At 48.7% G+C, this 57,671-nt stretch carries 50 protein-coding genes (1 of these 50 running past the window's edge); 12 read left to right on the top strand and 38 right to left on the bottom strand.

From position 1 onward, the window contains the following. The 10 genes from ACTOY7_RS12745 to cysK all read right to left on the bottom strand — a co-directional run. On the bottom strand, window positions 1–1,544 hold the 5' portion of the coding sequence (locus tag ACTOY7_RS12745; RefSeq protein ID WP_160284697.1) for an HlyD family secretion protein. It extends 139 nt beyond the left edge of the window; only the first 1,544 of its 1,683 coding nucleotides appear in the window; the start codon lies at window positions 1,542–1,544; its stop codon lies off the left edge, out of view. Between the two features lie 132 nt (window positions 1,545–1,676). Continuing rightward, window positions 1,677–2,555: a carbohydrate ABC transporter permease gene (locus tag ACTOY7_RS12740; protein WP_482670768.1), complete on the bottom strand. Its 879-nt coding sequence runs from the start codon at window positions 2,553–2,555 to the stop codon at window positions 1,677–1,679. Continuing rightward, window positions 2,552–3,430, bottom strand: a complete 879-nt coding sequence (locus ACTOY7_RS12735) for a carbohydrate ABC transporter permease (protein ID WP_160284703.1) — start codon at window positions 3,428–3,430, stop codon at window positions 2,552–2,554. Before ACTOY7_RS12735 ends, ACTOY7_RS12740 begins: the two co-directional genes overlap by 4 nt. Before the next feature lie 96 nt (window positions 3,431–3,526). Then, complete coding sequence (locus ACTOY7_RS12730; protein WP_300885301.1) at window positions 3,527–5,740, bottom strand: extracellular solute-binding protein; 2,214 nt, start codon at window positions 5,738–5,740, stop codon at window positions 3,527–3,529. A gap of 61 nt (window positions 5,741–5,801) precedes the next feature. Next, window positions 5,802–7,100, bottom strand: coding sequence for a DUF4179 domain-containing protein (locus ACTOY7_RS12725; protein WP_160284698.1), 1,299 nt, complete (start codon window positions 7,098–7,100; stop codon window positions 5,802–5,804). 18 nt (window positions 7,101–7,118) lie between these two features. Continuing rightward, window positions 7,119–7,616 carry an RNA polymerase sigma factor gene (locus tag ACTOY7_RS12720; protein WP_300885303.1) on the bottom strand — a complete coding sequence of 166 codons (498 nt, stop codon included), beginning with the start codon at window positions 7,614–7,616 and terminating at the stop codon, window positions 7,119–7,121. Between the two features lie 145 nt (window positions 7,617–7,761). Beyond that, window positions 7,762–9,948 carry an ABC transporter substrate-binding protein gene (locus ACTOY7_RS12715; RefSeq protein WP_300885304.1) on the bottom strand — a complete coding sequence of 729 codons (2,187 nt, stop codon included), beginning with the start codon at window positions 9,946–9,948 and terminating at the stop codon, window positions 7,762–7,764. A 200-nt stretch (window positions 9,949–10,148) separates the two neighbouring features. Next, complete coding sequence (locus ACTOY7_RS12710; RefSeq protein WP_300823760.1) at window positions 10,149–11,612, bottom strand: AlbA family DNA-binding domain-containing protein; 1,464 nt, start codon at window positions 11,610–11,612, stop codon at window positions 10,149–10,151. Window positions 11,613–12,034: 422 nt separating this feature from the next. Further along, entirely contained in the window at window positions 12,035–13,342 is a 1,308-nt protein-coding gene (locus tag ACTOY7_RS12705) for an O-acetylhomoserine aminocarboxypropyltransferase/cysteine synthase family protein (protein WP_482670767.1), read from the bottom strand. 186 nt (window positions 13,343–13,528) lie between these two features. Continuing rightward, the gene (gene cysK, locus ACTOY7_RS12700; RefSeq protein WP_482670766.1) at window positions 13,529–14,458 is read right to left on the bottom strand and encodes a cysteine synthase A; all 930 of its coding nucleotides are present in this window, start codon (window positions 14,456–14,458) and stop codon (window positions 13,529–13,531) included. A 165-nt stretch (window positions 14,459–14,623) separates the two neighbouring features. On the opposite strand from cysK, the gene ACTOY7_RS12695 reads away from it, so the two are divergent. Then, window positions 14,624–15,031, top strand: a complete 408-nt coding sequence (locus ACTOY7_RS12695) for an RrF2 family transcriptional regulator (protein WP_160284660.1) — start codon at window positions 14,624–14,626, stop codon at window positions 15,029–15,031. Window positions 15,032–15,164: 133 nt separating this feature from the next. On the opposite strand, the gene ACTOY7_RS12690 is transcribed toward ACTOY7_RS12695, so the two are convergent. The 15 genes from ACTOY7_RS12690 to ACTOY7_RS12620 all read right to left on the bottom strand — a co-directional run bounded on the left by ACTOY7_RS12690 (window position 15,165) and on the right by ACTOY7_RS12620 (window position 35,190). Beyond that, window positions 15,165–18,281 (bottom strand): transglutaminase domain-containing protein, encoded by a 3,117-nt coding sequence (locus ACTOY7_RS12690; protein ID WP_482670765.1) that lies wholly within the window; start codon window positions 18,279–18,281, stop codon window positions 15,165–15,167. A 321-nt stretch (window positions 18,282–18,602) separates the two neighbouring features. Beyond that, window positions 18,603–19,682: a Gfo/Idh/MocA family protein gene (locus tag ACTOY7_RS12685; RefSeq protein WP_482670764.1), complete on the bottom strand. Its 1,080-nt coding sequence runs from the start codon at window positions 19,680–19,682 to the stop codon at window positions 18,603–18,605. A gap of 12 nt (window positions 19,683–19,694) precedes the next feature. Next, a complete protein-coding gene (locus ACTOY7_RS12680; RefSeq protein ID WP_482670763.1) occupies window positions 19,695–20,138 on the bottom strand; it encodes a C-glycoside deglycosidase beta subunit domain-containing protein in 444 nt (147 codons plus the stop codon). 11 nt (window positions 20,139–20,149) lie between these two features. After that, on the bottom strand, window positions 20,150–21,022 hold the full coding sequence (locus ACTOY7_RS12675; RefSeq protein WP_482670762.1) for a sugar phosphate isomerase/epimerase family protein: 873 nt from the start codon (window positions 21,020–21,022) through the stop codon (window positions 20,150–20,152). Between the two features lie 89 nt (window positions 21,023–21,111). Next, window positions 21,112–22,224: a Gfo/Idh/MocA family protein gene (locus tag ACTOY7_RS12670; protein ID WP_482670761.1), complete on the bottom strand. Its 1,113-nt coding sequence runs from the start codon at window positions 22,222–22,224 to the stop codon at window positions 21,112–21,114. An 83-nt stretch (window positions 22,225–22,307) separates the two neighbouring features. Continuing rightward, entirely contained in the window at window positions 22,308–23,669 is a 1,362-nt protein-coding gene (locus ACTOY7_RS12665) for an MFS transporter (protein WP_482670760.1), read from the bottom strand. A gap of 173 nt (window positions 23,670–23,842) precedes the next feature. Continuing rightward, window positions 23,843–26,212, bottom strand: a complete 2,370-nt coding sequence (locus ACTOY7_RS12660) for a GH39 family glycosyl hydrolase (RefSeq protein WP_482670759.1) — start codon at window positions 26,210–26,212, stop codon at window positions 23,843–23,845. Between the two features lie 269 nt (window positions 26,213–26,481). Continuing rightward, window positions 26,482–27,126: a YesL family protein gene (locus tag ACTOY7_RS12655; RefSeq protein ID WP_300826565.1), complete on the bottom strand. Its 645-nt coding sequence runs from the start codon at window positions 27,124–27,126 to the stop codon at window positions 26,482–26,484. Between the two features lie 36 nt (window positions 27,127–27,162). Continuing rightward, a complete protein-coding gene (locus ACTOY7_RS12650) occupies window positions 27,163–27,999 on the bottom strand; it encodes a carbohydrate ABC transporter permease (protein WP_016297946.1) in 837 nt (278 codons plus the stop codon). A 20-nt stretch (window positions 28,000–28,019) separates the two neighbouring features. After that, the gene (locus tag ACTOY7_RS12645) at window positions 28,020–28,904 is read right to left on the bottom strand and encodes a carbohydrate ABC transporter permease (RefSeq protein ID WP_300885922.1); all 885 of its coding nucleotides are present in this window, start codon (window positions 28,902–28,904) and stop codon (window positions 28,020–28,022) included. Between the two features lie 21 nt (window positions 28,905–28,925). Next, a complete protein-coding gene (locus tag ACTOY7_RS12640) occupies window positions 28,926–30,218 on the bottom strand; it encodes an ABC transporter substrate-binding protein (protein WP_482670758.1) in 1,293 nt (430 codons plus the stop codon). A 65-nt stretch (window positions 30,219–30,283) separates the two neighbouring features. Continuing rightward, a complete protein-coding gene (locus ACTOY7_RS12635) occupies window positions 30,284–31,939 on the bottom strand; it encodes a GH32 C-terminal domain-containing protein (RefSeq protein ID WP_482670757.1) in 1,656 nt (551 codons plus the stop codon). Window positions 31,940–32,238: 299 nt separating this feature from the next. Beyond that, entirely contained in the window at window positions 32,239–33,216 is a 978-nt protein-coding gene (locus ACTOY7_RS12630) for a LacI family DNA-binding transcriptional regulator (RefSeq protein ID WP_004071568.1), read from the bottom strand. A 22-nt stretch (window positions 33,217–33,238) separates the two neighbouring features. Next, entirely contained in the window at window positions 33,239–34,831 is a 1,593-nt protein-coding gene (locus ACTOY7_RS12625) for an AAA family ATPase (RefSeq protein WP_300885928.1), read from the bottom strand. Between the two features lie 152 nt (window positions 34,832–34,983). After that, entirely contained in the window at window positions 34,984–35,190 is a 207-nt protein-coding gene (locus ACTOY7_RS12620) for a hypothetical protein (RefSeq protein ID WP_004071571.1), read from the bottom strand. A gap of 192 nt (window positions 35,191–35,382) precedes the next feature. Between ACTOY7_RS12620 and ACTOY7_RS12615 the strand changes: the two genes are divergently transcribed. Together ACTOY7_RS12615 and ACTOY7_RS12610 are read left to right on the top strand one after the other, a co-directional pair. Beyond that, window positions 35,383–36,066, top strand: a complete 684-nt coding sequence (locus tag ACTOY7_RS12615) for a response regulator transcription factor (protein ID WP_004071573.1) — start codon at window positions 35,383–35,385, stop codon at window positions 36,064–36,066. A gap of 55 nt (window positions 36,067–36,121) precedes the next feature. Further along, on the top strand, window positions 36,122–37,171 hold the full coding sequence (locus ACTOY7_RS12610) for a HAMP domain-containing sensor histidine kinase (RefSeq protein ID WP_482670756.1): 1,050 nt from the start codon (window positions 36,122–36,124) through the stop codon (window positions 37,169–37,171). Window positions 37,172–37,325: 154 nt separating this feature from the next. Here ACTOY7_RS12610 and ACTOY7_RS12605 read toward each other — a convergent pair whose 3' ends face one another. Beyond that, window positions 37,326–38,168, bottom strand: a complete 843-nt coding sequence (locus tag ACTOY7_RS12605) for a PD-(D/E)XK nuclease family transposase (protein WP_482672678.1) — start codon at window positions 38,166–38,168, stop codon at window positions 37,326–37,328. Window positions 38,169–38,415: 247 nt separating this feature from the next. Here ACTOY7_RS12605 and ACTOY7_RS12600 point away from each other — a divergent pair, with 247 nt between their 5' ends. The 3 genes from ACTOY7_RS12600 to ACTOY7_RS12590 all read left to right on the top strand — a co-directional run bounded on the left by ACTOY7_RS12600 (window position 38,416) and on the right by ACTOY7_RS12590 (window position 43,162). Continuing rightward, window positions 38,416–38,985: a TetR/AcrR family transcriptional regulator gene (locus tag ACTOY7_RS12600; protein WP_160284655.1), complete on the top strand. Its 570-nt coding sequence runs from the start codon at window positions 38,416–38,418 to the stop codon at window positions 38,983–38,985. Window positions 38,986–39,262: 277 nt separating this feature from the next. Further along, entirely contained in the window at window positions 39,263–41,227 is a 1,965-nt protein-coding gene (gene baiCD / locus ACTOY7_RS12595) for a bile acid Fe-S flavoenzyme BaiCD (RefSeq protein ID WP_482671898.1), read from the top strand. 12 nt (window positions 41,228–41,239) lie between these two features. Further along, complete coding sequence (locus ACTOY7_RS12590; protein ID WP_482671899.1) at window positions 41,240–43,162, top strand: oxidoreductase; 1,923 nt, start codon at window positions 41,240–41,242, stop codon at window positions 43,160–43,162. Between the two features lie 285 nt (window positions 43,163–43,447). Here the strand turns inward: ACTOY7_RS12590 and ACTOY7_RS12585 are convergent, their stop codons facing one another. The 7 genes from ACTOY7_RS12585 to ACTOY7_RS12555 form a co-directional block, all read right to left on the bottom strand. Continuing rightward, complete coding sequence (locus ACTOY7_RS12585; protein ID WP_482672677.1) at window positions 43,448–44,323, bottom strand: hypothetical protein; 876 nt, start codon at window positions 44,321–44,323, stop codon at window positions 43,448–43,450. 57 nt (window positions 44,324–44,380) lie between these two features. After that, the gene (locus tag ACTOY7_RS12580) at window positions 44,381–44,782 is read right to left on the bottom strand and encodes a hypothetical protein (protein WP_482672676.1); all 402 of its coding nucleotides are present in this window, start codon (window positions 44,780–44,782) and stop codon (window positions 44,381–44,383) included. A 6-nt stretch (window positions 44,783–44,788) separates the two neighbouring features. Further along, window positions 44,789–45,256 (bottom strand): hypothetical protein, encoded by a 468-nt coding sequence (locus ACTOY7_RS12575; RefSeq protein ID WP_482671651.1) that lies wholly within the window; start codon window positions 45,254–45,256, stop codon window positions 44,789–44,791. 342 nt (window positions 45,257–45,598) lie between these two features. Next, window positions 45,599–47,035: a sulfatase family protein gene (locus tag ACTOY7_RS12570; RefSeq protein WP_482671652.1), complete on the bottom strand. Its 1,437-nt coding sequence runs from the start codon at window positions 47,033–47,035 to the stop codon at window positions 45,599–45,601. Between the two features lie 18 nt (window positions 47,036–47,053). Next, window positions 47,054–47,227: a hypothetical protein gene (locus tag ACTOY7_RS12565; protein ID WP_482671653.1), complete on the bottom strand. Its 174-nt coding sequence runs from the start codon at window positions 47,225–47,227 to the stop codon at window positions 47,054–47,056. A gap of 67 nt (window positions 47,228–47,294) precedes the next feature. Next, window positions 47,295–47,429, bottom strand: coding sequence for a hypothetical protein (locus tag ACTOY7_RS12560; RefSeq protein WP_482671654.1), 135 nt, complete (start codon window positions 47,427–47,429; stop codon window positions 47,295–47,297). Window positions 47,430–47,433: 4 nt separating this feature from the next. After that, entirely contained in the window at window positions 47,434–47,685 is a 252-nt protein-coding gene (locus ACTOY7_RS12555) for a DUF2442 domain-containing protein (RefSeq protein WP_125129142.1), read from the bottom strand. Between the two features lie 272 nt (window positions 47,686–47,957). Between ACTOY7_RS12555 and ACTOY7_RS12550 the strand changes: the two genes are divergently transcribed. The 3 genes from ACTOY7_RS12550 to ACTOY7_RS12540 are packed head-to-tail and all read left to right on the top strand — an operon-like array spanning window position 47,958 to window position 49,149. Further along, the gene (locus tag ACTOY7_RS12550; protein ID WP_160284048.1) at window positions 47,958–48,155 is read left to right on the top strand and encodes a 4Fe-4S binding protein; all 198 of its coding nucleotides are present in this window, start codon (window positions 47,958–47,960) and stop codon (window positions 48,153–48,155) included. Next, window positions 48,152–48,742, top strand: a complete 591-nt coding sequence (locus ACTOY7_RS12545) for a 4Fe-4S binding protein (protein WP_302136745.1) — start codon at window positions 48,152–48,154, stop codon at window positions 48,740–48,742. The genes ACTOY7_RS12550 and ACTOY7_RS12545 overlap by 4 nt, the downstream gene beginning before the upstream one ends. Next, window positions 48,706–49,149, top strand: coding sequence for a hypothetical protein (locus tag ACTOY7_RS12540; RefSeq protein WP_482672194.1), 444 nt, complete (start codon window positions 48,706–48,708; stop codon window positions 49,147–49,149). Before ACTOY7_RS12545 ends, ACTOY7_RS12540 begins: the two co-directional genes overlap by 37 nt. Window positions 49,150–49,357: 208 nt before the next feature. Here the strand turns inward: ACTOY7_RS12540 and ACTOY7_RS12535 are convergent, their stop codons facing one another. The 5 genes from ACTOY7_RS12535 to ACTOY7_RS12515 form a co-directional block, all read right to left on the bottom strand. Next, on the bottom strand, window positions 49,358–50,368 hold the full coding sequence (locus ACTOY7_RS12535; RefSeq protein WP_482671655.1) for a sensor histidine kinase: 1,011 nt from the start codon (window positions 50,366–50,368) through the stop codon (window positions 49,358–49,360). Next, window positions 50,358–51,041, bottom strand: a complete 684-nt coding sequence (locus tag ACTOY7_RS12530; protein WP_125129149.1) for a response regulator transcription factor — start codon at window positions 51,039–51,041, stop codon at window positions 50,358–50,360. Before ACTOY7_RS12530 ends, ACTOY7_RS12535 begins: the two co-directional genes overlap by 11 nt. A gap of 48 nt (window positions 51,042–51,089) precedes the next feature. Further along, the gene (locus ACTOY7_RS12525; protein ID WP_482671656.1) at window positions 51,090–53,156 is read right to left on the bottom strand and encodes an ABC transporter permease; all 2,067 of its coding nucleotides are present in this window, start codon (window positions 53,154–53,156) and stop codon (window positions 51,090–51,092) included. Further along, window positions 53,146–53,919 (bottom strand): ABC transporter ATP-binding protein, encoded by a 774-nt coding sequence (locus ACTOY7_RS12520; RefSeq protein ID WP_300826632.1) that lies wholly within the window; start codon window positions 53,917–53,919, stop codon window positions 53,146–53,148. The genes ACTOY7_RS12525 and ACTOY7_RS12520 overlap by 11 nt, the downstream gene beginning before the upstream one ends. A gap of 517 nt (window positions 53,920–54,436) precedes the next feature. Continuing rightward, window positions 54,437–55,441, bottom strand: a complete 1,005-nt coding sequence (locus tag ACTOY7_RS12515) for a DUF5688 family protein (RefSeq protein ID WP_160284055.1) — start codon at window positions 55,439–55,441, stop codon at window positions 54,437–54,439. Between the two features lie 772 nt (window positions 55,442–56,213). Here ACTOY7_RS12515 and ACTOY7_RS12510 point away from each other — a divergent pair. The 3 genes from ACTOY7_RS12510 to ACTOY7_RS12500 all read left to right on the top strand — a co-directional run bounded on the left by ACTOY7_RS12510 (window position 56,214) and on the right by ACTOY7_RS12500 (window position 57,508). Further along, window positions 56,214–56,747, top strand: a complete 534-nt coding sequence (locus ACTOY7_RS12510; RefSeq protein ID WP_482672555.1) for a carbohydrate ABC transporter permease — start codon at window positions 56,214–56,216, stop codon at window positions 56,745–56,747. Window positions 56,748–56,778: 31 nt separating this feature from the next. After that, window positions 56,779–57,036, top strand: coding sequence for a nucleoside phosphorylase-I family protein (locus ACTOY7_RS12505; protein WP_482672192.1), 258 nt, complete (start codon window positions 56,779–56,781; stop codon window positions 57,034–57,036). A 163-nt stretch (window positions 57,037–57,199) separates the two neighbouring features. Beyond that, window positions 57,200–57,508, top strand: coding sequence for a YgjV family protein (locus ACTOY7_RS12500; RefSeq protein ID WP_482672197.1), 309 nt, complete (start codon window positions 57,200–57,202; stop codon window positions 57,506–57,508). Window positions 57,509–57,671 lie beyond the last annotated feature (163 nt).

Raw genomic sequence — 57,671 nt, 5'->3', positions numbered from 1 at the left:
CGGACTGCCCATTCCTCTCCCAGGATCACGGACCTCTTTTCCGCCACATTTACATAGTACTGGTCCTTTTCCCTCAAATGGAGCGCCGCTGCCGGAATACAGGTATCATAATCGCCTGACCGGACCTCCACCTTCAGGATTGCCGTTTCCCCTGCCGTAAAATGCTCCGGCGGCAGATCTACAGTCACTGTAAAACTGCCTCCTGCTGTATCCCCGGTGGAAGAACCCGCTGCTCCGGATCCGGACATTCCTGTATCTGATGCTCCATTGCCGGGCAGGGTGCTATCCGCAACGGTCCGGATCGTCACACGATCTGAGAACCTCTGCTGCCCATTCTGCCCCATTGTCTGCGAAGCTCCCGGCATGATCTCCTGACTTCCCGCTTCTGCTTCCCCGGATTGGGCCCCATTGCCTCCCGTTCCCGGCATTCCCTGCAGATCATTCCGACCGTTCTCTGCCGTCACCACTGCCTGAGCCCCTTCCCGGATATATTTCCGCAGCTCTTCCGGAAATGTTACAGTCAGGCTGGCCCCGCCCGAGAGATCCGACAGCAGAATATCGCCCCCGCCGGTGGTTGTTGTGCCCGCCCTGACAGAAACACCTGTCACCATTCCCTTTACCGGAGCCGCTACCCTGCCCTGGACATCGAGAAGCGCCTGCAGCTTCGCAGCCTCCTCCTCTTTTTGCCCGCGGGTGATCCGGCTCTGCTCCAGGGAATAACTTTTTGCGGTTCCCAGATTCGCCGAATCCAGAGATTTTTGCGCATTATATAAGGAATCCTCCCGATTCTGCAGCGCCTGATCATAAGCCGCCTGCTTCTCCTGCACTGCGGCAAGGAGCTGCTCCCCTGTCTGATCCGGGCTCGACTGACTTGGGCTTAGCTGACCCGGGCTTGGCTGACCTGGATCTGACTGACCCGGGCTCGACTGACCTGAGCTTGGTTGACCTGAACCCGACTGACCCGGGCTCGACTGATCTGAGCCTGGCTGGCCTGGGCTTGGCTGACCTTCTTCCGCCTGCCCTGCATTCCCCGCCGATTCTGCCGTAAAGTTCTGATATTCCTCCTGTGCCTTCTGCAGCTCCGCCAAAGCCGCATCCACCGCGGCATTTTCCCGGCCCGCAGTACGGTTATAGTCCTCCTGCGCCTGGAACCTGCTTAACTGCCGGGACGCTTCCTCCACTGCTTCCGACTCTGCGGTTCCCCGGATCTGCAAATCCAGAACCTCCAATTCCTGCCGTTTTTCCTTCATTTTCTCCGTCAGATCCTGCAAATCTACTTCAAACAGGATTTCCCCCGCGTCCACAGCCTGTCCCTCCATCACACGCACCGTCCCTACCCGCAGATTTTCCACCGTAGAAACGGCAATCTCCCGGCTTCCGGTCACCGTCCCCCGGGCCGATACATCCGGGGTAAATGTCTGACGCTCCGCCCGTTCCGTGGACACCTCAGCCGTACTCATATTGTAAGCAGTCCTGGAAATGATGGTAAATAAGATCATCAATCCAAGAAGCAGGATTCCCGCCTTTCTAATCCTCTGTTTCATATTTCACCTCGCACATTGATTGCACACTCTCACGTATCCGAGCGTGCCTTTATTCCGAAATATGCCTGCTCCGGTACCTGGCCGGTCCGGATGCCCCTCCGCACCGCAGGCAGTAAAAAGCTCCGTGCTTCATCATCCCGTATGCCGCCCCGCAGATGCACTTCCCCGTGAATAGTACCCCTGGATCCCCTGCTCCAGAAATTCATGTCCGGCCAGGAATACCCAGATTGCAGGAAGCAGCGCAAAAACCGATGCCGCAAAAGCAGTCCCCGCCGTCTCCGCTGTGATCTGGGGCTGAAACATGGACAGCGGCCACAGGGACGGCGTCTTGAAAAATGCCATTGGCTGCTCCAGCATATTCCAGCATTCCAGAAACTGCAGCACCATTGCCGAAATGATCCCGGCCTTTCCGAGGGGCAGTCCGACCCGGAAAAAAATATCCCCTTCCCCGGCACCGTCGATCCGCGCCGCCTCCAGCAGTTCCTCCGGAATCTCTTTAAAAAACTGGCAGATGATAAATACCGGAAGGGTCGAAAAAATCCCCGGAAGGAGGATCGCCCCCATCGTATCCATCAGGTTCATCTGTTTGATCACCAGATAGTCCGAAAGCATCATCACCTGGAACGGCATCATCATCATGGCGATATATAAAAAGAACAGCCCCCTGTGAAACCGAAATCGATATCTGGCAAAGCCCCAGGCCGCCGGAATGCCGAACAGCGCCTGTCCCGCCAGAATCCCGCCTGTGATCTTCATGGAATTCCAGAACATCACAAAAAAATCTGGTGTATCAAAGATCAGCTCCACACAGGAACGGAACGTCGGCTGAAATGGGATCAAAGACCAGGCTGCAAACCCTTCCCCTCCCGCAAATACCGGTCTCAGATTTTCCGCAGCTTCCCCCTGCCCCATGAAAGCCCCCGTAAGCAAAAAAATAATCGGGTAGCAGCAGACAAAAGCCAGTACCCCAAGGAAAACCCGCAGAATCACATGTCCCTTTTTGAATCTCACTTTCCTTCCCACCTCTTCCAGAACAGACTCACCAGCGCAAGCAGCACGGCCCCGCTGAGCACCGCGCCTGCCGCCATCTTATCCACATCCAGGTTCCTGTACCAGTTATTGAACAAATGCTGCAGCATATAGATGCTCTCATCCGGATAATCCCCCGCCACCAGATACGCCTCCCGGAATACCTTAAAGGAATTGATCAGCGACAGCACCGTAATTGTAAAAAATGCAGAAAACAGGTTGGGGACCGTAATCCGAAAGAATATCACCCATTCCCCGGCCCCGTCGATCCGGGCCGCCTCGTGGATCTCCGCCGGAATCCCCTCCAGCGCGGCGATCCACAATATCACGCTGTACCCCAGATTTTTCCAGACATAGCTGAATACCAGGATCGCAAACGCATAGCCCGTATTCATCCAGTCCGTCCCCGGAATCCCGAACAGATGCAGCAGACCGTTCAAAAATCCCTGCCTGGCAAAGATACACTGCCAGAGCAGCACCACGGACGCCGCCGGAATGGCCATAGGGATCAGCAGTCCGCTCTTATACCACGTTCCCCCCTGGATCCCTTTCTGCAGGGGCACCGCCAGCATCAGCGAGCATACCACCAAGATCGGCACGCTGACTCCCATCATCCTGGCCGTATTCGCCGCCGCAAGGCAAAATGCCGGATTGCCCAGCACCTGCCGGAAGTTAGACAGCCCCGCAAATTCTCCAGTCATGGTTCTGACAAACGCCCTGCGGATCACATCCAGATACGGGAGCACATAAAACGCCAGTACCCCCGCCAGGCTGGGCAGGACGAAAGCCAGTCCCCATCGGTCCCTGCTCCGCCCTCCCCTTGCCGCAGATAAACGAAAATAATACAGCGAAACCATTTTCTTGATCTCCATTTCATACTTCATGATCATTTTTCTCACACACTTCCGAACTGCGCAAAAAGACAAATCATACTCGTGAGTATATTTTTTCATTTACTCACTCAAATACAGATTCACCTCTCTACATGCGTCCGCCGCCGCGCTCTCCGGATCTTTTCCTTTGAACAGGCAGGCTTCCGCCTGCTCCATCACCTTCTGCATCACCACCGCGTCGTCCTTCACCGGAGTATCCAGCCCATCCAAAAACGCGGTAAAATCCTTCAGCTCCGCAGGAGTCAGCTTATACATGTCCATCGTTTGATCCGGGGTATGTTTTCTGGATGTGCCTCCCACAGATTCTCCCTCTTCCGAAACATACCTGGATCCTGCAGCCAGCTCCCGGATGACCGGAAAATATGGGTAAGCCCCATCCCCATACGTCTCTCCGGACAAATAAAAGCGTAAAAACTGCTTTGCCGCATCCGGATTCTTTCCGCCGCTGCTGATCCCCAGCACACTGACCGCAATAAAATAATTTCCGTTCTCTCTGTTCAAATACTGATACGACAGACCTTTTTCCCTGCACAGGGGAAGGATCTTCATATAGTCCCAGAGCGCTTCAATCCTGGTAATCCCAGCCTGCGCTTCCCCAAAATAGAGATCAAGCTCCGGGCAGAAACCCACGCCGGGATACTGTTCGGCCCAATATGCCATCTTATCTCCCACCGGAAACAGATCCCGTTCCCCGTCTGAAAAACACAGGTCCGCGATCGTATCCAGATCACGGTAATAATCCGCGAGCTTTACCTCATTGATCGTTTCCCCCGCAATATCCGAGGTAATGAACAGCTCCAGCGCGGCTTCGGAAATATTTTTTGAAACCATAAACGGGATCCCGGTGCCTGCCTTTTTTCTCAGGACCTCCATCAGCTCCCTTCTGTTTTTTACGGCCACGGTGTCCGCATCGCCTAGAATGACCGGCACGCAAAATTCCAGCGGCATCTGGTAAATCCTTTCTCCGCCGTTATAAGCTGAAATAATATTGTAAAAATAATTTTCTTTGTCCGGCTCCACAAGGTCTGTCAGATCCTCCAGCATGCCCTTTTTTGCATAGCTGTCCGCAGGCAGCCCGTCCAGTATCAGTATATCCGGGCCTTCCCCGGCCATCAGCTCCGTATTCAGGGTCCGGATCGCGTCCTGCAGGGTCACACCGTTCCCACCGGTACATCCGATTTCAAATGTAACCTCCAGCTCCGGGTACTTTTCCTGAAATAGAGTGGCCGCCTGACGGATCGCGCTCTCCTTCAGGCTATAAATCCGCAGCTTCTCCTTTTGGACCTGCTTCTCCTCTTTTGGAGCTCCCCTTTCGAGCAGATACAGCTTCGACTGCTCCGATACCGGGCTGCTCACCGAAAGTAAGACCTGATCCTCCCCGTCCTTTACCGCAAAATGGTCCCGAATCCCGAGATCATGGATCAGGCCGTTTTCCTGATTCGGATTTATCAGTTCATCGTACAATTCTTCCCCGATCAGATAGCCGAACCTGTCCTGCGTCAGATCATAACGTCCGATTCCGGTTCCCTCTATATAAAGGAAATTCCCCTGACTGTCCAGCGAAATCTGTCCGCCTGCATGATCGGCCGCCCGCGCCAAAAATTCCGAAAGCTCCGGATCCTCCAGATATCTGCACTCCATGGTCTGCAGGTCGTAAATCTTTAGATGGAACTGCATTTCTTCCAGAACCAGGACTGCCAATGTATCTGCCGAGACATCCGCGGAAAAAATGGTTTCGCCTTCCTCCATGCGGACTGTTTTCTCTTCTGTCCCGCTGTCTGCGGAGAGTATCAGCTCCATACTGCTGTAAGCGAACGGAACTCCCTTTGCGGAATAATATTTTCCGATCACCTCATCCTCTAATTCCGGACTCGTGGCCGCATCCGCGGCCTCCCAGCTTCTTCCTCCGTCCCTGCTGTCCATGACTGCCGCATGTTCAAAATGCGCATCCCCGGTACTGATCCGCACCGCGCCGTCCGACAGATATTTTAATGAGGTGACCCGCACCGCGCTCTCCGGTTTTGGAAGCTCTGTCAGATTCCAGACATGTTCCCCTGACGGCGCATGATCCGAATCCCCGGAATTCTTTCCTTCCTGTATTTCCTTACCCTGCGCTCCGTCTCCTCCCCTTGGAGTGCAGGAGCACATGGCCACGGCAATACCCAGAAGAACCATAAATCCTGCATATCTGTTCCTTCCTTTCGGAAAAATCTTAGAAATCTTATGGAACATATCTGCGGCAGCGCGGTATATTCCTGATGTTTTTCTCGTCAAATTAATCTCTTCCTTTCTGAACCTCTGCCGGAACTTTTTCCGCCTGTACAGCCGGAAATATTTATGAATCAAACCGGATCACTTTATGGTATTCCGCATACGCCTTCAGCAGTGTTCCCAGCTTTTCCTCCGCCGGCTTATTCTCGTTGCCCTCCCAGTCGGTACTTCTCCAGATTCCTGTTGCGTAGATATTTTCATAAAAGTCCTTTCCCAGGACAAATACCTCCACCGAGGAAGCGTCATGCCCTTCGATCCGCCATTTTTGATACCTGACATCCGTATCTTCATCGTAGAAAGTTTCATTCTGCAGTACGTTGGGCAGCTTATTCCCCTTTGCGTCCAGCACCACCACCTTATAGCCTGCCAGCCCCGGGGTGATGGCCCGCGTGGTGATCTCGAAGGGCGTTTTTTCCACGGAGAACAGCCCTGCGCCGGTTCCGCCGGTCTCGTTCACCTCCACGACCTCCCTGTGGCTTTCGTCCACCTGGATGGGGATGCTGAGCTTCCATGGTCCTCTGTACCATTTTTCCATAGAAATTAGGGAATCGATCTGGGTGATCTCGATATCCAGTGTAAATTCATCCGGCAGGACTGCTTCCTGATCCACCTGTCTCCGATACCATGCCAGTTCACTTGCCACATCCATCCTCCACAAAAATTCATACGTATTTTCATTGACCATCAGGCCTTCTACGATGATCTGGCTGCTGTATTCATTTGCGTTTTCCCACGCTTCCTGGTCCATGAAGCTGTAATTCCTGCGCGCATATAAAAACATCGCCACAATTCCGTCGATCTTTTCCGTATCATTTTCATCCAGATAATAGAAGCTCTTTGGAAACGGCTCCTCACTCTTCAGCTTCATGGACAGATAAATAATCTCCGAATCCGCGTAAACCTCGGAAACGGACACGGCCAGCCCGCCGTTTGTGTCCGTATAATCCTGCATGTCCTCATCCGGATCAGCGCTGCCGTCTTCCTTTTCTGTCAGCGGTTTGGCATACTCCGACAGATTTTCATATCCCACCGCATCCTGGATCTGTTCAAATATGCTGCCTACGATGGGCAGTGCCCTCACCTGCGCCGGAAATACCGCATTGGCCAGCACGCACACCAGCAGGACAGCCGCCGCGCTGCAGGCCATCTTAAACAGGATGGGGCCTGCGCCGCGCTTCGGCTTCTTCTCAAAATCCTCTTGTACGGCTTCCTGACGCACCGTGCCGTCCAGGATCATCTTATATGCCTTCCCGGCGCTTCTGTACACCTGATCCGGGATCTCCGCGTCCTTCCGGAGCTGCGGCCGAAGCTGCCTCTCGATCCTTCTTCTCTTCCCAAATTCATTCCTCTGAAAATCAGACATTCTTTGATTTCTCCCTTTTTATGTATCGCATTCCCTGATCAGCTTGTCCCGTCCCCGTTTCAGCCGGATCCGCACCGTGCTTTCATTCATGTCCAGAATCTGGCTGATCTCCCGCGTATTAAAATTCTCCAGATAATAGAGCAGCAGGACCGTCCTGTACTTTTCGTCCAGCAGCCCCAGCATCTCGTTCCACTCACTGTTGCTGTACTCCCGCTCCACAAATGTCTCCTCCGGCAATGTTTCCATATGTATGATCCTCTTCTCTTTCCTCAGAAAATTCTTGCAGTGGTTAATCACAATCTTCATCATCCATGTTTTAAAATACTTCTCCTTCCGCAAAGTTGGCAGCTTTTCAAAGCATGTCAGAATCGTATCCTGAACAATGTCCGCCACATCATCCTCATTTTTCAGATATGTCCACGCAAGCTTGTACATGGTCTGCATCTGGGTATTCATCAGCTTTAAAAACGCATCCTTATCCCCATGCTTCGCACGCTTGATCAGGTTTTTTTCCATCCTTGGTACCTTCCCCTGTCCTCTTTTTCATTATTATATATGATAGACAACCCGGCGGCCAAAAGTGTTTCAAATTAATTCTATTTTTTTATGCGGCGGCGCAAAAAAAGAGCGCTGCCGCAAATGGCAGCACTCTTTCTTGCACTCATTCACTCAAATACAGATTCACTTCACTGCACACATCCTTTGCCGCGCTCTCCGGATCTTTCCCCCCGAACAGGCAGGCATCCGCCTGCTCCATCACCTTCCGCAGCACCAACGCGTCGTCCCTCACCGGACGGCTGCAGCCCTCGAAAAATGTGATCAGCTCCTGCAGCTCGTCAGGCGTGATCTTATAGAGGTTCATGACCTTCTCCGGGGTATACTTCCTTGAGATCTGCCCTATGAATTCCCCGTTTTCTGAAATGTACTTCTCACGATCCGTACTTTCCATCACACTCCGGATTATAGAAAAGTGTCCGAAATGCATGGTCTCCTGTGCTTCCCCTGACAGATAATATTCGAGAAATTGTCTGGCCGCTTCCGGATGTTTCCCAGTGCTGTTGATCCCGAGCACGGATTCTGCTACAAAGTAATTCCCATTTTCCCTGTTCAGGTACTGGTATGACAATCCTTTTTCTCTGCGTACGGCAAGGATCTGAATAAAATTTTCATATATGGATATTCTGCCGACCCCTGCCTGTGCCTCTCCGAAATATAATTCCAGGTCCGGAGAAAATCCTCCTGACGGATACAGTGTTTCCGCCCAATAGGTCATCTTGTGATACGCTTCCATTTCCTGCCGTTCGTCATCCGACATACTCTGGGAGGCAATCTTCTCCAGATCCTTATAAAAATCCGCCAGCTTCCCTTCGTCCACAGTCTCCCCAAGAATATCGGAGGTAATAAACAGGCTGCCTGCCGTTCCGGCCAGATTTTCCGGAGTGATGAACGGGATTCCGGCATCCTCCTTTTTTTCAAATACCTTCATCAGCTCATCCCGGTTTTCCGCGGCCAGGGTCTCCTCATCGCCCAGAAGCACCGGCACGCTGAATGCCGTCGGCAGCTTGAATATCTTTCCCCCGTCGTTGTAAGCGGAGATCATATTGTAAAAATATTTTTCCTTCGACGGTTCCACTATGTCCGTCACATCCTCCAGAAGCCCTTTCCCGGCATAGCTGTCTGCGGGAAGTCCGTCCAGTACCAGAAGATCCGGGCCTTCCCCGGCCATCAGCTCCGTATTCAGTGTCCGGATCGCGTCCGACAGGGTCACGCCGTCCTCCCCGGTGTATCCCGTCTCAAAGCTGACCTCCAGCTCCGGGTGCATCCCCTGGAACAGGGAAGCCGCCTGCCGGATCTCATATCCTCCGTATAAGCTGTAGATCCGCAGCGTTCCCTCCGAAGCAGTTTTTTCCTCCTCCCAAATGCCCTTTTCACACAGATAGAGTGTTGTCTGGCTGTTTGCCGGACTCAGCATGCGCAGAACCATTTTATCCTCCGCGCCGTTTACCGCGATGGACAGAAGAATCTTCTCATTCGGATTGACCAGGCCGTTTTTTTCCTCCGGGTTGAGCAGCCGGGCCATCTCTTCCGATTCCGCCAGATAACTGAACCGATCCTGATTCAGGTCATACCGCGCAATCTTAAGCTCTCCGGTTCCTCCCATCGTCAGATACAGGATCCCTCCCGAACTGTCCAGGGCAATGCCTCCCATAGACTGAGAGTTCAGATATTCGGAAAGTTCCCCGTTCTCCAGGGTTCTGCAGGACATAGAGCTGAGATCATAGACGTCCAGCCGGAGCTGTGAATTCTGGTCATAAACCAGAACTGCCAGGGTATTTCCCGCCATGGCCGCTTCGCTGATTGTTTCCTCTTCGTTCACACTGACGGATCTGGATTCCGTCCCGTCTCCCGCCGATATGGTCAGCTTCGTGCTGTCATAGATAAACAGGCTTCCATCGGCGGAATAATGATATCCGTAGTCGGATGCCAGGCTCGTGTCCGCATCCGCGTTCTCCCAGGTTCCTCCATTGTCCCGGCTGTCCCATACCGCCGGATTCTGTCCGTCCGCGTCTGAGGAATTGATCCGAAGGGTGCCGTCCGCCAGATAGTTCATGGAATTGATATAGACGGCTCCCTCCGGCTTTTGGATCTCTGTCTTCCGCCAGGAAGCGGTTCCTTCCCCTGCCGGGGATTGTCCGTCAGATGCGGCTTCGGTCTGTGTTCCGGTCTGCGTTCCGGCTTGTGCCGGGCTGTCCGCTTTTTCCGCGTCCCCGCCTCCCTTCGGAGAGCAGGAGCACAGCAGGATTGCCGTGGTCAGGAAACAGATGAATTTTGTCAGCTTTTGATTCATGTTGTGTCTACCTCCCTTGTTTTTCTATAAGATAGACAACCATGTATGGAAAAGTGTTTCAGAAATTTATTTTTGTGAATTATAAAATTCCATTGCTCTGTCTCCCAATTCATCCAACAATAAAATGCCGTTTCTTGCTCTGACAATACCGCTTAAAAGCGAAACTGCCTTTCAAAAAATACGCATAACTATTCAGAATGTCAGATACAAATTTCCCAATATCCGGCTCTGGCAGAGCCATGGCGGACTAAAATACCTTTTTCCTTGAGTTTTTTGATATTTGTCTCAATATTTCTTTTTGAAATTCCAATTCGCTCCGCTAATTCAGTTCCGCTCATCTGTACATTCTCCGACAGCAGATCAATAATACTCTTCTGCGTAGCATTCAATTCAACACCGATGCTTTTCCGGGCTTTCACCGATGTTTCACCGATGCTTTTCAAATTTTTCGCCGATGTTTTACCGATCTTCTGCCGATCTTCCATCGGTGATAAACTGCGAAACAGATTCACACGGAAGGTTCCTGTCATCTCAATAAACTGCGGTTCCGGCAGACTGTATTCCTTCGCCGCTTTTCGAATATTTCGAAGTCCGGTTCCCCAGGCTTCAATAAGTCCCATTTGGTTAAATACCTCTGCTACAATACGGTTTCGCTGCTTGGAACGACCGCTGATCGCTTCCTCCAGCGTCAGTCCATAGCACAATCCTCCGGGTGAAGTCACTTCCAGACGGTCATCATACAAGGCTACCTGCACACAGGAATTGTCCAAAAAGTTGCGATGACAATGGGCATTGATGATCATCTCACGAATCGCGTCTGGAGGTAATTCATGACCTTCCCTTCGAATCAGTCCTTCCACTTTTGCGCTCCTCCGAATATTGCGCAAAACAAAGGCATATGCTTCTTCAATCTGCCCATAAAGCGGGCCGTCGTATTCCTTCTTATCAATAAATTCTCCACGATCTGTACCTGCAAACACGGCACATTGGGTTCTGGAATAATAGAAATGTTTTCCGGTTAACAATGCAAATGCATTCGATGCCAGATAACCGTCTTCCGTTTTCTTAATCACATTCCAGTTCAATAGCTGTGCCCTCGTAACCTGCTGCAGTTTCTCAGCATTTCCCTTTCTCTGCTGCATTTCATTGCGATACCGATTCATATCACGACAAAGCTTTTTAATCGCATTTTCCTTGACTTCATAGCCAACACAAATCAGTTCATCCCAGGAAATCCGCGCTCCTTCCAATTCCAGTTCCTTAATCTTATCCGCATCCGCCTGTCTGGATGTACCGGCAACACGAATATAAGTACCGCCTTCCTTGCCTCTGGACTTCATATAATATGGTCTGTTTGCTCCAGGTGCTACGTAAACCACAACAATGGTTTTTCCCTCAATTGTCTGAAATGTAATATCCGGCACAATCTGGGGTGTACAGGAATCGGAAACTGCATTAGTGATACGATCCATAATTTTAAACACAGAGTCCATATCTACACCTGTCACTTCCCGCGTCACATCATTCACACCTACTATCAACTGACCTCCCTGCGTGTTTGCAAAAGCTATGATCGTCTTCATGTATTTCTCTGATTTATCAGGCAATGTCTCTTTAAATTCGACATTTTTGGATTCCCCATGAACAATCTCTTCCATCGTCATATCATCAGTCTCCTTTAGGTACTACTTCAATACTTTTTTTATGATACCATTCCCATCTATAATTGTCCACGCCCCAAAACGAATCTGTCCTATTTAAAATTGACTTACGGCAAGAAAGTGCCTGACGAATCTGACTGTCAATTTTTTCACTAAAAATAATAACATTTCGGTTCAAATTCGAATCTGCCAAAAAATTGACGTTCCTGCCAGGAATCTTGTTTTTCATTCTTTGAAATTTTAATATTATAATTGGGTTTTTTTCAATATTTTATTAGAACCCATATGTTTACCCATGAGATGAACGGCTATAAGCCGGGACAGACGGAGACGCTGGAAACCAAAAAGCACAAAAAAACGGAGGGCTTCCCACGCTCTCCGTTTTTTTAGATCCATCATGCTTTCATCTTATTTTCTACAGCTCCTCATTCCTTCACCGCCTCAAACGCCGCTTCCAGCGCCGCGATCAGATCCTCTGCCTTTTCAATCCCGATGGAAAGCCGGATCGTATTCGGCCGGATCCCCTGTTCCGCAAGCTCCTCCTCCGTGCTCTGGCTGTGAGTCGTCGTTGCCGGGTGGATCACCAGGGATTTCACGTCTGCTACATTTGCCAGAAGTGAGAAAATGGCAAGGTTGTCGATAAATTTCTGTGCCGTCTTTGCGTCCCCTTTGATCTCAAATGTAAAGATCGAGCCGCCCCCATTGGGAAGATATTTCTGATATAATCCGTGGCTGGGCTCACTTGCCAGCGACGGATGATGCACCGCCTCCACCTGGGGATGCTTCGCAAGGTACTCCACGATCTTTAATGCGTTGCTCACATGGCGCTCTACACGGAGCGACAGGGTTTCCAGTCCCTGAAGGAAAAGAAACGCGTGGAACGGGGAAAGTGTCGCGCCGGTATCCCGCAGGAGCACCGCGCGGATGTAGGTCACGAAGGCTGCCGCCCCCGCCGCGTCGGAGAAGGATACTCCATGATAGCTTGGATTCGGTTCCGAGATCCAGGGGTATCTGCCGGATGCCTTCCAGTCAAAATTGCCGCTGTCCACGATCACGCCGCCGATGGCTGTGCCATGGCCCCCGATAAATTTTGTCGCAGAATGGATCACAAGGTCTGCCCCATACTCGATCGGGCGGATCAGGTAGGGCGTCGCAAATGTGGAATCGACAACCAGCGGGATCTGATGCTTATGCGCCGTTTCAGCCAGCTTTTCCAGGTCAACCAGGTTAGAATTCGGATTTCCCAGTGTTTCCACAAAGATTGCTTTCGTATTCTCCTGGATCGCCGCCTCGAAGGCGCCTTCCTCCTCCGGGTCCACAAAGGTTGTGGTCACGCCGTTGGTCAGCGGAAGGGTGTGGGCCAGCAGATTGTAGGTTCCGCCATAGATCGTCTTAGATGCCACAATATGCTCCCCTGATTTCGCCAGCGCCTGAAATGTATAGCTGATCGCCGCCGCGCCGGATGCCGCCGCAAGAGCCGCCGCGCCGCCCTCCAGGGACGCGATGCGCTGTTCAAAAATATCCTGGGTGGGATTGGTCAGTCTTCCGTAAATATTTCCCGCATCACGGAGTCCGAAGCGGTCCGCCGCGTGCTGGGAATCATGGAATACGTAAGAAGTGGTCGCGTAGATGGGTACTGCCCTCGCGTCTGTGACCGGGTCCGCCTGCTCCTGCCCGATATGCAGCTGCCTTGTCTCAAATCCCCAGTTTTTCGAATCTTTTATATCTGCCATTTTTATTGTCCTCCTTGATCTATTTTCGTGTTACTATTAAAAATTTACAATCAGGTCTTTACGATCGTGCCTGGTGAATCTGACTGTCTATTTTTATGTGATTGTAAATAGTAACATTTCCGTAATCATTTTAGCATATCCGTTTTTATTTGTCTCGTACTTTATTACATTAATGTAACAAATTTCTCACGAAAACAGCGGTGTTGAATAATATCTGTCCCCGGAATCCGGCAGCAGCGTCACGATCACCTTGCCCTCATTCTCCGGCCGCTTTGCCAGTTCGATGGCTCCATGCAGCGCGGCGCCGGAAGAAATCCCGACCAGGATGCCCTCTTTTTTCGCAAGCAGCTTTGCCGCGGCAAAGGCATCTTCATTTTTAGCCCTGAACACCTCATCGTATACGGAAGTATTCAATACTTCCGGTATAAATCCCGCGCCGATCCCCTGGATCTTATGCGCCCCGGCTTTCCCTTCCGACAATACAGGGGAATCTGCCGGCTCCAGGGCCACAACTCTGATATCCGGATTTTTCTCCTTCAGGTACTCACCGACCCCTGTAACCGTACCGCCGGTTCCTACCCCTGCAATGAAAATATCCACCTTTCCGTCCGTATCCCTCCAGATCTCCGGCCCTGTCGCCGCTTTGTGGGCTGCAGGATTCGCCGGATTTATGAACTGCCCGGGAAGAAAGCTGCCCGAAATCTCTCCCGCAAGCTCCTCTGCCTTTTCAATGGCTCCTTTCATCCCTTTCGCGCCGTCCGTCAATACAAGCTCCGCGCCATACGCCTTTAAAATATTTCTCCGTTCTATGCTCATGGTCTCGGGCATGGTAAGGATCACCCGATAGCCCTTCGCAGCCCCGATTGCTACCAGGCCAATGCCTGTATTTCCTGATGTTGGCTCGATGATGACAGAACCTTTTTTCAACAGCCCTTTGTCCTCCGCGTCCTCCAGCATCGCCTTCGCGATCCTGTCCTTTACACTTCCCGCCGGATTCAGATATTCCAGCTTCACCAGGACTGTTGCCCTCAATCCAAGCTCCTTTTCCATATTCACGACCTCAACCAGCGGAGTATTGCCGATCAGTCCGAGTGTACCTTTGTAATAAGCTGCCATTTTACTCTCCTTTCCTGGTCCCGAAGGATTTTCTTATTTTTCCTCTATGGATCATTGAATGCATATTACTACTATTTACCTACTATGTCAATAGGTTTATATGTTTTTATTGAATTATTTTCCAATTGGCTCTATAATTTAGGAAAAGATTGGAGGTATATTTCTATGATCTCAACGAAAGCACGCTATGCGCTCCGGGTCATGGTCGATCTTGCACAGCACCGGGAAGAGGATTATATTCCGCTAAAGGAAATTGCGAAACGGCAGGAAATCTCCGAAAAATATCTGGAGATCATTTTAAAAATACTCGTAAAGGGAAATATTTTGAAGGGACTCCGCGGAAAGGGCGGCGGCTACAGGCTGACCCGCTCCCCCGGAGAATATACCGTGGGTGAGATCATAGAACTGACGGAAGGCCCTCTCGCCCCGGTTGCCTGCCTGATGCCGAACGCGGAAGCCTGTCCCCGGAGCGAAGGCTGTATTACTCTGCCACTATGGAAAAAGTACGATACGCTGGTTCATGATTTTTTTTATGGGATCACATTGGAGGATCTGATGGAAGGGCGTTTGTAGGGAAGCAGGTTACGAATGTCCGCCGTCCCATGCAAAAAGGCTGTACTAGCGCATATGTTGGTATTGAAAAAAGCGGAGAATCCTATACATTCTCCGCCTTCTTTTCTATTATCGTCTCAAAACTCTATCGATATCAATTCTTCTTTTTTCTTACATAAATTACGGTCATTACACCGAATGCCGCTGCCGCCAGAAGTACATACAGCATGATCGGCAAATTGTCGCCGGTCACAGGGCTGTTCGCCTGAGTACCGGAAATGTTCGGCGCGCTGCCGTTGCCGCCGTTGCCGCTTCCATTGCTGACTCCGCCGCTGCTTCCGTTTCCGCCATTGCTTCCACTTCCGCTTCCGCCGCTGCTTCCGTTTCCACTTCCGCCGCTGCTTCCACTTCCGCTTCCGCCGCTGCTTCCGTTTCCGCTTCCGCCATTGCTTCCACTTCCGCCATTACTTCCACTTCCGTTTCCGCCGTCATTTCCGCCGCCCCCTGCAGAATCGTCCTTCACATCCTTCCATCCTACAGCAATCGGTGAAAGTCCATTTACCTTGAAGCTGATCCCGCTATTCGTATTAGCCACTTCCGGATATTCCACATCTCCTGCCTTAAACCCATTCATATCCTCGGTAAACATATGAGCCGCCGTAAAGTGATGTGTCTCTCTGCCCGTACCGGACGGATAAGGCAGGGTGACTGACAGGCCGTCAGCCGGGAAATTATCCTTCGTCACCTTTTCCCAGCCTGCTCCATTGAGATTGACCAGAAGCTCCACATCATAGATTACCAGATCCGACTCTGCAATTGAACTGTCCTTCTCCTGGATCTTCAGTTTCATCTCCGTTTCGATCTTGCCCGGCGTATTCAAATGCTCCTGATTCAGGAAGGCATCCGGCACCTTGGAAATACCGCTCTCCACTTCGATCTTAAATTCATTTCCGTCCGCAGGCTCCTGGGGGATGTCCTGAACCGCGCTGATCCGCCCCATGATCTCCGGCAAAGCCCCGGGCATGGTATAATTTTCTTTTCCATTTCCCTCAAGGATCGCTTCATCCTGAGCGTTTTTCCAGGACAGGGCCACCTTCTGGCTGCCTTCTGCCGCTGTCTCATAGACACCGGACAATTTTTCTGCCGGACAGTCAAACAGGACAAGCTTCGCATCCTTTTCCAAAATGCCTTCCAGCTTCAATTCACCGAAAAGGGTCGCCTCCCGGTCCTTGATCTGATCCAGCCGGTCCGCCGCTTCCAGAGCACTCACATCCCATGCCAGCGCCTTTGGCGAAACCGTAAGCTGATAGGAACTGCTTACTTCCTCATAGTTCCCTACTGCCGAAGCCGTAGCCGTAATCACTGCGCTGCCTGCTTTCTGAATCTGGACCAGACCCGTCCTCGTATCAACCGATGCCACCGAAGGATCCGAACTGCTGTAGCTGACTGACGAACCTTCCGCTGCCCCTTTGGCTGTCATGGTAAAATCCGCATCTCCGTAAGTCACCGTCTTTGTTTTTACTGGAAATGCAAAATCCTTCTGCTCTTCCATGCCTGTCATAGACACAACGATCTTATCCTCAATCTTACCGGTATTGGGATTATATATCTCCAGAGTCATCCTCTCGCTGTTTGCCAGAAGACCTGTCACGATTCGGTTACTCTGATCCTCATACTGGTAAATTTTCACCGGTACCGTGTCTGCTGCCGGGTTAAAGGAATAGACCGAATTTCCTACATTAAAGTAAAGCACTCCTTTGGAACAGGAAAGTCTGGAAAAGCTCATAGAATACATGGGCCATCCATTTCCCACATTTTCGATATCAAGTTTTGCAACCTGTGTCTCATTTCCATTCGCGTCTCTTTTCATCAGTGACGCGCCGCTATATATCGTATTTGGCGCGCCAGCCACTATCTCACCCTTGAGATAATATGAATTTCCATTCACCGCATAAATCGCAGATTCCGTTATGGGCGCAGTCTTATGCCAGGAATTATCATAACTTGTGTCCGCACATGTAATGCTATTTGAATCCCAGTTATGCGCTTTACTCCTCATGGCACTATCGCTGAGCAGGAAATACTCATGCTTTACATAACCTGTCTCCCCTGTCTGGCTGGCGGCAGTTGCGTCATCATATGTAAGATCCGCATGATACCAGCTGCCGTTCAGTTTTACATAATTCCAAATATGATTCATAGACTGGCTCTTGCAATAATCCACCTCGATCCCTGCTTCTTTCAGCAGGGCGGCGTATGCAAGAGTATACCCCTGGCAGACTCCGATGCCATTTACCAGAGCTTCGTATGCATTTCTCTTTTCAATTCCCAGATTGTTGTTTGCATTCTGGTCATATACCATATGCTGCACCAGATAGTCATGCAGCGCGGTCGCCTTCTGCTCATCAGTCATATTATTTCCAATAACTTCGGAAAATACATTGTTGATCGCGGCTCTATATTCTGCGACGCTATTTTGATTATACTGCGAGTTATATGTGAATGTACACTTCTGAACGATCCCGTCAGGCGATGTATAATAAGTCCCATCCAGTACATAAAACAGATCCGGATTATCCTGCGCCACATCCGGCCAGATCTTCCCCCAGTCATTGCTATTAAGGTTATACGCAGATAAATCTACTTCTTGGTCCCAGTTGACCATTGCCGTTGTCATCGCATTCCACGCAGCTTCTATCTGTTGGTCCGTAGCCAGCGGCATGATCAATGTTGTAAAATATTCCAACAGTTCCTTCAACTGCTCCTCCGCTCCCGGGAACATCGCCTTCTGGCCGTCATCCAGACTCTCATAAGCATCGAAAGCCTTCTGGATCTGCTCATATGCCTCGTCCAGCTCCTTCTTCTCCAAAGCCTTCAGCTCCTCCAGCGACGGGAGTCCATTGAGAAGCTCCTTCACCGCGGCCGCTTCCGGGTCTGCGGGAAGCTTTGCCGGGTTCTCTGCATCTGTGTTTCCGCTTTCATCCGGGTTGTTTCCCGGCTGTACTTCTGAAGCCTGTCCTTTACAGGCAGACAGATCTTCTCTGCAAGCGGCGCAATCCGGTTCTTTCGTTTCAGCCGTACATAAATCTGTGCAGATACAATCTGTCTGTGCAGAAATGTCCTCTTCCGTGCCGGCCTCTGTCCCCGAAGAGCCTTCCTCTTCTGTTCCCGCCGCCGCGGTCACCCGCAAATGGTCCATCGTTCCGCCGATAAGACCAAAAATAAGAAAAAATACCAGTATTTTCTTAGCATTTTTCTTCCGATTGATCATTCATTTTTCTCCTTTATGCTTCTATATTTTATCGGATGAAATACGTCTGTTCCGCAGGGATATGTGGTATGGAATAGACCTTGGAGATACGTTACCGGGTAAAGCACACCCGTCCCGTAGGTCCATGTGTTATAGGATGCCCTATGTGAAAATGCTGTTCTGTTCCATCAAATCATCACAAACGGTTCCGACATTTCCTCCGCCGAAGCCCATTATACAGACAGATAACTGAAAGCACAAGATTTATCTGTCATTTTTTGTATGTAATGTTTTCCTGAAAAGGAAAAACATCGAAGGGTTGTTGCCACATAAGGAGATAATTTAAAAACATGATTCAAACCTGACCGACTCCCCCGTCTGTCCGGATTCCCTGACTGCGTCCATCAGCGCGAGCACTCTCCTCGTCTCTGGAATCTGCACAAGAAATTCTTCTTCCCCGAAGTATGCCCTTCTGTAATTCTCAAAAAATCCCTTATGCGTTGTATCTGCCAGCGGAATCGGCTCGGTGAGGATCTTTCCCTCCGGCGGAGGGCCGAAGGAGCGCGTGGGGCCTGCTGCCGTCATGGTTCTCTTGCCGCCCACATTTTTCAGGAGTCCGGCGGTGCGCACGATCTTTCCCTCCGGAGCAAATCCGTCCAGATAGGCGCTCCCCTGATTGCCTCCTATGAACCAGTGGCGTTCGAACCATTTGTCATGCATCTTGTCTGTAAGGAAATACGTTCCAAGCTCCACTTCCGCCGTAACATGATTGTCAAACCGCATCAAAATTTTGAAATAATCATCCACTTCAAAATTGATGACATTTCTGATATCTGCATAGACGCTGGTGAGCTTTGCCCCCGGCATCATCCACAAAATCTGATCCAGCAGATGCACGCCCCAGTCATACAGCATCCCGCCGCCTTCACTGATATGTACATGCCAGTCATGCATATTTCCGTTAAATCCATACAGGCTGCTCTTGATGGTGTACACCTCTCCCAGCGAGCCCTGGTCAAAAATCTCCTTTGCCGTGCGGAAATCCCGGTCCAGCCTGCGCTGATGGTGTACCGTAAATTTTACGCCGCACTCTTTTGTCACGCAGACCATATCATCCAGCTCTTCCAGGCTCATTGCGACGGGCTTCTCACAGATGATGTCCTTTCCTGCCCGTGCGGCCTGGAGCACCAGATCATGATGCTGGTTATTATTTGCCGCGATCAGTACCACCTGCACCTCCGGGTCCCGGAACAGTTCTTCATTTGAAGTATACCTTTTCAGTCCTTCTTTCACATCCTCTAGCTGTTTCGGATCCATATCGGCAATTCCGACTATGCGGAAGCCCTCCATCTCTGTCAGCATCTTCTCATGCTCATGCCCCATAAATCCATGACCAATCATCCCAATTCTGATCTCTTCCATATTTTAAGTCTCCTATACGATCAGCAGTCTTCTCTCATTTACATGATGCCCAAATTCCGGCATATATATCTTGCTCTCTTCATCCGGGTCCAGCGCGTCCTGCATGATCGGCGGCATATAGGATGAGGTAAAGCAGAATCCGAACTTCAGGTCATGGTAGCCCTGTCCGAGTCCTCCCGCCTTTTTCACTTTGATCACCGCCGGCTCCGTCACCGCCCAGTGCGTCTCCATGTCGGACTTCATTTCCTCAAAGGAAAAATCCTTTCCATGGATATGCCAAACGATCTCTTCTCTTTCAAACCGCTCTCCGTCTACAAAGAGCGTTCCGGGCCGTAACTGGCTTAGGAAAATCCCTCTGTAATAGGGAAGCCTGACCTTAAACTGGAATCCCGTAACCGCTCCGTCCTCTTTTACATTTCTAAAACCAACCGACTGAATTACTTCTTTTTCAAGCATAGCTTCACCTCCTAATCTCCCAGACAATCCTTCAGCAGAATATGATGTTTTCTCAGTGTCTGGCCTACCTCATATCCCGGATCATATTTGTCGCGTCCTTCATACTCACTCAGCAAATAGCCGTCCCATCCCTGCTGCTTCATGATCTCGATTACTTCTCTGTAGGGAATGGTGGTCTCTTCAAAGTCATCGCTCATATTGTTGAATTTTGCGTGACAGCAGTAAATGTAAGGAAGCAGCGGAATGATCTCTTCCGGTTTGCTGGCCACAAAGCCCGGCTGTCTGCGCTCCCCTTCCTGGTAAACATTTCGGAATACGCCGAAGTCGATATTGAGCCCAAAATACTTTGTTCCGGTTTTCTCTATAAATTCCACATAATCATGGACCAGCTTATTGCTCAGATTGGTCGGAGCGTGGATCTCCGGGCACATTTTTATGTTGCATTCCTCCGCTGTCGGGAGCGCCATCTGAATGATCTCACGCCAGTTTTTCACCGGTGAGAGGTCGCCTGAGATGACCGGCATCTTTGCCCTCATGACCGTAAAGCCAAGCCTGTGGGCCAAACGCAGATCCCGCTCCAGCATTTTACAGGATTCCTCTGTCGTCAGATCCCGGTCGCCCAGCACGTGGGAGTCGATCCAGTTTCCATACTCTACCGGCACGATCTCATATTTGTCCAGCAGCCGGAACCATTCCTCTACCCATTCATCCGACGGATACGGGTATCCCTCAATGTGTGTATTTGCCAGGATTTCCAGACCGTGGGCGCCCATGTCGTACATGTCCTCCAGACAGTCCTCCAGATTTTTGCTGATTCCAAATTCGGCCGAATAACTGTATAATGCAATCCCTCTTTTTGGTCCTTTTTTATCATACTGATACATTTAACCATCTCCTATCTTCATGAACTATTCCAGCGGCAGACCGCAGCCCCTTCTGATCTGCGGACAATCCGCTGTTATGCTGCTTCTGCTTACAATGCAATCTCATGTCCCTCTGCCGCTGCCTTGTAGATCGTATCCAGAATCTGGGTCACTACAAATGCCTGCTCCGGTTTTACGAGGGGTTCTTTGTCTTCGATGATCGCTTCCAGCCACTGCTTACACTCTTTGTCCGCCGGTGAGCCGCCGCCCTTTCCTTCGAAAAACGCAATTGCGCCGGTATCCGAGATATGCTCCTCGGTCAGGATTCCGCCTGTGGTTTCGTTGATCACCAGGTCATACGCCTTGCCGCTCATGCCTCCGACCATCTCCGCGCCGGCCTTTGTTCCGCACAGCGTTGTGGCTGCTTCTCGGGAATCCTTCACGTTCAATGCCCAGGCAGACTCCAGGAAGATGGTTGCGCCGTTTTCCATTTTCACATATCCGAACGCAGAATCCTCCACCTCATAGGTTTTTGTATCCCATGGCCCGAACATATTTCCCTCGGTGGCTTCCGGAAGGTGTCCCAATTTTTCAAATACAGACCCGGTCACTGTTTTGGGGCTGTAGTTGTCCATACACCACAATGTGATATCCAGCGCATGTGTTCCGATATCAATCAGCGGCCCGCCGCCCTGCTTGGACTTATCCGGAAATACTCCCCAGGTGGGAACTGCCCTTCTTCTCACTGCGTGGGCCTTTGCGAAATAAATATCTCCCAGCTTTCCTTCCTCGCAGATCCGTTTTAACGCCTGCGCGTCCGTACGGAACCGGTTCTGGTATCCGATGGTGAACTTCTTTCCGGACTTCTTCCATGCGTCCATCATCTTCTGCGCGTCCTCGGTGGTCGCCGCCATCGGCTTTTCACACATCACATGCTTTCCCGCTTCAAAAGCCGCCACCGTGATCGGGCAGTGCGCCACGTTGGGCGTACATACATGTACAACGTCGATTGACTCATCCTTCAGTAATTCCTGATAATCGGTGTAAACCTTTGCTCCCTCCGCTCCGTATTTTTCCGCAGCTTTCCGGGCGCGCTCCTCGATGATATCGCAGAATGCCGTGATCTCGCACTTGTCCGCCTGATTCGTCAGCGCCGGAAAATGTTTCTGATTTGCGATTCCTCCGCATCCCACTACTGCTACCTGCAATTTTCCGTTTTTCATTTTTTCCTCTCCTTTTTTATTTCTATTTTTTCCTATGATTTGCATACGATGAATCAATTTTCTCAGCGTATGAACTGCCATTCCTATTCTGCCATATTGCGGGCCGTAATTTTTTCTCTGATCTCATCTGCTTCTTTGTCCGTCATCTTCCAGAAGATCAGCGGAAGCAGACCTGCGATGATGAAGAAGATTCCGGGAACCAGATTGGCCGCCATGTTGATTCCGTGCTGTGCCGAAGCCGTAATATCCGCTCCCGCAGCATAGCCAAACGCCGCCATGAGCATGACTCCGATGGATCCGCCGAAGGCATTTCCCACCTTGGTCGCAAGTCCGTAAAATGCATACGCTACGCCGTCTGAGCGGACGCCTGTCTTTAAGTCCTGATAGTCAATGGAATCCGCAACCATGGACAATGTGGACGGGAAGCCGAATCCGGGAATCGTAAATAATACGTGTCCGAAGATCACCATGCCGATATTTTCAAAAGGCGTCATAAAGATGATCAGCAGGCCGATTCCTTTTCCAACCAGGCTGGCAACCAGTACGTTCCTCTTTCCGTGGGCGCCGAAGTGACGGATCAAAAACGGCGCAATTGCATTTCCGATGATGCTTCCGATGGAGGGCAGCGTCATGAGCAGCGCCATCAGCGTGAAGTTTCCGAGACAGTCTCTTACATAAAATGCCATGATTCCGATACGGCCCATATTTCCTGTCATCTGGAAGAGCATGGTCAGCACGATAATCATCAGATATTTATTTGAAAAGATAAGGCCCAGGTTCTTGACGATGGAAACCTTTTCCGCGCTTGTTTTCGGCATGATCACTTCTTTTGAGTTCTTAAATACGATAAAGAACATCGGCAGAGAGATCAGCGCAAAAAGAATTGCCGCAATCGTATAGCTCTTTCCGGAAATCGTTTCCGAACTTCCCGAGATCTTCACCAGGATGATGGAGGACGCAAAGTTGATCGTCATCATACCAACCTGCATTCCGATTCCCCTGATGGAATTTAACTTGTTGCGGTCGCGGTCCTGTGTAGTCATAACTCCCGCCATGGCTCCGTAAGGAATGTTGACCAGTGTATACAGCATTCCGGCTCCGATGTAGGTAAATGCCGCCCACACAATGCCGGCTGTCCCGTTTCCGAAAGGCGCTGTAAATGTTAAAACACTGAACAGTCCGAGGAACGGAGCGCCGAAAAGAATATACGGCCTGAAACGCCCCCATTTTGTATGGGTTCTTTCCGCGATTCCTCCCATCATCGGATCATTGACCGCATCCCAGATCTTTGCGGCCATCAAAATTGTTGAAACGGCCAGAGGCGCAAGTCCCACCACATCCATGTAGTACACTGTAAGGTAAGTCCCGACAAAGCTCCAGACCAACTGGCTGGCCAGATCCCCCAGCCCATAGCTGAAAATACTTTTCTTCGAAAGTCTTTCCATTGTTCCACTTCCTTTCCTTTTGTTTTTTGATATGGTAAGTATAAATCAGAAAACACGGATCTGCTTTCCGCGTGAAAGCCAGATTTCTCTCTATTTTTTGACATTTTTTTCCCGACAAAAAAATCAGGTTAAAAAAACGGCTCTCATTTTTTTAACCTGATTTTTATAGATTGTTAATATTCACTGATGTAGATCATTCTCATTTCATGGGGTTCCATCTCAACCTGGAAGCAGATCTTCCGGTCCTCGCTCCTTACGTGCCGGATATAGATTTTGGGGATGCAGATATTTTTCAGATATTGGATCTCTTCCTTCCCCAGCTCCTCCTGGTTGCTGAGGAGCTGCCACTCGTTCTGTATGCTCCCGCTACTGCTGTTGATCACCTCTTCCTTAATCATGTACTCTTTGTTATCATCCAATTCCTCAACGGTAAACTCGACCCGCTCTTTTTCTTCGCTCTGGAAGATCTTCGACAGGTTAAAATGTTCATTCTCTTTCTTCATATAATAATAGTAGCTGTATTCCCGATGGTTGAAGCACAGGCAGACGATCCTCTGTGTGGAATCCCTCGTCACGATATAATTATTGCCGATCTTCAAAACATGTCCCCCCAGCTTGTTTAAAAACTCGAACGCATAAAATGAAGGCTTTTTGATCCCGTCCTTCGTCAAAAGTCCCCCTCCGCCGTATATCAGCTTTCGGGAATCGTAAAAAATATCCACCGCGTCGGAACCATGCCAGAATCCGATCATATCCGCCGTTTTCCAGATGCTCAGAATAAATTTGATGATGTATGTCCCTCTTGCGCAGCTATCCTGCACAATATTCCGGTTGGACAGGCTGTTCGACCACTCTGATATGCACATTTGATAAGTCTGCCCTTCCTCTTCCAGTATCCCCCGGATTTTTTCTATAAACTGCCTTGCGTACAGATAGTCGCTGCCCGACTGAAATGTCCGTTCTCCCATCATCTGGTGGGTGGAATCCACAAAAATTTTTATGGTAAATATTTCCGGAAATATGCCCCTTGCCGAGAGCTCATGAACCGTCTCCCGAAACTGTTCTTCATCAATCCCTCCATGGGGATCAATCCCGGCAATCTTGCTGCTGCCCAGATTCGACTTTACAATCCTCCACCCCGCCTCATAGGCGTCCAGATATCTGTAGTCCTGGCTGTAATAAGGCTCCTTGTTCCAGGGAAATTCAAAAATCCACTGGCTGAGCACATGCTTATCATATCTGCGGACCAGATGCTTCATCAAATGCTCCAGAAGATTTTTCCATTCCTCAATCGTCTTTAGATTATACTGCATGTTCACCGAATAGAGCTCGTTGTCATGCCCGGCCATAATCACTCGGTTGCGTTTTCCAAGATCCAGGAAAAGCGGAATTTTATTCTGTACAAAAAAGTCAAAAATCCGGTCCAGCGATTCAAAGTTAAAATTCCTCCCTGAAAAGTCCGTGGAAATCATAAATTTTTCCGAAAACAGATTCCAGATCCGGATATACCGGATGCTTAAGACCTCTTTGAGAAACAAGATATGCTCCTGTATCGCCGCCTCGCATACCACAGAGGCTTCTCCGATATCGATGATCTTATTGGGATTCATCCACGGTATATATCCCCGCCGGACATTGATCGTAACCTCTTTGACCTCGGAATCCTGTATTCTTTTTTCAATCCGGTCATATAAGCTTTTTCGTACTTCTTCTACCTTTTCGATTTTCATTGCGACATTTTTCACAGATTCCTCTATCTGTTTTCTGTATTCGGAAGGGGTGATTCCATATTTTTTCTTAAAATATCGGTTCAATACGGAAGGGGTCGAGAATCCGCTGTCCATGGCGATGTTGGTAATGGATGCGTCCGTTCCCCGAAGCTCCAGCGCCGCGTTCTCAATTCTGACTTCATTCAGGTAATTGATAAAATTCTGTCCCGTTTTCTTCTTAAAATAACGGGAAAGATAGGTCTCCGACACCTGAAAATGCGCTGCCACATCCGTCAGGCTCAATGGTTCGCAGTAGTAATGATTGATATAATTCAGAATCCGGTCAATCTTTTCACTCATGCGCTCCTTCAAATAGATTTTCAGGCTGTCCTTGTCCATCCTGTAGTCTGCGGTCAGCTTGTGTATGATCTGAAAAAGAAGGCTTGCGATCTCGCTCAGATCCGCATATTCCATATTCAAATATCGAAGCAGCAGCGTTTCGATCAAGATCCGCAGATCCCTGTCGTCGCGGGATGTATATAATACGGAATTGCAGCAGAAAATAAAATACTCCTCCCGGATCAATTTTCGGAATGTCCGATACGGTATCAATATCCGAAATGCAATCGTATTGCGGGCGCTGCTGTACGCATGCGGCTGGTTCGAATTTATCACCGCGATGTCATCCTTTCCCAGCCGATAAGTCTCCCCTTCCTTTACAGCCGTTTCCCCCTCAACAATATACAGAATCTCTATGTCCTGGTGGAAATGTATATCCTCATCTGACAGATACAGCAATTCCATGCTGCAGTCCTGTATGTTCTCCTGTCTCATCTTTTACGTCCTTTCTCTGGTTTTTCGTATGAATCGCGCGGTAAACCTGCAGATCTAACCGAACAGTACGGTTTTTCTCTCTTTCCTCCGGCAACGTTGTGCATGGGTATCTAATTATTTTAACATAATTTTATGATAAGTCCTCTTTCAACTTTTTGCTTTTCATCAGACAATAATTTCTTAGCAATAATTTTCATATTTGAATGCATGAAAAAAAAGAAGTGCAATATTCGGCATGTGATTATTGCACTTCTTTTTTATCTTCATATTTAGTTGACACAGGTCTGGCCGGATACAGGCTCTATCAACCTTTCTTTCTCAAAGATCCACATCAGCAACTTCCCGTGGACCGCGGCCAGCAATGAACCTCCGGACAGCACACCCACACAGAATACCGGCGTCCACAGAAGCCCTGCTGCCAGGAAGAGTCCGGTTATGAACAAAAGGTAGATGGACTGAGGCAGATACTTGAACAGCAGCAGGATTCCATTGCGGTATGCCAATCTTGCCGTTGTCTCCATCCTCGCGGCAAGTGGAAACAGATAGACCACCAATACAATCCATAATCCTGACAGGACACAGACCAGCACTCTCATGCCGTCGGCAAAGTTTCCTTCCACATTTCTCCAGAACATATCGTCCAGCCAAAGTACCGATGCCGCAGCCAGAAGCGGGATCCAGAGCTTTAAGGACAGGCGCAGCTTACTCCTGAATACCGCAAGGAAGTCCCGGAATACATATCCTTCCTCCTCCTTCATGATCCTCACCGCCGTAACGTGAAGCGCGCAAAGCGCCGCGCCCCCTGTCACCAGCGGAAGGGAAAATAAAATCCACAGGATGTTCAATTTTATCAGGTTCACTGCCTTCTCTGCGATCCGAAATAATCTGTTCTCAAAATAGAATCCCCCTGCCATGTCTTTCCCTCCGATTTTTTTATCTGAGCACTCTACCTATCCCTTAATTCCCGTGGATGCGATGCCTTCTACATAATATTTCTGCAGGAAGATGAACATCAGCAGCATCGGAATCGCGGAGATTGTCAAGGATGCCATGATGGGCCCGTAATTGATCGGCTTCGATCCAAAGAAGGTCTGGATCGCCAGCTGTATGGTCCGCTTCTCTTCTCCCGTAACCACAAGCAAAGGCCACATGAAATCATTCCAGTGAGCAACAAAATCCAGAATAAAAATGGTGGCGTATACGGTTCCTGAGATCGGCATGACCACCTGGAAAAATGTCCTGACCGGGCCGCATCCGTCGATAGATGCCGCTTCTAAGAGCTCATCCGGAATATCCAGGAAAAACTGGCGGAACATATAGATACTGAAACATTTTGCCACAAACGGCACGATCAGAGACGCCCAGGAGTTGATCCAGCCCAGGTCAGCCATCTCCCTGTACATGGGGAGCATGATCGCTTCCGCCGGAAAGACCATCAGACTGATCACAAGTGTCAGTAAGAGGTTCTTCCCTTTGAACTCAAATTTTGCCAGCGCGTATCCGCAGATCGAATTTACGAGCAGATCCAGCAGGATGATCACCAGCACATAGAACAGGCTGTTTCCGATGAATTTCCACATATTGATCCTCTGGAAAACTTCCACGTAATTATTCAGGGATGCTTCTGTCGGAATAAATGTAGACAGAGAATTCAGCCCTTTAAAAATCTGCGCCTCCGGCTTCAGGGAGGAGGAGATCATCCAGATCAGCGGTGATACAAATATCAATGCGATTAAAGTATTTCCGATATAAAATGCGGCATTTCCAAATGTTTTTTTCTTCGTCATAGTATTCACTCCTCTCCGGCCTATTCGGCTTTAATGATCTTCTTCATTCCAAGTGACAGGCTGATCACGATGACAAAGAACACAGCCGCCACCGCGCAGGCATATCCGAAGTTCCGCTTCTGGAAGCCCTGCTCATAGATATAATATACCAGTGTCCTGGTAGAATTCTGCGGTCCGCCCTTGGTCATAACGTAAGGCTGCGTGAACAGCTTCATTGCCTGGATGACCGTGATCATAACGACGTACTGGATCACATTTTTCAGTCCCGGAAGCGTGACATAGAAAAAGCTCGCGATCTTTCCGGCTCCGTCTATGGAAGCCGCCTCGTACTGCTCTGCGGAGATTCCCTGGAGCCCGGCAAGGAAGATCATCATCTGATATCCGGCTCCCTGCCATGCGGACATGAATATGATCGAGTTCATCGCTGTCTTCGGATCGTTCAGGAATCCGCACGGCTCCAGTCCCAGATTGACCAGCAGCGCATTCAGAAGGCCGCTGTCCGGGCTGGAATTGTACATCACGGTCCAGAGGATCGCAACGACTACCATGGAGGTCACCTGCGGACTGAAATACGCCGCGCGGAAGATGGACACGCCCCTCCTCCGGGAAGAGATCAGGAGTGCCAGCGCTAACGCCAGAACCGTCTGAAAAGGAACAACCAAAATCGTAAAATAGAGTGTATTCTTCACCGCAATCCAGAAATCCTTGTCCTGAAACAGCTCTGCAAAGTTGTTGAATCCGCAGAAAACGATCCGGTCCGGACGCATAATGTTATAATCTGTGAACGCGTATCGAACCGTCTGTAAAGACGGATAGATCAAAAACGCCGCCAGCAGGACAACTGCCGGAAGGATAAATATGTAAGCCGCTTTTCTCTCACTGGCCTTATTGACTGTCTTTTGCATAGCCAATCCTCCTTTTCTTCGTCAATTATTTGCATAATATTTGTTGTAATCCTTGTCCATGGCCTCTGCCGCCGTGTCCAGCGCCTCCTGCGGATCTACTCCGGTAAAGATATTCAGCATTGCTTCCGCAAATTCCGCCGTAAGCACACTGTAGGAAGGGGTCCTCGGTCTTGGATGCCCGGTTTCCATAAGCTGTTCCTTGAAGATGGAACGGGGATATTCATTATATTCCTCAAGCACATCGTAACTTGAGACCCTTGTCGGCGGCTTGGAGATTGCCTGTGCGTAGGTGGTTACATTTTCCTCTGAAAATAAGAATCTCATCACTTCCTTTACCGCGTCCATATCCTGTACGTTCTTCGTGACCGATGCCGCCCAGTCGCCGGTAGGGGATGTGGGAATCCCGTCTCCGTCCGCCACCGGAAAATACGTTACTCCCCAGTTCAGATCCGGATAGTCCTTCTCCAGTGTCGCCACCTCCCAGGAACCTCCCAGCATGGTCGCTGCCTTACCGTTGTGAAATTCCTTCTGGATCGGGTCTATATTGGCATATCCGTCCTGTATCAGGCTGTTCAAAAACTTCGCCGCCTCTACGCCCTCAGCGCTGTTCAGATACCCCTGCGCCGAGCTTCCGTCCTCGTTGACAAAATCCGTTCCGTTAGAGATCCAGAACTGTTCCAGTACATAGGAAAGGCCTTCTCCCTTATCCATGATGATGTTCGTTCCCACGACACCGTCTTTTGTCAGTTTTTTCGCCGCGTCATAATATTCGGACCAGGTCCATGCGTCCTCCCTGCTCTCAGGCACGCTGATACCGGCTGCATCCAGCAGATCCTTGTTGTAGTACAGCGCCACAGAGCTCTCGGTGGCCCCCACTGCGTAGATCTTCCCGTCATAGGTATTCTGCTGCTTGGAGGAATCAAAAAAATCGGCCCACTCCTCCTCCGGGAAGAAATCATCCAGCGGAAGAGTCACCTCATTTGCCGCGTAGATCGATACATTCGGCCCGTCCACATACAGGATATCCGGCAGGTCGTTGGATGTGATCGCCGCGTTGACCTTATCCTCATAGGCGTATGAATCCGCCCGCACGATCGCCTCCCGGCGCAGCTCGATCTCGCCTTCATGGGCCTGGTTAAATTCCTCGATCTTGCTGATCCACCATTCCTCGATTGCCGGTTCGTCGCTGGGGCTCCATACGGTGATCACCGATTCCCCCTGTTCGTTTACGCGCTCCTTTGTCTTCCCGCATCCCGTGAAAGCACCTGATGCCATCACGGCCGCGAGCAAGGCTGCAATAACTCTTTTTCTCATCTGTCTCGCTCCTTTCTTCTCTTTCCCAGATGGGCTTCCGGTCACTGATCGGCCGCAGTCAGGCCTTAAGCCCAGATTGACCTCATGCAGAAAACCTCTGCCCTCTTGATACATTCAGGTGTATCTGTATGTAATATGAAACATCCGGCATCTGATGTGTCATAAAACAACTTGGTTCCTGCCGCCTCACCGTCGTTTACATAGATCTCGGCAGTACGGCGGTCTACGAATATTTCCAGCTTCTCTACCCTGTCTACATCTGCCGGAAACGTGACATGTTCGCTCTTCACTCCATAGGTCCTGAGCCGGAGCCCTTTCTCATCATAGATGAGAAGCATCTTGCCCCCGCCGTTTTCAGACAGGCAGATGGAAAATGAACAATCTCCGTCAAATTCCAGCTCTGCCTTGTAGGTATTGGGGGTAATGTCTTTCAGGCTGATCTCCTCCCCATGTCCCTGGTACAGCGTTCCCATCTTCAGAGCCTCTATCTCTTTTACCGGAGTCAGATACAGACGGTGATCCCGGATGTGCATTTCTCTGGGGATCGTCATGCTTCCGCAGACGCCGTTTTCCTCCTCCTGATGCTCTCCGTAGAAATCGGAGATCCAGCCGATACTGATCCTTCTGCCATCATGTTCGAAGCTCTGCATCGCATAGCAGTTTCCGCAGAAGTCAAACCATCCTCTGCTCTCCTCTGTAAAGATCCCTTCTTTAAAATCTCCCACATGATATCTGCTCATCTGGTATCTGCCGAAGGGGTCCTGATGGTGCATCAGTGCTCCGATCACCAGATATTTCCCGTCAAGCTCCATAAAATCCGGGCATTCTACACAGCGGATTCCGTCTTCCTCCTCGGTCAGCAGCGGGCCTGTATACTCCCAGCTTTCCATATCCTCTGATTCATATTTCAGGACTGCGGCTTTTCCCTCCAGGGCGCTGCCGAGCACCATCTGCCATCTGCCGTCCGCCCACGTCACCTTGGGGTCCCGGAAATCAGGGGATGCCCCTGCTGGTCTCTCCCCGATGACCAGCTCCTCTTTCGTAAAATGCAGCATATCACTGCTCTTCATCCTCCACTGCTGCTGCAGGATCTGCCCGCCTTCCGCGCGCGGCTCCCTGCTCCGGGTCAGATAGAAGACCACTTCATCTTCCATCACTACCGCAGAACCGGAAAAGGCGCCTCCATCCAGTTCTTCCGGATATTTCAGTATCTCTTCCTGGGGTTCTAAGGCAACCGGAAGGTGCGTCCAGTGGATCAGATCCCGGCTTGCCGCATGTCCCCAGTACATATGGGACCATTTCTGGCTATGGGGATTAAACTGATAGAACATGTGGTAATATCCCTGAAACCAGCACAGCCCATTGGGATCATTGATCCAGTTCTTCCAGGGTGTAAAATGATATGCCTCCCGGATCGGGGAATCGTACCAGTCCGACTCCTGCATCCTTATAAATCTGCCGTTCTCATCCTGTTCCAGATAGCAGACGCCTTCATCCAGGATATTCTCACATCCGCTCAGATAGCAGATCGAGACCTGGCATTCTTCACAAAGGATCTCATACTCCGTATTCTTCTCCACCGTGACCTGAATCCATTTATATGAGGCCTGTCCCGCAGGGATTTCCTGACATTCCCCATCATTGGAAATCACACGGACGCTTCCTCCTGCCTGTAAAGCCTTGGCAAATATCTCCAGCCTTGTATACTTTCCTGTATTCATCTGTCTCCTCCTTATTGATGTGAAACCGATTCCATTCCATTATATCCTTTTATATTTGCTCTATTTTTTGCATACTTGCTTTACTTTTTCTATATTTTATGGAACCCGTTCCATACACGTAATTGTAGTATTGATTGTATATTTTGTCAATCCTGTATTTCTGTTTTTCTCTTATGGCAGCAAAAAAGAGGATTTTGTCTTGTGCATTTTGTACAAAATCCTCTTATCTTATTTTTTACTTATCTATTTTCAACAAATCTGCATCGTATTTTTTTCGCAATTTTACCAAAGAATTTCCTCTATACCGTTCCCCCCCGCTGTATCTCTACATCCAAAATCAACCGGCTCGGTACATTTTTCCTCTGTTCCACCATATCCAGAAGGGCATTCACAGAAATCTCCGCCAATAATTCTACATTTTGCCTAATAGCTGTCAGCTCCGGATACACCATGCCGGAAGGCGCCATGGCGTCAAAACCTATGATGGAGAGGTCTTCCGGCACCCGGATCCCTTTTCTCTGCGCCACATTCAGACAGGCAAGCGCGGCCAGGTCTGAGCCGAAGATCCCGTCAACATCCGGATGAAGCCGAAAAATCTCCTCCGCCATCTTATAATGTGCTTCCCAGCTGAATATATTCCACCCCATCTCTTCCTGAAGCACGGCAACAACCCCGTTCTCTTCTAATATCTGTCTGAATGTCCTGTACCTGTCATTTGCCATAACGTTGGGGGATATTCCTGAGACAAGAAACACCTTCCTCCGGCGGGCCTCAAGCATGAGTTCCGCCGCCAGCTTCCCGCCTTTCGTGTGGTCACAGCCGATCAACGGGATTCGGGATCCCAGGTCACGGTCAATGGATACGATCGGTTTCGTCTGCTTCTGGTATTCTTCTACCTCAAGGCCGTGGGATGCCGTGATGATCCCGTCCACGATATTTCGCTCAAGCATATCCAGATATTCCTGCTCCCGTCTGCTGATTCCCACAGTATTACAGATCATCGTCTTATATCCCTGTTCATATAATTCCATCTCTATATGCTTGACAAGCGAAGAGAAGAACGGATGCTCCAAATCAGGCACGATCACGCCGACAATCCCCGTTTTATTGTGATACAGGTTCCTTGCCAGTTCATTAGGCGTATAATTCAGCTTCTTTGCCGCCTTCTCAATCTTCTTCCTTGTCTCCGGTGAAACGTACCCCGAACCATTCAGTGCCCTTGATACCGTCCCCACCCCTACGCCTGCTTCCTGCGCTACTTCTCTGATACTTGCCATTTTTGTTTCCTCAGTTTACTTTTCATTCATGATCTGTTTTCATCTGATATTTTTCGATGATGCAGGTATGTTTCCGTTCCCCCGGCGGTGCTTCTTTGCTGTAATTGATGCCGACCAATAATATATCCCCGCCATACTCCTGAATTGCCGAAGGATAATGCCGCTTCTTAATCTGCCGGATCGCACCTTCCGCAGTTTTATTCCATTTCAGCTCCACTACCAGAGCCGGCATCATGGAATCTTTTTTCGGAAGATATACAACATCTGCATATCCGCCGCCTGCCGGTAATTCTTCAAACAGGACATATTCATCCCCAAAGCTGAAATATGCCCGTTTGATCACGCTGCGCAATGCCTGTTCATTATTATAGTGAAGCGGTGATTCTTCCGAATGAATTTTCTCAATCTGCTTTGCCACGGCTTCCGCATTTTCATGAACCGTATCGTAAATAAGCTGTTCGCTTTCCCGAACTCTCCTGATCGTATCATCCCTTTTTACTTCACGGACAATTCTTGTAAATTCCATATGAATCTCTTCATTTGGAATACGAACTTTCCCTGTCCTTTCATCGTAGGCGAGATACCCAAGGTGGGTCAGGATTGTCAGCACGTCATCCCGGTTTCGAATTGTCACCAGATCATTTAAAAATCCCCTTGGTTCTGCCTTGACTTCTCCGCCGCCGATCAGTTCCGCTACGGTTTTAGAGAGACCATCAAAATCCATACTGATATATCCCATCAAACTCCCGGCCGCTGAGGTCTGTGTCCAGTAGGAATCGAAATCATCATTGCGGATGGCCTCCATCACAGAATTTGGATTATATATCGAACCGGTATCCCGGAACCAATATCCGTCATACCACCTCTTCATCTTCTCAAAATCACAATGGTATTCCTCACAGAGCCTTTTCACCTCTGTCTCTGTGAATCCCACATAACCGCCGAATTTTCTGGGTTTGATCACTGTAAATTCTTTAAAATCTGAAATTGCTGACTGCGAGCCGTCTTTTTTTATCGGGAGGATTCCTGTCATGTAAGCCGCCGCGAAGATCTGGTCCGTTGTGCCGCTGCTCTTAAATAATGTACGCAGGAAATCCAGATACGGCTTCTGGCTCTTCGGCGTCTCCCTGATCGGCGCATCCCATTCATCAATAATCATAATGAGTTTATTGCCTGTCAGTTCCGCCGTATGGAGCAGTGTTTCATCGAAGACATTTCCTACTTTTAAATCAGGATACGCTTCCAGAAGTTCCTCCGTCACACTGTTCTGGATGAACGGCACAATGCTGTCCGAGTCCGCCTTTCCCAGGACATTTGTCATATCCAGATAAATGACGTCGTATTGATTCAGATGCTGCCTGTATGTTTTGTTGAACTTCTCGTCCTGCGCAATGGCAAGGTCGTCAAACAGCGCCGAGGAATCGCAGGTCTTATCATAATACGCACATAACATCTTAGCCGCAAAGGATTTTCCAAACCGGCGCGGTCTGCTGACACAGGTCAGCAATCTCGGCGTCTCTATCGTTTCATTGATCAGGCTGATCAATCCGCTCTTATCCACATAGATGTCATTTCTGATTCTGGTAAATCCGCTGTTCCCCGGATTCAAATACATGCCCACGGCAAATCACCTCCCTCTCCCAGCCTGTCAGGTCAAAAACCTGGAGGCAATATCGGTTCTATTAAAAAGAATAGCACTGGGGTTCTTTCCCTGTCAATCCTTTTCCGACAGACCGTGATATTGTTACTATTTAAAGTCATTAGATATTACCAGACCATATGGCTGATCTGCTCCGTAACTTCTTTTAATTCTTTTTCCAGATCTGCCTGCGCCCGCAGATCATGAAGCTGCATGGCCAGGCGGATCTGCATATTCAGAGAGCATTGCTGATCCTTTAATAATGTAAACTTTGTCTTCCTGATATCCAGCGAAAGGGGTTCTATCTGATTATTTTCTATTTGATTATTTTCCATATGAAATTCTCCTTTTTCCTGTTTGTATTTATTCTAAGAGGGCTTGTTAAACTCAATTTAAACTCTCTGCTTCTAAATATGAAAAATATGTGAAATCCTCATATTCTTTAGATTCCGTTTAACTTTCTGTGTTACAATTTTTGCAAATAGATCCGTAATGATCAATGTTCAAAATGATATGGAGGACTTCCCATGCTGCAGATTTTAATTGTAGATGATGATAAGAATATACGCCGTTATCTGGCCGCTGTTTTAACCGAGGCCGGATACTCTGTTTCCTGTGCGTACTGCGCCCAGAAAGCGCTGGAGATTATGGAAAATGAAAAGATCGACCTGATCGTGCTGGACATCATGATGCCGGGCATGGATGGCTATGCCTTTGCAAAGCTTCTGCGGGACTGCGGCAGCGATATCCCGATCCTGATGCTCTCCGCAAAACAGCTTCCGGAGGATATCAAGGAGGGATTTCTGTCGGGGACGGACGATTATATGACCAAGCCTGTAAACGAAGCGGTCATGCTTCTTAGGATCAAGGCTTTGCTCAGAAGGGCGAAGATTATTTCCGACCGCAGGCTCACGATCGGCTCAACCGTACTGGACTATGATTCCATGACTGTAAAAAACAGCGAGGGCAGTCAGCTCCTCCCCCAGAAAGAATTTCAGCTTTTGTACAAGCTGCTGTCCTATCCGAACAAAATCTTTACCCGCATGCAGCTTATGGAGGATATCTGGGGGCCGGCCTCCGATTCCACGGACGCGACAGTCAGCGTCCACATCAACCGTCTCAGGAAACGTTTTGAAGACTGCAGGGATTTTTCCATTGTCACCATACGGGGGCTGGGCTATAAGGCGCAGGTAGAGGAGGATCTGGTATGAAAGAGCAGGGTAGAGGAGGCGCTGGTATGAAAGAACAGGCAGAGGAGGCGCTGATATGAAAGAGCAGGCAGGCGTCCGCGTCAAAATGACGTTGTTAACTACAGGTTTTGTTTTCATCTTGCTGGTTCTGACCATGTCTGCCAGCAATGCGATCATTATTTTCGCCATAAGACACGGCTGGATCAGCGCAGAACCAGGCGCACCTTTGAAGCCGTTTCTGTTCCAGAGCGGTATCATCAGTATCGTCATCGGCACGACCATTTCCTTTTTTATAAGCCATTTTCCCCTGCGTCCGCTTCATACGCTGATTGACGCGATACACGAGGTATCCGCGGGGAATTATGATGTAAAAATCCATCTGGAGCATCCGAAAGAATTTCAGAAGCTTTCCGAATGTTTCAACCAGATGACAGAAGAACTGGCCGGAATCGAGATGTTCCGTTCTGATTTTATCAACAATTTTTCTCATGAGTTCAAGACGCCCATCGTCTCCATCCTGGGCTTTGCCAAGCTGCTGAAGAGCCAGAAGCTGGATGCCTGCCAAAGCCGGGAATATCTGGACATTATCATTGAGGAATCCCGGCGTCTCTCCGAACTGTCCGCAACCGTGTTAAACCTTTCCAAGGTGGAAAGCCTGACCCTTCTGACGGACAAGACCGACTTTTCCTTGAGCGAACAGATCCGGGAAGCCATCCTGCTTCTGGAAAGCAAATGGTCAAAAAAGCAGATTGATTTTGATATTGATATGGAAGAGGTCATGATCCGGGCAAATGAACCGCTCTTAAAGCAGGTCTGGATGAACCTGCTGGACAATGCGGTCAAGTTTTCCCCGGAAAAGGGCTGTATTGCTGTTGCTCTGCATTTGGAAAATGGACATGCGGTTTTCACGGTGAAGGATCAGGGGGCGGGTATGGATGAAACGATACAGAAATATATTTTTGATAAGTTTTATCAGGGAGATACGTCTCACAATATGGAGGGAAACGGGCTTGGTCTGCCGCTTGTAAAGAGGATTTTAGAACTGCATAAGGGGGAGGTTGCTGTGAGAAGCAGGGCCGGGGAAGGGAGTGTTTTTGTTGTCAGGATTTTGGTGGATGGGAAGTAAAAAATCCCGGGGGAAGCTGACGGGGAATTAAGATTCCAGAGCCGTTTTCCCTGTCAGCATCGGAATTTTTTTGTAAAGGAAGTGCAAATACAGCCAGCAAAGCTGTCTGCCGAGGCTGGGAACCTGTTTTTAGATTCCCGGCCTACGGTTTTGTTTATACTATCCGTTCTGCATTCAGTTTTTTTACTTCGTCAAGTGGAAGTCCTGCGTATTCCGCAATTTTTTCAAGTGTCAATATCCCATCTGCCAACATTCTCCTTGCGGAATTAATCGCTCCCTCTTTCAATGTCTGATTCCTCATATCTTCCATAGCCCGGCACATAATTTCGATTCCCTCCTTGCTCTCTTTAAAAAATCTCACCCTGTCCGCCAATGTCCTATAGTACATATCCGCTGCATCTATACAGGAGAAGTCATGCATTAACTTCCCGATTGGCGTATCTCCACGGTAAGCGCCATTTACATACAGTATGTGCGAACCGTCCTCAAATCTTTCCCCAGTTCCTAAAAAGCATCGCTCAATCGGATAGAGCGGCAGCCCTTTTCCCATTACGTCATTCTCTGTGATAAAGATTACCCACGTTTCCGGCAGCTTGTCGAAGTCCTCGCCTTTCTTCAAAAGGTTTGCGTCCATCATGCTGCTGTTGTACCTTGCTCTTTTTCTCCCGGCTCCTTTGTCGGAGCGCTGTACTTCTACATTCAGTTTTGCCCCTGTGCTGTCCGTAGCCAGGATATCCAACCTCACTGAACGGTTCAGCAGGTTCTCCACAAATACCTGGGTGCGGACGTCCAGCACCTTTAAATCCGGTTTTTCCAGAACAATCTGCAATACCAGTTCTATGCTTGCCGTATCTCCCTCAAAACACTTTGTGAGGAAATCATCATCAAGCAGGCGAAAGCCTCTTAGCCTCTGTAAATCTTCCTGATGTTTCTGGTCTATCTGTTCCGTCACTGTCAACCTTCCCACCTGCTTTCCCTTTCGTTTTCGTATCTCCATACTACCATAAACCTCCTGAATTTACAAGCACATGGCTATTTGTGCAGTGTATTCATTACAATTTGTATGGGGGGTTCTTACTGTCCTACTGTTTGCCAGAAGCAGTATCTGGTATCTGAAAATGAAATTTTACCACTTTTCGTTTTCAAAAATTCAATCTTCAAAAATTAAAATTGTCTTTACAATTGCAGTCATACATTGTAAAATATTTGTAATCTACCGACCGGTCGATAGAAAGGAGGAATGCATGAACCATACGGAACGGAAAAATGAGATTATTGAGGCCTCCATCACGCTGTTTTGCGAGCGGGGGCTGGATCTGACATCCATGCAGGATATCGCCAATGCGGCTGGCATCTCCAAGGCAACCTTATATTTTTACTTTGACTCGAAAGCAGCGTTGATTCAGGAGGTACACCAGCATTGTTATCAGATGGATGTGGACGCCTGCAATTTTGGGATGGAACAGGAAAAGACGGCCATGGACAAGCTGTGCCGGAGATTTCGCAATATCATCAGCTATTCCATGAGCCACCCCAGGGAATCCATGATCGAACAGTTGTATACAGCCTCTCCGGTTTATTGCGGCATGCCCCTGCAGTGTAAAAAGGAATTTTACGCGGATATTGAAAAGATTGTACTGGAGGGCAAGGAGAACGGAGAATTTAAAGAAAGCCCAAGCTGGCTTCTGACAACCGCATATTATGGTTTCGCCTGCCAGATTTACCTGAAGTTGAAGGAAGAACCGTCGTTATGGAATGAGGATACGTTCAATGCCTGTACCAAGATGCTTCGTGGAATGTTTTTAAAGGCTTAAAACAGCCTTTCGACGACTGGCCCGCCGATGAAAATGTGCGGGCGTTGTTACTGTTCACACCCTTTGGGTGCTCCAGTAACAGTATCCAGCCCATTTTAAGTCGCCTTCGGCGGTCCTAAGCGCCAGCGACGCTTGTTTAGGACGGACCGGAACGGAGTGTAGACGGGCTGGATATTATGGCAAATGTTACTTTATTGGCCGGACGCCGTGCAGCAAGTGCACGGCACCGTGTGAACAGTAACCGAGCGTTTCATTAAGTAAAGTAGGAGGAAAGAAGATGTCATTTGAAAAATTATTTTCACCAATCAAACTCAGGGAACTGGAATTGAAAAACCGTGTAGTCATGAGCGCCATGGGAACGCATGAAAGCTCAGAGAGCGAGGACGGGAAAGGCGTAACGGATAAATTGATCGCGTACCACGTTGCCCGGGCAAAGGGAGGCTGCGGACTGAATACGGTGGAGGTGTCCTCCGTAGATGCGGCAAGCGCGCCGTCAGGATTTTTGTCCATCGCAGACGACAAGTATATCCCGGGATTTCGCAGGCTCAACGACGCAGTTCACGAGGCAGGCGGAAAGACCTGTCTGCAATTATGGCAGGGCGGTCTTGCCGTTGCAAGCGACCAGACGGTACAGATCCTTCTGCCCAACGATATGCCCCTGTCCGCGGAATATACGGTGCCGGCCATCACGGAGGAAAGGCTGTATTCCGTCATTGACGCCTTCAAAGCAGCGGCAGCAAGAGCGGTGGAAGCAGGCTTTGACTGTCTGGAATTTCACTGTGCGCACAATTATCTGCCCCATTCCATGCTGTCCGGCGGGTTAAATCACAGAACGGACGACTGGGGAGGCAGCTTTGAAAACAGAAAGCGGTTCCCGTTGGCATGTATCCGGGCGATCCGCGAAAAAATGCCAGAGGGGATGCCGCTCCTGATGCGGATCGACTGCCATGACGATATGCTGGATGGCGGCCTGACCGTGGATGATGTCATTGAATTTTGCCGGGACGCCAAAGAGGCCGGTGTGGACGTCCTCAATATTTCCAGAGGAAATATCGTGTCCGCGGCCACGGTTTACGAGGTGGCGCCTGTGGATATCCCGAAGGGATTCAATGTGGAGGACGCTGCCAGAATCCGCAGAGAGACCGGCATGATCACCATGCCCTGCGGCAGGATCAATACACCGGAGTTTGCGGAGCAGATTCTGGAGGACGGCAAAGCAGATCTGGTCGTTATGGCGCGGGCACAGCTTGCGGACCCGGACTTCTGCAATAAGGCGAAGGACGGACGGCTAGGTGAGATCAAGTATTGTATCGGCTGCAACCAGGGCTGTTATGATTACTTCGTTACCTCGCTGTCGAATCCGGAGGTTAAGCATATTACCTGCATGAGAAATCCGGCTCTGCTGGAAGAAAAGGCTGCGGCCTTAAAGCCAGGCAGAACATCCAAAAAAGTGCTCATCATAGGAGGCGGCATTGCCGGGATCGAAGCGGCGCTGGATCTGAAAAAGACGGGCAACGAGCCTGTGATCTATGAAAAGAGCGGAAGCCTTGGCGGGCAGTTTGTCCTTGCGGGCGTTGCGCCGGGAAAAAGGGATTTCAGTTATGCGGCTGAAAAAGCGGTGGCAAATGTAGCGGACCAGGGGATCGAGGTGCATCTGAATACGGAAGCAGGACCGGAACTGATTGAAGAAATGAAGCCGGATGCGGTCATCATCTCTGCCGGCTCCGTACCCATTGTTCCAGACATTGCAGGGAGTAACAGCGAGTCTGTGATCGAATCCCATGACCTGCTTTCCGGCAAAGAGATCCAGGGACAGAGCGCGGTCGTGATCGGCGGCGGACTGGTGGGCTTTGAGTGCGCCCAGTATCTGGCATCCAAAGGAATCACGGTGAACATTTTGGAGATGAAATCTGAGGTGCTTACAGAGCTGGGGCAGCTCCGTCAGATTACAGCCAACTTTGCACTCTCCGAGATGCCCATCACCGTCCACAAGGATACCACCTGCAAAGCAGTCGAGACAGGCAGAGTCGTGGCCCTTCAGGGAGAAAAAGAGGTTTCCTTCGAGGCGGACATTGTGGTAATGGCAGTGGGGACAAAATCCGCAGAGACAGCGGCTTTCCAGGATGCCTGCGAGAAGCTCGGCATTCCGGCTTATGTCATCGGGGATGCAAAAAAGGCTCCGGGCATGGCATTGGATGCCATCCATGACGCTTACCATGCAGTATTAGAGATCAATCAATGAAGGGAGATACATATGGCAAAATTATTCAGTGAATTTACAATTGGCTCTATGACCATGAAAAACAGGACTTTCATGGCACCCATGTCATTGGGATACGGGAATCCGGGCGGAGTTCCCGGCGAAGAACAGCAGGCATACTGGCTGGCCCGTGCCAAAGGCGGAGTCGGATGTATCATCACGGACGCGACGAGTGTAGATCCGAATACGCCTTACCTGGGCAACACGTTATGCTTCCGGGATGAGGAAAGCATCGCCGGATACAAAGCATTTACAGATAAGATCCATGCATACGGCGCAAAGATCATTCCCCAGATCACGCATCCGGGGCCGGAGAGCATTTCTTCCTTTTTCGGCGTTACGCCGGTGTCGTCCAGCGGATATAAAAATTCCATGTGGCAGGATACCCGCGCCCTGGAGGTTGAAGAACTCCCGCCCATCATCGAACAGTATGCCAACGCTTCCTTTCAGGCAAAACAGGCCGGTTTTGACGGGATCGAGCTGCACTGCGCGCATGGGTATATGCTGCTCGGGTCGTTCTTGTCCCCGCTGAGAAATACCCGTACCGACGAATATGGGGGAAGCCTGATGAACCGCGCCCGTCTTCTGCTGGAGGTCGTGGACGCGATCAAAGCAAAATGCGGAAAAGAATTTCCCATTATCCTCAGGATGTCAGGGAGCGAAAAGGTGCCCGGAGGAAATACGGTTGAGGATATGATGGAGCTGGTACCCGTACTGATTGAGCATGGAATCGATGCACTTGAGATCTCGGGCGGCTCCCAGTACGAGGTGCCGCACAAGATCATGCCGTCCCATGGGGAAGAAGCAGGCGCAAATGTGGAGGAGGCTGTCCGGATCAAATCCGTCAGCACGGTTCCCGTGATCCTGGTCGGAAAGATCAATACGCCGGAGCTTGCACAGTCACTGCTGGAAGAAGACAAGGCGGACGGGATCGTGCTGGGCAGGGTGCTGCTTGCAGATCCGGAATTTGTCAACAAGATCCGGGAAGGACGTACAGAGGAGATTGCTCCCTGTGCCGGATGTCTGGTAGGCTGCGTGGGTGAGCAGAATAAGCGCCGTCCGGCCTCCTGCGTGATCAATCCGTTTTTGGGAAAAGAGACAAAACTGTCCGTCGTACCGGCAGAACCCCCGAAGAAAGTAGCGGTCATTGGCGGCGGCATCGGCGGAATGGCCGCGGCAAGGATGGCGGCTCTCAGGGGCGAGGATGTGACGCTGTATGAAAAAGAAGAAAAACTGGGAGGCCAGGTTTTGCTGGCAGCGATCCCGCCGCACAAATCGTCCCTGCTGAAATGGATACAATATCTGGAGAAGGAGCTTTTGCGTCTGCATGTGAACGTAGAGCGGGGGCATGCGGTGAGCGCAAAGGAGATTCTAAAGAGCGGCTTTGACGCAGTAATTCTTGCCAACGGATCCCACCCTGTGTCGTTGCAAGAAGGGGAAAATATCTGTACCGCGCATCAGATCCTGCAAGGCGAGACGGCAATTCCGGAAGGCAATGTGCTCATCGTCGGAGGCGGCATGGTGGGCCTGGAGACGGCCGAGTATCTGGATTCCGTAAAGAGCGGGGATCTGTCGCTTACTGTCATTGAGATGAAAAATACTATGGGCGAAGGCATGGCGCCCGGCAACCTGGTTCCGGCCATGGGAAGGCTGAAAAAGATCGGCGTGACCATGATGACGGAAACGAAGCTGAAATGTATATCGGGAGATACCGTGACATTGGAAGCTGCCGGCCAGGAAAAAGAGGTATCCGGGTTCACAAAGATCGTATTTGCTGTGGGTTCCAAGCCGGACACCGGACTGTATGAAGCGCTCAAAGACTGCGGGAAAGAAATTTACACAGTGGGTGATGCGAAGGAAGCAGGCCAGGCGCTGCAGGCGGTTGCAGATGGAACAGCGGCGGCCATGGCGCTGTAGTACGTGTGCTTCCGAAAACAAAGAACCGTAGGCAATTTAAAATAATGGACTGAGTTACAGGACACACCTGGTCAGGGCGTGTCCTGTAACATTTAATGAGAAATTAAGCAGAGAAGATTTTGATGCCATTCCATTTATAAATGCCTTTCTGTTTCAGCAGGCTGAACTCCCTGAGATACAGAAATTGATTTCCATTAATGGTAAGGAAGGCGCATATATACGACAATACAAAATAATGGGAGAACTGATCAGCCATCTAACCAATTCTCCCATAGAATTGAATCTCTATAATTTTGCAATATACTTTCCCCTGTCAGCATCCGGGATTTTCATCGCCGTCATTGCCTGTTCCGCTGTCCACTTCATGGTATCCATCAGATTTTTTATTGTTTCAAGCAATGTCTCCTGCTTCGTTTCCTGCCTTGTTTCACGTTCCTGCTTTTCGAAATCTTCCTTCATCAATTCTCTCAATGCGTCACACATAATTTTATCGCACCTCCTGATCGCTTCATAAATTTCCCTGTTCGCAGATACACTAACCTGCAGAACCGCGTCTATGTTATTTCTGTCACCTGGCTCGGTCATCTTTCCTGCCTTTTCAACAAATGCCCGGACATCCTCTTCCTGTACATGTTTCGACAGGACACGCAGTGTACGGTGTGTTTCTTTCTCCAGTTGTTTTGTCACTACAATCTGTGTATCAAACAGTGCCTGCTTCCCGCTTATATAGTATATTCCCGGATATCGCTCCTCAATCTCCAGACCCATTTTTTTCATTGTTTTAAACATTTCTCTCGGGCAGCTTTCCCGGAAAATTGAAATTGTCAATTCATCGGCGGGGATCTGGTCTACGCTTTCTCCCAATCCTTTATACAGGCACGCATAGCCAACCGTTTTATAATAATCATCAATGGTAAGCGCGTCATCCGGATTTTTGTATTCCACTACATTAAACTTTTTAAATATATGCCCAAGTTCGTTTTCTATCCGGACATCCGATAGTTTCTTGATGATCAGCAGATCCATCCGGACAGGCTCTTTGCTCAGATTATACTCCCTCTGAAATTCAAGATCACCCTTGTTCGATAAAAATTCCAGCTCTGCCGCTCCATAAAAACCCGGATGCCAACTGATATTCAATACCTCAAGATTGTCCGGCATCTGCTCTCCCCCCTTATCCTGCCATCTACTTTTCCTGCTGTTTGATCATCTTCTTTACTATAATTTTGCAATATACTTTCCTCTGTCAGCATCCGGGATTTTCATCGCCGTCATTGCCTGTTCCGCTGTCCACTTCATGGTATCCATCAGATTTTTTATTGTTTCAAGCAATGTCTCCTGCTTCGTTTCCTGCCTTGTTTCACGTTCCTGCTTTTCGAAATCTTCCTTCATCAATTCTCTCAATGCGTCACACATAATTTTATCGCACCTCCTGATCGCTTCATAAATTTCCCTGTTCGCAGATACACTAACCTGCAGAACCGCGTCTATGTTATTTCTGTCACCTGGCTCGGTCATCTTTCCTGCCTTTTCAACAAATGCCCGGACATCCTCTTCCTGTACATGTTTCGACAGGACACGCAGTGTACGGTGTGTTTCTTTCTCCAGTTGTTTTGTCACTACAATCTATGTATCAAACAGTGCCTGCTTCCCGCTTATATAGTATATTCCCGGATATCGCTCCTCAATCTCCAGACCCATCTTTTTCATTGTTTTAAACATTTCTCTCGGGCAGCTTTCCCGGAAAATAGAAATTGTCAATTCATCGGCGGGGATCTGGTCTACGCTCTCCCCCAATCCTTTATACAGGCACGCATAGCCAACCGTTTTATAATAATCGTCAATGGTAAGCGCGTCATCCGGATTTTTGTATTCCACTACATTAAACTTTTTAAATATATGCCCAAGTTCGTTTTCTATCCGAGCATCCGATAGCTTCTTGATGATCAGCAGATCCATCCGGACAGGCTCTTTGCTCAGATTATACTCCCTCTGAAATTCAAGATCGCCCTTGTTCGATAAAAATTCCAGCCCTGCCGCTCCATAAAAACCCGGATGCCAACTGATATTCAGTACTTCAAGATTATCCGACATCTGCTCTCACCCCTTATCCTATTTTCCTTCTTATATTCTTATACTAGCATCAGACACGATAATTCGCAAGTCATAATCTGTATATGTGCGCGGTTGCGGTTACTGTTCAGATGTCTATTATGTTGGGGTCAACTTTTGATTCGTGTCCACGACTATGGGTATATTATACAACTTGTCTGAACGCGAAATAAAGTCAAAAAATCATTTAACGCTGGAAAACTGAAAAATGCCTTTGCTGAATGGATTGATAGAGGTTTAAATTGTTTTAAAATTCTTTTCCCGCACGATATTCAGTTGTCAATTTTTAGGTAGAATCTCATTCATTGAGATTCCGAGAAGTTATTATCTGTCATATTTACGCAGAACCTTTTCCTGAAATACAGACACCAGCCCGTCCTGGCTTTCCATCATATAGCCGTAGAGCTTCTTCCGGTAGGATTCGATCAACGCCTGATATTCCTTCCTGTCGATCAGATTGTGAAGGCAGTCCGGATCGTGTTTGATATCATAAAATTCTTCCGGCGTACGGTATAAAAAGAACTCAACCCGCTTGTGGATCTCCTCATCCGTTTCCCCCGCTGCTTTCATGGCGTTGAACGTCAGGCCCGCCGTAGACTCGTTCAAAAATGGTTCCCCATTTCCCGCCCATGCATTGTATATATACGAATACTCCGTGCCCTGCACACAGCGCATCGGGAAATGCCGTTCACGTCCGGTTACTGCATTTCTTGCGGTTTTATAGAACATGGTATAAATCGTATCATACTGGTGCTGCAGGCCCCCTGACAAAATCCCTCTCAAAGATGTTCCGTCAGCGCCTTCGATCGGGTTGATCCCCAGATAATCCAGTACCGTAGGGGTGTAATCAATGGATGAAATCAAAGCGCCGGTCCGGCTGCCGGCGGGTATCTGTCCCGGCAGCCGGAAAATAAACGGGCTTTTTGTGCTGTTTACATAACAGTTCGTCTTTGCAAAGGGCAGCGCCGCGCCGTTATCGGACAAAAACATCACCAGCGTGTCATCCCTGAATCCTTCGTCCTCCAGTGCGCAGAGTATCTGTCCCACCGCTTCATCCCCGCGGTGGACGGAGGAATAGTAATCTGCGATCTCGGTGTGAACATCCTCCAGATCCGGCAGGAATCCGGGTACGTCCACCTCCTCCGGCTCATAATACCGGCTGGATTTTACGTATTTTCCACGATAATATTCCCCCTGTTCCATGGACGGGTCAAAATCCACATTTTTTCCTGATTTGGAGAGATATGAGGGGGTCTCAAATACGGAACCTGCAAAGGGGCGGTGCGGGTCATGTGAATTTGCCATTAAGAAAAACGGTTTGCCCTGCCCTCTCGCCTCACGCAGAAAATCCCGCGTGTGCTCATACATTTTCTCCGGATCGCGCCCCCAGTTTTCCTCCGGATTCAAGGTCTTGACCACAAAATCCCATGCAAATTTTTCTCTTGGCTGCAGATGGTCCACTTTTCCGATAATTCCATTATAATACCCATAGTCCCGCAGTCTCTCTGTCAGTGTTTCGACGCAGTAATCAATCTCCTCAAATCCTCTCGCACCATTTTTGTGGGGATATCTTCCTGTCAGCAGCACGGAACGCGACGGCTGGCAGACGCCTACTGCCACGTAGGAATTTTCGCACAGCATCCCTTCTGCGGCCAGACGGTCGATATTCGGCGTGATATCCGAAACCTCGCAGCCCATACAGCCCATGGAATTATAATTCATGTCATCCACCGTGATCAAAAGTACGTTCATCCTGTTCATTTTCTTTCCGCCCCCTTTCTATTCCGCGGATGTATTGCCCAGCAGTTGTTCCAGCCGCACCGGGTCCTCCGCCTTTTCCTGCCGTTCTGTCAAAAGCTTACGCATCTCCTGCTTTTTCGCATTGTACTCCGGAAGCACTGCCAGGTTTTTCAGTTCATAGGGATCTGCTTCCAAATCGTAGAGTTCATCCAATGTATCCTCGGTTGCCGCATATTTCCTCCGCCGTATACACAGCTTTTCCGCCGGGGTCCAGCTTCTTCTAGTGGTTCAGAATGTATAGCTTCTTAGTGACCGGCATCTCTTCCATCTCACGTCCGCATTTTGCAAACCGCTTCACAAGCTCTGCTTTTCCCATTACTGTACTGTACCACGATTGGGGGATTCTTCTATGCATATCTCTATTTTCCCTGTAAAATGCCATTTTCGTACAATTCATGCGGTGCGATATCCTGTCCGTTCATCCATTCAATACCCGTACCACCAGGAAGAAGGCGCACTGTCTGAAAATAAGCTTCATTTCCCAATTCCCCGAACCAGCTTCCCATAATATAAGGACGTACATCGAATAACTTTATCTCTCCTGTCTCATAGGTTAGAAGAAGACTGAATGGTTTTACCGGTTTCACTTCTGTAATTTTCGGCTGAAGCATGTCTTATTCCCCTTTGGCCAGCAATATGCGGCATATGATGTTTACCTGTATTTTCCTTATACATACGAACAATAATTCCGTAAAACATACTTAACACTGGCATGACAAATCCTCCTGTACCTATGCGATAAAACAATATTTTTTTCATTATGCTCATAAGCAGCAATTCAGTCAACGCACCTTATTCTTGATTTGCAAGTTATGTGACTTCATCACCGAATAAATCATTTTTTCACTGTATAATGAATGAAAAACTATAAGGAGTTTTACTCATGGCAAAGAGAAAAGCAGTCGTCAGCATCCAGGAATGTGTAGCCTGCGGATGCTGCATAAAGGTTTGTCCTAGAAGTGCGATCACGATTTTAAAAGGCATCCATGCCAGCATCGACAGGGAATTATGTGTGGGATGCGGAAAATGTGCAAAAGAATGTCCCGCAAGCATTATTTCATTGGAGGTGACGGAAAGATGAAAGAAAAGAAGAAATGGTATGATTATCTTTGGATAGTTTCTCTTACTTACCTGATCCTGGGATTTTTCAATATCCTTTTTGCATGGCTGGGACTCCTCTGCTTTTTTATACCGCTTTTCATAGCGATTATAAATGGCAGCAAAGCCTACTGCAACAAATACTGCGGCAGAGGGCAACTGTTTTCCCTTGTAGGCGGAAGGTTCGGATTGTCCCGGAAAAAGGATATTCCAAAATGGATGAAGTCAGCATATTTCCGGTATGGATTTTTAATCTTTTTCTTTGTGATGTTTTTCCTCATGCTGTGGAACACCTGGCTGGTATTCGCCGGCGTAAAAAATCTCAGCACTGCAGTAACACTGCTGTGGACGTTCAAGCTTCCCTGGCACTGGGCTTACCACGGCACGCTGTTTTCTGACGGAACCGCACAGTTTGCTTTCGGCTTCTACAGCGTGATGCTTACCTCCACCGTGCTGGGATTCCTTACCATGGTGTTATTCAAACCCCGCTCCTGGTGCGTGTACTGCCCTATGGGAACCATGACGCAGCTTATTTGCAGAGCAAAAAACGGGGCGGCGCTGCAAAAATGATCATCTTGCCCCTGGTGTCAGCCATAGAAATCTTGAAAAGGATATCGGAGATTGATGAAAATCGTTTTTCTCTTAGTACAATAGATCTGCCGCCGGGCATATTATTTGCAGTATATGATTCCGAAACAGGCGCGCCGGAATATATTCTTGATTATTACGGATATGGTTTTAATGGAATTGGTTCTCTGGAAGAATACTTTGCATATGATCCGGATGAGTACTATGCATCGCTGCAAATGGGATTGCCTGCATTATATTATTCAGGAAGAGAAAATCCTCCGCATTCCGAAATTTGGGTCCTTTATTTTTTGAAAATGGTGGAATTGTATTCTAAAAAAGTGTATGAGTTATCGAAAGCCTCAGAAACGGATGTATTAGAAGGAAGCTTGCCGCGAATGTTTTTTTGATTCCCGTTATTGTCAAAACAAGAGTTCGCTCCTATCAGTTAAGTGATTTTTCAAGAACCAATGAAAAAAAGATTTTAAAAAGGTTGTCTGACTTCGATTTCCTTTTTCATCCGCAGAAGTACTTCGAAGCTGCACTCGCGCACATCAGACATATACTATGAAAAAAGGGGCGAACGCCAAACTAACCTCCGCCCTTCGCCCCCCCCTTTCATCCAACAACCGGAAACACAATCCGTACTTCAAACCCTTTCCCCCATTCCGAATTGGCATCCAGAGACAGGTTCAGCTCTTTGGCCATCTCTTTGGCGAGATACAGCCCCATGCCGGTGGCTTTTTTTCTTCCTTCACCGGAATCGCCGGTAAATCCCTTTTCGAAAATATAGGGCAGGTCGCAGCTTCGAACTCCCATACCGTTGTCCCGGATACTCAGCACATGGCAGTCATTTTCCATAAAAAATCTGAAGATAAGCTCCGGCTCTTTGCCGCAATATTTTATGGAATTACTGATCACCTGCCGCAGGAGAAAACGCAGCCCTCTCCGGTCGGAGCAGACCGTCTGCTCCGTCATGTCCGCCTGTATCTGAAACTGCTTTTCCTCCAGCAGCGGTTTATAATCCTCCAGAACCTCCTCCACACATCCCCTGACAGAAATATGTTCGAACAGGTAGTCCTTCCTTGATCCTTTCAGACGCGCGTAAAATAGCATCTGGTCCACGGACTCCTGCAGGCGGTTCTGGATATAGTCCAGCTTGCAGCTAACATTTTCGGACAATTCCTCTCTGCGGTTGTCCAGAAGCAGCGTCAGCAGGGAAAGCGGCGTTTTGGCTTCATGCGCCCAGGCTTCCACGTATTCTTCGTAATCATTCATCTGCTCCAGGAGCCCGATATAAGCATTCTGCTTGTCACGCAGGCACCTGCCCAGCAGGCGGACAGCCTCCCCCTGGGCCGGAACCAGAACCCCCAGCAGCCGTTCCTCATGGTACTCATCGGGATTCGCCAGAAAATCCAAAAATACCTGCTCTCTTTTTTCTTCCAGATGAACCAGTACAAAGCATATTGCGGAAAACATCAAAAGCACTGCCAGCAGGAGAAGAGCCGACATCGCATAAAATGCATCCAGATCCGCAATCCACAGCAGAACGGTGAAAAACGCGTCAACCCCAAACAGGAGCAGAAGCCAGGGCAAATACCGCAGAATTTTTTGAAATTTACGCTTCATGAGGCTCCTCCTCCGTAAAACGATATCCCAGCCCGCGCACCAAAACAATCTGTCGGCGCATCCTCAATCCCGCCAGTGTCTTTTTCAGCCGTGTCAGATTCACCTGGAGGGCATTTTCATCGATAAATTCCGTTGTCCCCCAGATTGCCATGCACAGCTCTTCCTTCGAAACGGCCTCCTCCCCATGGAGCAGAAACATTTCCAGAATTTTCCCCTGGTTTCTTGGAAGGACTACGGAGCTGTTATGGATATACAGCGTATAGGTCTGACGGTCCAGAAGGCATTCCGGGCCTTCCAGCAGATTTTGCCGTCCCTCATAGCGTTTCAATACATTTGACACACGGGCCAGCAGCCGTTCTTTCCTGCATGGTTTTATCAAATATTCGTCGGCGCCCAGATTCAGCGCGTGAAGCTCGTCCTGCAGCTGATCGCGGGACGTCAGTACAAGAACCGGGATGCTGCTTTTTTGCTTGATTTCCCGGCAGATCTGGAAACCGCTGCTCACAGGCAGGTTCAGATCCAACAGCACCAGATCCGGCGAAAGCTTCAAAAGCTGCTTTGCAGCATCCCCAAATTCACTGATCTCTTCCACCTCATAGTCCGCTTTTTGCAGAATGCCGGATAACTCTTCCCGCATAAAAAGTTCATCTTCTACAATTGCAATCCGCTTCATAGATCTGTCCTCCCTAACCAATTTACGCCGCATATGGTTCTGCCCGGGTCATTCTTCCCGCTCCAGCTCCGTCAATGTCAGCAGATAACGGTCGCTTGATTTTTTCACCGCGGCAACATAAATATATTCTAACACACACAGCCCTGAAATCATAACTATAGAAAGCATGATCATCTGTAAAAAATGTTCCTTTGCATCCGGTGATAAAAGTCCGGTAAGCAATGCGCGTACTCCAAACACACTGCTGCATGCGGCGGCCACGGTGGGGATTCCAAAATACCAGTTGATCTGTTTTCTGGCGGATCTGCATAAGGTCTTATACGAAGCCCCCAGACGGATCAATGTCCGGTAACGGCGGTTTACATTCTGCTGGCCCATCAGGAACTGTACGCCGATGACCGTATTTGCAATGATCAGAAATATAACCGCAAGGTAGATCGTAATATAGCTGGCGGACACCATATAAAACATCTGCCGTCCCATATTCTGCAGGTAGCTCTCATACTGCAGACCTGTTTTGTCCAGCTCCCTGTTCATATCCGATATGGCGGACATAAGGCTTGCCTTTTGGATCGTTTTTTCATCCAAGACACCGTCGAGATAAATTTCACACTCTCCCTGAGTATAGTATTCAAACATTTCATCCGGAACGATCAGCGCGAAAGCCAATGTAATCGAACGGTCCGTCACCACGTCCGTTGTCTGCACCGGGCCTGTCAGATAGAGTGCATCCCCATCCAGCAAGGCTTCCGGCTTTGTTTCCAGAATACGGTTCAGCATCTGCCGCATTTCCTCCGAGCTGAATCCGCTGTCCATATACACAGCCGCTTCCTCTGCATCCAGCTTCAGTTCCGGCATGTCTGCCGCGGCCAAAAGCCGGTTATAGCCGCTCAGGGAAATCAGATATGGGGTGTAGTATTTCATATTATTCAAAAGCCGGCCGCTGATTTCGGCAGGCTGCATTCCATCCAGTTCCTCCATCAGCCGATCCATTTTTAATACATCTTCTCTATCTTCCCCGGTCCGGCTTTGAACCATTCCGATCTTTATTTCAAATAAATCTGAAAACCGGGAATCCAGTCCATGATCCAAAAGCTGCTGTCTGATTGCCGCAGCCTCCTCACTGCTTTCCACATACGCAAAGGTATAATCCAATACATGGGGTTCCGATTTTCCGTAAAAACCCGCAATGGCCACGCCCGAGCCAAAGCAGCACATGGCAGCCAGAATCAGCAGGGAGCAGACCGCAAGCGTACCGGATTGGTAAATCACCGTCTCCTCAACCTGCCGAAAATGAAAGACATGAAGCTGCCGGTCACGTTTTCCGGCTTTCACCAACAGGCCGATCGGAAAACGAAGTCCCCAGAAAAGCGCCATGGTTCCCACCAGCCCGAACATCACAGCGGCTGTCATCTGCCGGACATATATCCACGCTTCCCCTCTGGTCACGCTGGTATAGGCAATGATCAGGCAAATGATCCCGGCTATGAGAGAGGCCCCATAGACAGGCGCGGGAAGCTGCTTCTTTTCCCCCTTCGGCATTTCTGCCAGCAGGGAATCTATTTCCTGCCTGCTGATCTTTCCGCTGAGAATCAAAAATGCGGCGAATTTGATCAGGAGGAATCCCCCTGCCGTCCAGAACATTGCCTCAAGCGAAAAGGAAACCTGATGCCCCACAATGCTGATTCCGACCAGGCGTGCCGTGATCAGGCTGATCAGTTCTGACAGCATGAGTGAAACCGGCAGCCCGACGGCCAGTAAAATCAGACTGTTCCGAAGATCCTCGGCCAACAGCATGGTAAATAATTTGCTTCGTCGCATCCCCAGGATCAGATAGACGCCGAACTCGTGCTTGCGCCGTTCCATCTGAAACCTGCTGGCATAATAGATAAGAAAGAACAGGATCACCAGGGCCATTCCATAAAATACCGGGATCATGGACATCAGTTTATTGACCGCGTCACTCTCCATTTTGGATAAAAAAATCATCACATCCTGACGGGGCAATGCCAGAATAATATAAAATACAATGATTGCTGCCAGCATAGAACCAAAAAACAAGCCGTTTTCTTTCCGGTTCCTTTTGCTGTTGCGTGAGACCAGTTTAGAGAACATTTGCACTGCCACCTCCCAACTGCGCCATCATCATCAGTATCCTCTCATAGAATAACGGCCTTGTTTCATCCGGGATATCCCGACGCAGCTCATGAAAAAGCACTCCGTCCTGGATAAACAGTATCCGGCTGCAGTAACTTGCCGCGTTGGAATCATGTGTCACCATGAGGATTGTAGCATGTTCATCCTGGTTCAATCCGGCCAGTTTCTCCATCAGCGCCTTTGCATTTTTCGAATCTAAGGCTCCGGTGGGCTCGTCCGCAAGAATAATGCCGGGATTCAGGATCAGCGCCCTGGCAGCTGCGATCCTCTGTTTTTGTCCCCCTGACATCTGTACGGGAAATTTATCCAGAACGTCTGTCACTTCCAGATACGATGCCAGTTTTTCGAGCCGTGTCCTGCTCTCCTGCTCCGGCACGCCGTGAAGGGACAGCGGAAGCAGAATATTTTCACGCCCGGTCAGGTTATCCAGCAGTTCAAAATTCTGGAATAAATATCCGATCTCCCTGCCCCGGTAGTCTGCCAGCTCCGCCCCGCTAAGGCTTAAAACCTGCCTGCCCTTCATCATGATGCTGCCGCTGCCCGGCCGGGTCACGGCTGCAATGCAGTTCAGCAGCGTAGATTTTCCCGACCCGCTGCAGCCCATAATCCCCAGAAATTCCCCGGGCATTACCTGAAATGTAATACCGTCCAGCGCCTTTGTCTGGTTCGGATTTTTGCCGTAATATTTTTTCAGAGATTCAATTTCGAGAATTGGTTCCATCTTTTTTGCCTCCCTTTTTGATCATGTATTTATGATACCACAGGGCGGCTCCTGGTAACACTTACATCTGATGAAAGGGTTGGGAGATCAAAGTTACTGAGAGCACCCGTTTAGATGTGAACAATAACAGATGTGGAATTTAGCAGCGGTACAGGGAAAGGATCTGAAATTAAATATCAGATGGTCGTAGACGGTACTGCTGCGGTTTCGGATGGAGTGACGGCATATTGGGCGCCCGCTGGGTTATACTAGTACAGCATTGCGTAATTAACGGTGAATTCTGCACCTGCTATTTCTGCCAGTTCTGCGTTGTCGTCAATCAACGATGCCACCGCATCGCCTCTTTCCTCCGCCTTGTCCTGACAAAAGTATCAGGCACATGATTCACCATTATATACGCAATGCTGTACTAGATATCTGATATTTTGAAATGAATGTCATGAAATCGGCATTAGCCGACCTCCCCTCTTTTAACGCAGCTGCATTTTTTTGTAAGCCGCAGTAGCCGTCGGATTCATCAAAGCTCCAGCTGCCTCATTTCCTGATTCGCTGTTTCGTACAGATAGACCTTGTTCGACAAGACTTCTGACGGATCGAAGGCTTTGTTCATCTGCTTGATCCGCATCAGTATACTTCGCGGCTGGATTGTGCCTTTTTTATGAAGTCTGGCTTCGCTGGTGCCCGTAAAAGCGATATAATAATCGTCTCCGAAAAGCTCTGCTATGCGCTTCATTACTCCGGGATAAAACATGGCAATTGCGCCGTTTATCTGCGCTGTCGTTGTCACGGTCGGCACTGCATTCGGTGAAAGAGAAGTGATATCACTGTTCAACGCCATAAACGCGCCTCTGTGATAAGGTGGATTTACGATGTCCATTGCATTTAAGTATATACGCGGCGGCGCCATGATGTATGTATTGCTCATCGCGCTCTCCCACACTTCTTCTTCATCGATCCCCCATGCCTGCATTGAGGCTTTCGGGACCTTAACAGACAATACATCATGTGTTTTTCCGTCATTTTCATCACTTGCAAGAATATAGAGCACCAGCACCATATCGCCGATGCGTCTGAAAATATGGTTTTTCAGTTCATATCGGTGGTCATTGAAATTCAGCGGGCGGATAAAAAGCTTGTCTTTCAACAAGTCATACTCATTTTTTTCGATCAGATCTATAATTCCCAGTTCCATAAATTTTCTGCTGGAATCAATGGAAGAAAGAATCTGTTCCCACACAGCCTCCCAACTGTCTTTTTCATACTTCTGATACAACTGCCCGCAGTCAAATCTGCACATCTGTTCTCTCTGGCCCTTATATTGGTACAGGATGATATAATCGCCAATCAGCACATCCGACTCCGTTTTGTGATACTTGATGTTTGTTTCACGTATAATAGAAAGTTCCTTCGCATCCGTCGATGTGGCTCCATCCTCAATGAAGACCATTTTGTTATAACCCAATTCCTGTTTCTTTTCTTCAAGCTTTTTTTGCAGTTCGCTGATAAACTCCTTATATGCCATTTTCATACCTCCGTTTATTATTTATTCTATCATTTCCATTCCAATCAATATCCAAACTCTCAGAAAGTCCATTTGCTTAATTTACTTCTGTCTCTGTAAAACCAACATACTCCTCCATCTGTCTGGGACTGGCCATTGTATGCTCTCGGAAATTATTTAAAGCTGACTGTGTGCCATACTTCTTAATTGGCAAAATCCCCGTAATATATACAAGCTTTAAAAACGCCCCTGATGGTGTCCCTTTAATAAACCTCTTAATTCCTCATTGTTTATCATTCATCTATCCGACAAATCATTGAGGGATTGGATTACTTGTCTTTGTAAATTGACAAGTTCCATTACCACCTTTCTTACTTAAACTATATTCTTTTACTTAGTATACCCTAAAAAGCAGATTCTCTCAATATACTATTTTTTCAGCAATTAAAATTCCCTTGCTTGTAAAATGAACATTTTTACTGTTTTTCCATCTTTTTTCTGTTCCCTGGTAAATGCATGTCTAAAGGCTTCTGGATTTATAATAATCTCATTCTTAGCTGGACTTTCGGAGTTAGTATATACCATCCGAATATACTGAATCTTCTACATTTTCATATTTGACAGTACTTTTATTTTTTCTTGATCTGCGATAGGAAGAAGGGGTTGATTCATAATATTTACGGAACTGAGAAATAAAAAAATGGTGTTGTATATTGTTTGTGTATTGCTTTGTGCTTTGATGATATTTCCTCTGTTATGGGGAGTGACGTCTTCTTTCCGGACAGATGATGAGTTGTTCAAATATCTGATGCCTTTGTCATGGAAGACGTTTGTTCCGCAGAACATCACATTCGATGCGTATATCCGGATTTTTCAGGAGTTCTCTTTTGGAAAAGCAATTGGAAATACGGTGATCGTAACTTCACTTACGATCATATTGGGGCTGATCATAAATAGTATGGCCGGTTTCGCCTTTGCCTGTTTTGATTTTCCGCTGAAAAAAGTATTATATGCCGTGATCTTAATGACATTTATGATACCGTTTGAGGCGATCGCGCTTCCGCTTTCCGTACCTGTTACAATATCAGCCGCGCTGATGATCTTTATCTCACAGTGGAATTCTTATCTGTGGCCTCTGATCATCGGGATGTCAAAGGATATGCAGGTGATCCAGACAGCGCTGGGATCGTTCCAGCAGGAGAGAGGAACGTTGTGGTCATACCTTTATGCGGCGACAGCGATATCGGCTGTCATTCCGCTTGTGATATTCCTGCCCCTGCAGAAATATTATGTGGAGGGAATTACCAGCAGCGGCGTAAAGGGTTAGTGTAAATAAAGAGAATAGGAGGAGGATAAAAATGCCGACACCCCATAACAGAGCGAAAAAAGAGGAAATTGCAAAGAAGGTTTTGATGCCGGGAGATCCGCTTCACGCAAAGATCATTGCGCAGAGCGTGTGGAGTGAATCCAGTTATGCGCGTACACAGAATGGATATGAAGTCGACATCTTGTTTCCAGATCCGGGATTAAATAAGGAAATATTGCAAACGGCGGCATATATTGATATTCCGGTAAAAGCGGAGGCTGGTTGGAAGACATGGATACATATGCTGTGATTGACGCGACGATTGCTGAGAATTTTGAAGTTGAGATGTCCGAAGGAACCATTGGAACCTCAATTCTCGCAAAATTGAGATGATCTTTCCCTGAGGACACGCAGATATTATAGAATATCAGAGTACTCTGTCAAAGAAGGGAGGATTGGCTTTGGACAGTTCAATGATCATAGAAATCATAGGTTATATTGGATCTGCTTTGATAGTGGCTTCTATGTTAATGACTTCTGTAATAAAATTAAGAGTGGTCAATACGGTCGGAGCGTGTTTTTTTGTAGTATACGCGCTGCTCATTCATTCATATCCAACCGCGTTAATGAATGCCTGCCTGGCAATCATTAACATCCATAAGATTATTCATTTGCCGGGGAATGAGCAGAACTTTACGGAAGATTCCCCGCTCCTGCTTACAAGGGATTCAAAGAATGTGGCATCAGTATGCACGCGCAAGACTGTGTCCCAAGAAAAATAGCGGAGTAAAAGACGGTAACCAGATTCATTACATAGGAACGGCAGAGAGAGTTTACATACATATACCTGAATCCGTGAACCTAACCTAAAAATAAAATGAAATCGGTAAATAAGAAATATGAGGCACTCTTTGTACCAATTTCATGCCAATAAAATATTGTTTT

It is taken from the genome of Schaedlerella sp. (assembly GCF_056796775.1).
This window is presented reverse-complemented; position numbering and strand designations above follow the sequence as displayed.

What these genes read in the sequence shown, in the direction of transcription:
- ACTOY7_RS12735 (WP_160284703.1), bottom strand. Translation starts at nt 3,430, where the DNA reads ATGGTTTCGCTGTATTATTTTCGTTTATCTGCGGCAAGGGGAGGGCGG.
- ACTOY7_RS12670 (WP_482670761.1), bottom strand. Translation starts at nt 22,224, where the DNA reads ATGAAAAACGGAAAATTGCAGGTAGCAGTAGTGGGATGCGGAGGAATC.
- ACTOY7_RS12520 (WP_300826632.1), bottom strand. Translation starts at nt 53,919, where the DNA reads ATGGAACCAATTCTCGAAATTGAATCTCTGAAAAAATATTACGGCAAA.
- ACTOY7_RS12515 (WP_160284055.1), bottom strand. Translation starts at nt 55,441, where the DNA reads ATGGCATATAAGGAGTTTATCAGCGAACTGCAAAAAAAGCTTGAAGAA.
- ACTOY7_RS12505 (WP_482672192.1), top strand. Translation starts at nt 56,779, where the DNA reads ATGCCGACACCCCATAACAGAGCGAAAAAAGAGGAAATTGCAAAGAAG.
- ACTOY7_RS12615 (WP_004071573.1), top strand. Translation starts at nt 35,383, where the DNA reads ATGCTGCAGATTTTAATTGTAGATGATGATAAGAATATACGCCGTTAT.
- ACTOY7_RS12650 (WP_016297946.1), bottom strand. Translation starts at nt 27,999, where the DNA reads ATGACGAAGAAAAAAACATTTGGAAATGCCGCATTTTATATCGGAAAT.
- ACTOY7_RS12560 (WP_482671654.1), bottom strand. Translation starts at nt 47,429, where the DNA reads ATGCATAGAAGAATCCCCCAATCGTGGTACAGTACAGTAATGGGAAAA.
- ACTOY7_RS12610 (WP_482670756.1), top strand. Translation starts at nt 36,122, where the DNA reads ATGAAAGAGCAGGCAGGCGTCCGCGTCAAAATGACGTTGTTAACTACA.
- ACTOY7_RS12545 (WP_302136745.1), top strand. Translation starts at nt 48,152, where the DNA reads ATGAAAGAAAAGAAGAAATGGTATGATTATCTTTGGATAGTTTCTCTT.
- ACTOY7_RS12660 (WP_482670759.1), bottom strand. Translation starts at nt 26,212, where the DNA reads ATGAGACAGGAGAACATACAGGACTGCAGCATGGAATTGCTGTATCTG.
- ACTOY7_RS12725 (WP_160284698.1), bottom strand. Translation starts at nt 7,100, where the DNA reads ATGTCTGATTTTCAGAGGAATGAATTTGGGAAGAGAAGAAGGATCGAG.
- ACTOY7_RS12530 (WP_125129149.1), bottom strand. Translation starts at nt 51,041, where the DNA reads ATGAAGCGGATTGCAATTGTAGAAGATGAACTTTTTATGCGGGAAGAG.
- ACTOY7_RS12690 (WP_482670765.1), bottom strand. Translation starts at nt 18,281, where the DNA reads ATGATCAATCGGAAGAAAAATGCTAAGAAAATACTGGTATTTTTTCTT.
- ACTOY7_RS12665 (WP_482670760.1), bottom strand. Translation starts at nt 23,669, where the DNA reads ATGGAAAGACTTTCGAAGAAAAGTATTTTCAGCTATGGGCTGGGGGAT.
- ACTOY7_RS12620 (WP_004071571.1), bottom strand. Translation starts at nt 35,190, where the DNA reads ATGGAAAATAATCAAATAGAAAATAATCAGATAGAACCCCTTTCGCTG.
- ACTOY7_RS12585 (WP_482672677.1), bottom strand. Translation starts at nt 44,323, where the DNA reads ATGCCGGACAATCTTGAGGTATTGAATATCAGTTGGCATCCGGGTTTT.
- ACTOY7_RS12555 (WP_125129142.1), bottom strand. Translation starts at nt 47,685, where the DNA reads ATGCTTCAGCCGAAAATTACAGAAGTGAAACCGGTAAAACCATTCAGT.
- ACTOY7_RS12695 (WP_160284660.1), top strand. Translation starts at nt 14,624, where the DNA reads ATGATCTCAACGAAAGCACGCTATGCGCTCCGGGTCATGGTCGATCTT.
- ACTOY7_RS12705 (WP_482670767.1), bottom strand. Translation starts at nt 13,342, where the DNA reads ATGGCAGATATAAAAGATTCGAAAAACTGGGGATTTGAGACAAGGCAG.
- ACTOY7_RS12600 (WP_160284655.1), top strand. Translation starts at nt 38,416, where the DNA reads ATGAACCATACGGAACGGAAAAATGAGATTATTGAGGCCTCCATCACG.
- ACTOY7_RS12550 (WP_160284048.1), top strand. Translation starts at nt 47,958, where the DNA reads ATGGCAAAGAGAAAAGCAGTCGTCAGCATCCAGGAATGTGTAGCCTGC.
- ACTOY7_RS12525 (WP_482671656.1), bottom strand. Translation starts at nt 53,156, where the DNA reads ATGTTCTCTAAACTGGTCTCACGCAACAGCAAAAGGAACCGGAAAGAA.
- ACTOY7_RS12500 (WP_482672197.1), top strand. Translation starts at nt 57,200, where the DNA reads ATGATCATAGAAATCATAGGTTATATTGGATCTGCTTTGATAGTGGCT.
- ACTOY7_RS12685 (WP_482670764.1), bottom strand. Translation starts at nt 19,682, where the DNA reads ATGGAAGAGATCAGAATTGGGATGATTGGTCATGGATTTATGGGGCAT.
- ACTOY7_RS12655 (WP_300826565.1), bottom strand. Translation starts at nt 27,126, where the DNA reads ATGGCAGGGGGATTCTATTTTGAGAACAGATTATTTCGGATCGCAGAG.
- ACTOY7_RS12570 (WP_482671652.1), bottom strand. Translation starts at nt 47,035, where the DNA reads ATGAACAGGATGAACGTACTTTTGATCACGGTGGATGACATGAATTAT.
- ACTOY7_RS12715 (WP_300885304.1), bottom strand. Translation starts at nt 9,948, where the DNA reads ATGAATCAAAAGCTGACAAAATTCATCTGTTTCCTGACCACGGCAATC.
- ACTOY7_RS12625 (WP_300885928.1), bottom strand. Translation starts at nt 34,831, where the DNA reads ATGTATTTGAATCCGGGGAACAGCGGATTTACCAGAATCAGAAATGAC.
- ACTOY7_RS12645 (WP_300885922.1), bottom strand. Translation starts at nt 28,904, where the DNA reads ATGCAAAAGACAGTCAATAAGGCCAGTGAGAGAAAAGCGGCTTACATA.
- ACTOY7_RS12590 (WP_482671899.1), top strand. Translation starts at nt 41,240, where the DNA reads ATGGCAAAATTATTCAGTGAATTTACAATTGGCTCTATGACCATGAAA.
- ACTOY7_RS12535 (WP_482671655.1), bottom strand. Translation starts at nt 50,368, where the DNA reads ATGAAGCGTAAATTTCAAAAAATTCTGCGGTATTTGCCCTGGCTTCTG.
- ACTOY7_RS12680 (WP_482670763.1), bottom strand. Translation starts at nt 20,138, where the DNA reads ATGCTTGAAAAAGAAGTAATTCAGTCGGTTGGTTTTAGAAATGTAAAA.
- ACTOY7_RS12630 (WP_004071568.1), bottom strand. Translation starts at nt 33,216, where the DNA reads ATGGCAAGTATCAGAGAAGTAGCGCAGGAAGCAGGCGTAGGGGTGGGG.
- ACTOY7_RS12720 (WP_300885303.1), bottom strand. Translation starts at nt 7,616, where the DNA reads ATGGAAAAAAACCTGATCAAGCGTGCGAAGCATGGGGATAAGGATGCG.
- ACTOY7_RS12675 (WP_482670762.1), bottom strand. Translation starts at nt 21,022, where the DNA reads ATGTATCAGTATGATAAAAAAGGACCAAAAAGAGGGATTGCATTATAC.
- ACTOY7_RS12635 (WP_482670757.1), bottom strand. Translation starts at nt 31,939, where the DNA reads ATGAATACAGGAAAGTATACAAGGCTGGAGATATTTGCCAAGGCTTTA.
- ACTOY7_RS12575 (WP_482671651.1), bottom strand. Translation starts at nt 45,256, where the DNA reads ATGTCGGATAATCTTGAAGTACTGAATATCAGTTGGCATCCGGGTTTT.
- ACTOY7_RS12710 (WP_300823760.1), bottom strand. Translation starts at nt 11,612, where the DNA reads ATGACGATGGAAGAGATTGTTCATGGGGAATCCAAAAATGTCGAATTT.
- ACTOY7_RS12605 (WP_482672678.1), bottom strand. Translation starts at nt 38,168, where the DNA reads ATGGAGATACGAAAACGAAAGGGAAAGCAGGTGGGAAGGTTGACAGTG.
- ACTOY7_RS12640 (WP_482670758.1), bottom strand. Translation starts at nt 30,218, where the DNA reads ATGAGAAAAAGAGTTATTGCAGCCTTGCTCGCGGCCGTGATGGCATCA.
- baiCD (WP_482671898.1), top strand. Translation starts at nt 39,263, where the DNA reads ATGTCATTTGAAAAATTATTTTCACCAATCAAACTCAGGGAACTGGAA.
- cysK (WP_482670766.1), bottom strand. Translation starts at nt 14,458, where the DNA reads ATGGCAGCTTATTACAAAGGTACACTCGGACTGATCGGCAATACTCCG.